This window comes from Saccharopolyspora elongata, assembly GCF_004348985.1.
Lineage (GTDB): Bacteria > Actinomycetota > Actinomycetes > Mycobacteriales > Pseudonocardiaceae > Saccharopolyspora > Saccharopolyspora elongata.
Map to the genome: position 1 here is coordinate 1 of NZ_SMKW01000051.1, position 56,681 is coordinate 56,681.

At 68.8% G+C, this 56,681-nt stretch carries 52 protein-coding genes (1 of these 52 running past the window's edge); 30 read left to right on the forward strand and 22 right to left on the reverse strand.

Going from position 1 to position 56,681, the window contains the following annotated elements:
* On the forward strand, positions 1 to 522 hold a 522-nt coding region (locus E1288_RS30300; RefSeq protein ID WP_132491139.1), incomplete at its 5' end, for an endonuclease domain-containing protein.
* Between the two features lie 72 nt (positions 523 to 594).
* On the opposite strand, the gene pcaB is transcribed toward E1288_RS30300, so the two are convergent.
* Positions 595 to 1,989: a 3-carboxy-cis,cis-muconate cycloisomerase gene (pcaB, locus tag E1288_RS30305; RefSeq protein WP_132491142.1), complete on the reverse strand. Its 1,395-nt coding sequence runs from the start codon at positions 1,987 to 1,989 to the stop codon at positions 595 to 597.
* Positions 1,986 to 3,929, reverse strand: coding sequence for an FAD/NAD(P)-binding protein (locus E1288_RS30310; RefSeq protein WP_132491145.1), 1,944 nt, complete (start codon positions 3,927 to 3,929; stop codon positions 1,986 to 1,988). Before E1288_RS30310 ends, pcaB begins: the two co-directional genes overlap by 4 nt.
* 249 nt (positions 3,930 to 4,178) lie before the next feature.
* Between E1288_RS30310 and E1288_RS30315 the strand changes: the two genes are divergently transcribed.
* The 5 genes from E1288_RS30315 to E1288_RS30335 all read left to right on the forward strand — a co-directional run bounded on the left by E1288_RS30315 (position 4,179) and on the right by E1288_RS30335 (position 8,470).
* Positions 4,179 to 5,414 carry an aspartate kinase gene (locus E1288_RS30315; RefSeq protein WP_132491148.1) on the forward strand — a complete coding sequence of 412 codons (1,236 nt, stop codon included), beginning with the start codon at positions 4,179 to 4,181 and terminating at the stop codon, positions 5,412 to 5,414.
* 13 nt (positions 5,415 to 5,427) lie between these two features.
* On the forward strand, positions 5,428 to 6,240 hold the full coding sequence (locus E1288_RS30320) for a 2-amino-3,7-dideoxy-D-threo-hept-6-ulosonate synthase (RefSeq protein ID WP_132491151.1): 813 nt from the start codon (positions 5,428 to 5,430) through the stop codon (positions 6,238 to 6,240).
* A gap of 85 nt (positions 6,241 to 6,325) precedes the next feature.
* The gene (locus E1288_RS30325; RefSeq protein WP_132491154.1) at positions 6,326 to 7,429 is read left to right on the forward strand and encodes a 3-dehydroquinate synthase II; all 1,104 of its coding nucleotides are present in this window, start codon (positions 6,326 to 6,328) and stop codon (positions 7,427 to 7,429) included.
* Between the two features lie 151 nt (positions 7,430 to 7,580).
* A complete protein-coding gene (locus tag E1288_RS30330) occupies positions 7,581 to 8,054 on the forward strand; it encodes a MarR family winged helix-turn-helix transcriptional regulator (protein ID WP_165968330.1) in 474 nt (157 codons plus the stop codon).
* Positions 8,051 to 8,470, forward strand: coding sequence for an organic hydroperoxide resistance protein (locus E1288_RS30335; protein ID WP_132491157.1), 420 nt, complete (start codon positions 8,051 to 8,053; stop codon positions 8,468 to 8,470). Before E1288_RS30330 ends, E1288_RS30335 begins: the two co-directional genes overlap by 4 nt.
* Position 8,471: 1 nt before the next feature.
* On the opposite strand, the gene E1288_RS30340 is transcribed toward E1288_RS30335, so the two are convergent.
* The 3 genes from E1288_RS30340 to E1288_RS30350 form a co-directional block, all read right to left on the reverse strand.
* On the reverse strand, positions 8,472 to 8,801 hold the full coding sequence (locus tag E1288_RS30340; RefSeq protein ID WP_132491160.1) for a DUF202 domain-containing protein: 330 nt from the start codon (positions 8,799 to 8,801) through the stop codon (positions 8,472 to 8,474).
* Position 8,802: 1 nt separating this feature from the next.
* Positions 8,803 to 9,195: a YidH family protein gene (locus tag E1288_RS30345; RefSeq protein WP_132491162.1), complete on the reverse strand. Its 393-nt coding sequence runs from the start codon at positions 9,193 to 9,195 to the stop codon at positions 8,803 to 8,805.
* A 98-nt stretch (positions 9,196 to 9,293) separates the two neighbouring features.
* Positions 9,294 to 9,701 (reverse strand): SSI family serine proteinase inhibitor, encoded by a 408-nt coding sequence (locus E1288_RS30350; RefSeq protein ID WP_132491165.1) that lies wholly within the window; start codon positions 9,699 to 9,701, stop codon positions 9,294 to 9,296.
* 281 nt (positions 9,702 to 9,982) lie between these two features.
* Here E1288_RS30350 and E1288_RS30355 point away from each other — a divergent pair, with 281 nt between their 5' ends.
* Positions 9,983 to 11,293, forward strand: coding sequence for an MFS transporter (locus E1288_RS30355; protein WP_132491168.1), 1,311 nt, complete (start codon positions 9,983 to 9,985; stop codon positions 11,291 to 11,293).
* A 351-nt stretch (positions 11,294 to 11,644) separates the two neighbouring features.
* Here E1288_RS30355 and E1288_RS30360 read toward each other — a convergent pair whose 3' ends face one another.
* The 3 genes from E1288_RS30360 to E1288_RS30370 form a co-directional block, all read right to left on the reverse strand.
* Positions 11,645 to 13,354, reverse strand: coding sequence for an AMP-dependent synthetase/ligase (locus E1288_RS30360; protein WP_132491171.1), 1,710 nt, complete (start codon positions 13,352 to 13,354; stop codon positions 11,645 to 11,647).
* Between the two features lie 121 nt (positions 13,355 to 13,475).
* Complete coding sequence (locus tag E1288_RS30365) at positions 13,476 to 14,192, reverse strand: MerR family transcriptional regulator (RefSeq protein ID WP_132491174.1); 717 nt, start codon at positions 14,190 to 14,192, stop codon at positions 13,476 to 13,478.
* Between the two features lie 223 nt (positions 14,193 to 14,415).
* Positions 14,416 to 15,117, reverse strand: a complete 702-nt coding sequence (locus E1288_RS30370) for a flavin reductase family protein (RefSeq protein WP_132491177.1) — start codon at positions 15,115 to 15,117, stop codon at positions 14,416 to 14,418.
* A gap of 103 nt (positions 15,118 to 15,220) precedes the next feature.
* Here E1288_RS30370 and E1288_RS30375 point away from each other — a divergent pair, with 103 nt between their 5' ends.
* Complete coding sequence (locus E1288_RS30375; RefSeq protein ID WP_235883901.1) at positions 15,221 to 15,454, forward strand: DUF397 domain-containing protein; 234 nt, start codon at positions 15,221 to 15,223, stop codon at positions 15,452 to 15,454.
* A gap of 227 nt (positions 15,455 to 15,681) precedes the next feature.
* Here the strand turns inward: E1288_RS30375 and E1288_RS30380 are convergent, their stop codons facing one another.
* Positions 15,682 to 16,548 (reverse strand): hypothetical protein, encoded by an 867-nt coding sequence (locus E1288_RS30380; RefSeq protein WP_132491180.1) that lies wholly within the window; start codon positions 16,546 to 16,548, stop codon positions 15,682 to 15,684.
* Between the two features lie 876 nt (positions 16,549 to 17,424).
* On the opposite strand from E1288_RS30380, the gene E1288_RS30385 reads away from it, so the two are divergent.
* The 4 genes from E1288_RS30385 to E1288_RS30400 all read left to right on the forward strand — a co-directional run bounded on the left by E1288_RS30385 (position 17,425) and on the right by E1288_RS30400 (position 22,052).
* Positions 17,425 to 18,558, forward strand: a complete 1,134-nt coding sequence (locus E1288_RS30385; RefSeq protein ID WP_132491183.1) for a CaiB/BaiF CoA transferase family protein — start codon at positions 17,425 to 17,427, stop codon at positions 18,556 to 18,558.
* Positions 18,559 to 18,819: 261 nt separating this feature from the next.
* Complete coding sequence (locus tag E1288_RS30390; protein WP_132491185.1) at positions 18,820 to 19,998, forward strand: acyl-CoA dehydrogenase family protein; 1,179 nt, start codon at positions 18,820 to 18,822, stop codon at positions 19,996 to 19,998.
* A 40-nt stretch (positions 19,999 to 20,038) separates the two neighbouring features.
* A complete protein-coding gene (locus E1288_RS30395; RefSeq protein WP_132491188.1) occupies positions 20,039 to 21,202 on the forward strand; it encodes an alkaline phosphatase family protein in 1,164 nt (387 codons plus the stop codon).
* A gap of 7 nt (positions 21,203 to 21,209) precedes the next feature.
* Complete coding sequence (locus E1288_RS30400) at positions 21,210 to 22,052, forward strand: oxygenase MpaB family protein (protein WP_132491191.1); 843 nt, start codon at positions 21,210 to 21,212, stop codon at positions 22,050 to 22,052.
* Positions 22,053 to 22,147: 95 nt separating this feature from the next.
* Here the strand turns inward: E1288_RS30400 and E1288_RS30405 are convergent, their stop codons facing one another.
* Genes E1288_RS30405 through E1288_RS30420 form a run of 4 tightly spaced genes read right to left on the reverse strand, consistent with a single transcriptional unit; the run spans position 22,148 to position 25,002 of the window.
* A complete protein-coding gene (locus E1288_RS30405; protein WP_132491193.1) occupies positions 22,148 to 22,732 on the reverse strand; it encodes a hypothetical protein in 585 nt (194 codons plus the stop codon).
* Positions 22,726 to 23,487, reverse strand: a complete 762-nt coding sequence (locus E1288_RS30410) for a hypothetical protein (protein WP_132491196.1) — start codon at positions 23,485 to 23,487, stop codon at positions 22,726 to 22,728. The genes E1288_RS30405 and E1288_RS30410 overlap by 7 nt, the downstream gene beginning before the upstream one ends.
* A 22-nt stretch (positions 23,488 to 23,509) precedes the next feature.
* On the reverse strand, positions 23,510 to 24,679 hold the full coding sequence (locus tag E1288_RS30415) for a WXG100 family type VII secretion target (protein WP_132491199.1): 1,170 nt from the start codon (positions 24,677 to 24,679) through the stop codon (positions 23,510 to 23,512).
* Positions 24,676 to 25,002, reverse strand: a complete 327-nt coding sequence (locus tag E1288_RS30420; protein WP_132491202.1) for a hypothetical protein — start codon at positions 25,000 to 25,002, stop codon at positions 24,676 to 24,678. Before E1288_RS30420 ends, E1288_RS30415 begins: the two co-directional genes overlap by 4 nt.
* 429 nt (positions 25,003 to 25,431) lie before the next feature.
* Here E1288_RS30420 and E1288_RS30425 point away from each other — a divergent pair, with 429 nt between their 5' ends.
* From E1288_RS30425 to E1288_RS30450, 6 genes are all read left to right on the forward strand, one after another.
* On the forward strand, positions 25,432 to 26,916 hold the full coding sequence (locus E1288_RS30425) for an FAD-linked oxidase C-terminal domain-containing protein (RefSeq protein WP_132491204.1): 1,485 nt from the start codon (positions 25,432 to 25,434) through the stop codon (positions 26,914 to 26,916).
* Positions 26,916 to 28,172, forward strand: coding sequence for an FAD-binding oxidoreductase (locus E1288_RS30430; protein WP_132491207.1), 1,257 nt, complete (start codon positions 26,916 to 26,918; stop codon positions 28,170 to 28,172). The genes E1288_RS30425 and E1288_RS30430 overlap by 1 nt, the downstream gene beginning before the upstream one ends.
* The gene (locus E1288_RS30435) at positions 28,172 to 29,491 is read left to right on the forward strand and encodes a (Fe-S)-binding protein (RefSeq protein WP_132491210.1); all 1,320 of its coding nucleotides are present in this window, start codon (positions 28,172 to 28,174) and stop codon (positions 29,489 to 29,491) included. The genes E1288_RS30430 and E1288_RS30435 overlap by 1 nt, the downstream gene beginning before the upstream one ends.
* A 248-nt stretch (positions 29,492 to 29,739) precedes the next feature.
* Entirely contained in the window at positions 29,740 to 30,225 is a 486-nt protein-coding gene (locus tag E1288_RS30440; RefSeq protein WP_132491213.1) for an HIT family protein, read from the forward strand.
* Between the two features lie 170 nt (positions 30,226 to 30,395).
* Positions 30,396 to 31,610, forward strand: coding sequence for an acetyl-CoA C-acetyltransferase (locus tag E1288_RS30445; protein WP_132491216.1), 1,215 nt, complete (start codon positions 30,396 to 30,398; stop codon positions 31,608 to 31,610).
* 14 nt (positions 31,611 to 31,624) lie between these two features.
* Positions 31,625 to 33,841, forward strand: a complete 2,217-nt coding sequence (locus tag E1288_RS30450; protein WP_132491219.1) for a 3-hydroxyacyl-CoA dehydrogenase NAD-binding domain-containing protein — start codon at positions 31,625 to 31,627, stop codon at positions 33,839 to 33,841.
* Between the two features lie 86 nt (positions 33,842 to 33,927).
* On the opposite strand, the gene E1288_RS30455 is transcribed toward E1288_RS30450, so the two are convergent.
* From E1288_RS30455 to E1288_RS30465, 3 genes are all read right to left on the reverse strand, one after another.
* Positions 33,928 to 34,176 (reverse strand): hypothetical protein, encoded by a 249-nt coding sequence (locus E1288_RS30455; RefSeq protein ID WP_235883902.1) that lies wholly within the window; start codon positions 34,174 to 34,176, stop codon positions 33,928 to 33,930.
* A 260-nt stretch (positions 34,177 to 34,436) separates the two neighbouring features.
* Positions 34,437 to 35,252: a hypothetical protein gene (locus tag E1288_RS30460; RefSeq protein WP_132491224.1), complete on the reverse strand. Its 816-nt coding sequence runs from the start codon at positions 35,250 to 35,252 to the stop codon at positions 34,437 to 34,439.
* Positions 35,253 to 35,670: 418 nt separating this feature from the next.
* The gene (locus E1288_RS30465) at positions 35,671 to 36,282 is read right to left on the reverse strand and encodes a TetR/AcrR family transcriptional regulator (RefSeq protein WP_235883903.1); all 612 of its coding nucleotides are present in this window, start codon (positions 36,280 to 36,282) and stop codon (positions 35,671 to 35,673) included.
* Positions 36,283 to 36,363: 81 nt separating this feature from the next.
* Here E1288_RS30465 and E1288_RS30470 point away from each other — a divergent pair, with 81 nt between their 5' ends.
* The 3 genes from E1288_RS30470 (at position 36,364) to E1288_RS30480 (ending at position 40,207) form a co-directional block, all read left to right on the forward strand.
* On the forward strand, positions 36,364 to 37,860 hold the full coding sequence (locus E1288_RS30470; RefSeq protein WP_132491227.1) for a flavin-containing monooxygenase: 1,497 nt from the start codon (positions 36,364 to 36,366) through the stop codon (positions 37,858 to 37,860).
* A gap of 82 nt (positions 37,861 to 37,942) precedes the next feature.
* Positions 37,943 to 38,683 (forward strand): DUF6319 family protein, encoded by a 741-nt coding sequence (locus E1288_RS30475; RefSeq protein WP_132491230.1) that lies wholly within the window; start codon positions 37,943 to 37,945, stop codon positions 38,681 to 38,683.
* 111 nt (positions 38,684 to 38,794) lie between these two features.
* Positions 38,795 to 40,207, forward strand: coding sequence for an MFS transporter (locus E1288_RS30480; protein ID WP_235883904.1), 1,413 nt, complete (start codon positions 38,795 to 38,797; stop codon positions 40,205 to 40,207).
* 147 nt (positions 40,208 to 40,354) lie between these two features.
* Here E1288_RS30480 and E1288_RS30485 read toward each other — a convergent pair whose 3' ends face one another.
* Positions 40,355 to 41,599, reverse strand: coding sequence for a M14 family zinc carboxypeptidase (locus E1288_RS30485; protein ID WP_132491233.1), 1,245 nt, complete (start codon positions 41,597 to 41,599; stop codon positions 40,355 to 40,357).
* A 136-nt stretch (positions 41,600 to 41,735) separates the two neighbouring features.
* Between E1288_RS30485 and E1288_RS30490 the strand changes: the two genes are divergently transcribed.
* Positions 41,736 to 42,884 (forward strand): MFS transporter, encoded by a 1,149-nt coding sequence (locus tag E1288_RS30490; protein WP_328592505.1) that lies wholly within the window; start codon positions 41,736 to 41,738, stop codon positions 42,882 to 42,884.
* Between the two features lie 289 nt (positions 42,885 to 43,173).
* Positions 43,174 to 43,596, forward strand: a complete 423-nt coding sequence (locus E1288_RS30495; protein ID WP_132491239.1) for a hypothetical protein — start codon at positions 43,174 to 43,176, stop codon at positions 43,594 to 43,596.
* Here E1288_RS30495 and E1288_RS30500 read toward each other — a convergent pair.
* Positions 43,589 to 43,969: a hypothetical protein gene (locus E1288_RS30500; protein ID WP_132491242.1), complete on the reverse strand. Its 381-nt coding sequence runs from the start codon at positions 43,967 to 43,969 to the stop codon at positions 43,589 to 43,591. The two genes, E1288_RS30495 and E1288_RS30500, sit on opposite strands and share 8 nt — an antisense overlap.
* A gap of 298 nt (positions 43,970 to 44,267) precedes the next feature.
* Between E1288_RS30500 and E1288_RS30505 the strand changes: the two genes are divergently transcribed.
* The 6 genes from E1288_RS30505 (at position 44,268) to E1288_RS30525 (ending at position 50,983) form a co-directional block, all read left to right on the forward strand.
* On the forward strand, positions 44,268 to 46,328 hold the full coding sequence (locus tag E1288_RS30505) for a transglycosylase domain-containing protein (RefSeq protein ID WP_328592506.1): 2,061 nt from the start codon (positions 44,268 to 44,270) through the stop codon (positions 46,326 to 46,328).
* A gap of 247 nt (positions 46,329 to 46,575) precedes the next feature.
* On the forward strand, positions 46,576 to 46,740 hold the full coding sequence (locus E1288_RS47270; protein WP_165968331.1) for a hypothetical protein: 165 nt from the start codon (positions 46,576 to 46,578) through the stop codon (positions 46,738 to 46,740).
* Positions 46,741 to 46,956: 216 nt separating this feature from the next.
* Complete coding sequence (locus E1288_RS30510; RefSeq protein WP_235883906.1) at positions 46,957 to 47,913, forward strand: CPBP family intramembrane glutamic endopeptidase; 957 nt, start codon at positions 46,957 to 46,959, stop codon at positions 47,911 to 47,913.
* A 103-nt stretch (positions 47,914 to 48,016) separates the two neighbouring features.
* Entirely contained in the window at positions 48,017 to 49,375 is a 1,359-nt protein-coding gene (locus E1288_RS30515) for a serine hydrolase domain-containing protein (RefSeq protein ID WP_132491245.1), read from the forward strand.
* 166 nt (positions 49,376 to 49,541) lie between these two features.
* Complete coding sequence (gene arfB, locus E1288_RS30520) at positions 49,542 to 49,976, forward strand: alternative ribosome rescue aminoacyl-tRNA hydrolase ArfB (protein WP_132491248.1); 435 nt, start codon at positions 49,542 to 49,544, stop codon at positions 49,974 to 49,976.
* Between the two features lie 62 nt (positions 49,977 to 50,038).
* Positions 50,039 to 50,983: a patatin-like phospholipase family protein gene (locus tag E1288_RS30525; protein ID WP_132491250.1), complete on the forward strand. Its 945-nt coding sequence runs from the start codon at positions 50,039 to 50,041 to the stop codon at positions 50,981 to 50,983.
* Positions 50,984 to 51,048: 65 nt separating this feature from the next.
* On the opposite strand, the gene E1288_RS30530 is transcribed toward E1288_RS30525, so the two are convergent.
* The 4 genes from E1288_RS30530 to E1288_RS30545 form a co-directional block, all read right to left on the reverse strand.
* Positions 51,049 to 52,527 carry a sodium:solute symporter family protein gene (locus E1288_RS30530; RefSeq protein ID WP_132491253.1) on the reverse strand — a complete coding sequence of 493 codons (1,479 nt, stop codon included), beginning with the start codon at positions 52,525 to 52,527 and terminating at the stop codon, positions 51,049 to 51,051.
* Positions 52,524 to 52,751, reverse strand: coding sequence for a DUF3311 domain-containing protein (locus tag E1288_RS30535; protein WP_132491256.1), 228 nt, complete (start codon positions 52,749 to 52,751; stop codon positions 52,524 to 52,526). The genes E1288_RS30530 and E1288_RS30535 overlap by 4 nt, the downstream gene beginning before the upstream one ends.
* Before the next feature lie 156 nt (positions 52,752 to 52,907).
* A complete protein-coding gene (locus E1288_RS30540; RefSeq protein WP_235883907.1) occupies positions 52,908 to 54,557 on the reverse strand; it encodes an amidohydrolase in 1,650 nt (549 codons plus the stop codon).
* An 87-nt stretch (positions 54,558 to 54,644) separates the two neighbouring features.
* The gene (locus tag E1288_RS30545) at positions 54,645 to 55,307 is read right to left on the reverse strand and encodes a hypothetical protein (RefSeq protein WP_132491259.1); all 663 of its coding nucleotides are present in this window, start codon (positions 55,305 to 55,307) and stop codon (positions 54,645 to 54,647) included.
* A gap of 474 nt (positions 55,308 to 55,781) precedes the next feature.
* On the opposite strand from E1288_RS30545, the gene E1288_RS30550 reads away from it, so the two are divergent.
* On the forward strand, positions 55,782 to 56,681 hold the 5' portion of the coding sequence (locus E1288_RS30550; RefSeq protein ID WP_207954646.1) for a S1C family serine protease. Its footprint extends 165 nt past the window's final position; only the first 900 of its 1,065 coding nucleotides appear in the window; it begins with the start codon at positions 55,782 to 55,784; the stop codon falls past the right edge of the window.

A 56,681-nucleotide genomic window follows, 5' to 3' on the forward strand; every position in this document is an offset into this window, starting at 1 on the left:
GGATGGGCGGGAATCCACCTCGCGACCGTCGAACGCACGGTGCTGGATCTCCTCGCCCGGAATCCGCAGAGACCGGCGGTTGCGGCCGGTGATGCGCTGGTCCACGCCGGGCTGATCGACGTGAAGGCGATCCACGCCTTCCTCGCCGGGCGCCATGACCACGGCATAGTCCGCGCGCGAGCCGCGGCTGCGCTCCTGGATGGGCGAGCGGAGTCACTCCCCGAATCGGAGCTGCGTGTTGCCCTGGTGCAAGCCGGTTTTCGCCCGACGCCGCAGGTGGAGATCCACGATGGGCACGGTTTCGTCGCTCGCGTTGATCTCGCCCTGGAGGACGTGAAGATCGCCCTCGAATACGACGGAGCCTGGCACGCCGACCCCGATCGGCACCGGTTAGATCAGAAGCGGCTGCGCCGAATCCGAGCGTGCGGCTGGCACGTCATCGTGGTGACCGCGGAGCGCTTGTATCAGCGTTTGCCAGACCTGCTCGCAGAGGTTCGCGCAGCGGTTGCGGCCCGCCGGTGATTGCGGCGTTTTCGCGCGAAACCGTCGCCGCCCCCTCCTGGGCAGCGCCGTTTTCGCGCGAAAACGCCAACTTCACCCGGACGGTGGTGAGTACTCGTCGAGGGCGCGTGTCACGAACCAGGACGCCGTGCCGAGGTAGTTCTGCGGGGCGAGCAGCTCCCGCACCGCCTCTGCGTCCACATCGGACTCCCGGAGCTCGGGCGCGTCCGCGAGCAGCTGGTCGAACGTGCCGCGCCCGGCCGCGGCCTCGGCCGAGATGCGGGCCAGCACCTGCTTCGCGCGGGCCTTGCCGAGTACCGGGGCCAGCGCGACGTTGACCCGCTCGGCGACGATCGCGCCACCGGTCTGGTGCAGGTTCTCCAGCATCCTGGCGGGGAACACCGCGAGGCCCTCGGCCAGTTCGGCGGCGGTGTGCGCTGCGCCGCCCGCCGCGCGCAGGCAATCCCGCAACGGCTGCCACTCGGCATGCCAGGCCCCGGCCGGACGTTCGTCCTCGGCGAGCATGCACTGAGCCAGCACCCCCGCCGACGGGGCGACCTGCCGCGCGGCGGCCACGACCAGCGTCGACAGCACGGGATTGCGCTTCTGCGGCATCGCCGACGAGGCGCCGCGCCCGGCCGGGCCCGGCTCGACGGCCTCGCCGACCTCGGTGCGGCACAGCACCTGCACGTCCACGCCGAACTTGCCCAGCACCCCGGCGACGACGCTGAGCGCCCAGCCGAGATCCGCCAGCGGCACCCGCTGCGTGTGCCACGGCACGGCCTGCACCGCGAGCCCGAGTTCGCTCGCCATGCCCTCGATGAGCTCGCCCACGTGATCGGCGCCGGTGGCCGCCTGCGCATATGCCGCATAGGCGGCGGCGGTGCCGCCCGCGCCGCCGATCGACACCGGCAGCCCCTCGGTGCGCAGCCGGTGCACCCGGCGGCGCGCCTCGCCGACCCCGGCCAGCCAGCCGGCCGCCTTGAGCCCGAACGTCGTCGGCACCGCGTGCTGCGTCAGCGTCCGGCCGGCCATCGGCGTGTCCCGATGCCGCTCCGCCAGCCCGGCGAAGGCGGCCGCGCAACGGTCCAAACAGGACTCGATCTCGGCGAGCGCCCGCCTGGTGACCAGCATGGACGCGGTGTCCAGCACGTCCTGGCTGGTGCAGCCGCGGTGCACGTGGTCGGCGGCCGCCGGGCTTTCCGCGGCCACCAGCGAGGTCAGCGTCGACACGAGCGGCACCACCGGGTTGGCGGCCTCGCGCGCCCGCACGGCCAGCTCGCCGAGGTCGAACCGCTCCGGCCGCGCCACCGACTCGATCACCGCGACCGCGGATTCCGGGATCACCCCGAGCCGCGCCTGCACCCGCGCCAGCGCCACCTCCACCCGCAGCATCGCCGCCAGCCACGCACCGTCGGAGGTCGCGGCGTGCACGGGAGTACCCGCCCACACCGGGGAGAGCAGGCCCGCATCCAACCCGGGGCTCATCGGGCCGCCCCCTTACGCGCTCGCCGCGGCGCGCTGGTCGGCAACCAGGCGAGCGGATTGTGGTAGTCGGCGTACAATGCGGCCTGCCGCGGGCCGGACTCGCTGCGCGGCACCGACAGGCACGCCCGCGCGACGCTGTCCGCGTCGGCCAGGCTCACGGAGTTCACGCCGGGCCGCGCCCCGGCCGCGGTCACCCAGTGCACGGCCTCGGTCGGCACCCCGAACGCGAAGCGCCGCGGATGCGGCCGGCCGGCGGCGTCGATCAGGTGGTACGGGCGGCGCGTCACCGCCAGCCCACCGGTCCGGAAAGCACCGTCCGGATCGGCGATCCGGTACGCCACGCACTGCCCGGTCCGGCGCAGCCAGCTCAGCAGCGGATCGGCAGAACGCCCCAGGTCCGGCTCCGGCAACCGCGCCTCGATCAGCGTCGTCACCGGCACCGGCGGCGCCGCCACGCCGTGCGCGGAGACCACGAACGACGCATCCACGGCCGACACCCGCATGCCGGGGCCGAGCACGTGCACCACGCCCGCCTCGATCAGCGCGATCAGCTCGGCGATCCGCCGCGCCGGCGGGCCGATCGACAGGAACGCGTTCTCCCCGGTGTACCAGCGCTGCACCTCGTCCCGGTAGGAGCCGCCTGCGATCCCGCCGTGGTCGATGACCAGCCGGATCTCGTTGCGCAGATCCCGCAGCACGTCCAGCGCCGCCTTCAGCGGCCCGGCGACGTTGCCCAGCTCGGCCTCGACCAGATCGCGTTCCAGGTGCTCCAGCAGCCAGCCGTGGAACTCGTCGCGATCGGCGAAGACCCGCCCGGCGCAGGGGCGCGTCACGCGGTCCCAGTCCCACCACTCGCCCGGCGGCACGCCGTAGCGGCGCAGTACCCAGCGCTCGGCGATCTCGTCGTCGATCGCACGCAGGTAGTCCCGGCGGAAGACCCGGGCGGTGCTCGCGCTGCGGTGCTGCCCGATCCAGGTCGTGTAGTACACCGCACGGACCTCTTTGGACACCAGCGGCCACACATCGCCCAGGAAACCCGGCGCAGTGCCCTCGGCGGCCCGCTGCTGAAGCCCGGCGATCACCTCCGGCGTCAGGAACAGCGGTTCATGCCGCCCCGACACGCCCTTCTGGTTCCGCCCGCGCGCGTGGTACGGCACGCCCCGGCGCGAACCGGCGTACAGCACCGGCTCGCGACCGGAGGGGATGTAGCTCAGCTTCCCGCCGGCCGGCACGAACCGGCCGCCGCGCCCGGCGGTCAGCAGCGCCAGGTAGTCGAAGAAGTTCAAGCCCAGACCGCGAAGCCCGACCGGTTCGCCCGGGACGATCGACGAAAGGTCCACTTCGGACGGGTTGCTCGGCGGCACGTAGCGCAACCGGTACCGCCGCGCGAACTCCGCGAGATCGCGTGGCGCACCGGCGGACTCGGCGTCGACGTGCCCCTGCGCGAGCACCACGGCATCCGCGGTCAGCACGCTGCCGTCGGCGAGCCGGACCCGCTGGTGCTGCGCGTCGTCCTGCAGCGCGACGGCGGTCTCGGCGTGCAGCCGGACGGTCACGTTGGGCGGCGCGGTCGCGATCACGTGGTCCAGGAACCACGCCAGGTAGCGGCCGAACGAGGCGCGCGTCGGGTAGTCGTCCGGCCCGAGCGGCACCTCGTCCGGATCGGCGCGCGCCCACTCGTGCAGGCTCGGCCCGGGCCGGATCGGCCCCTCGCACTCCACGCTGTCGTCGGTGAACACGGTGACCTGCGAGGCGACCGTGTTCATCAGCAGCAGCGAGCTCTGCCCGGTCCACCACACTCGGCCACCCGCGCCCACGTGCGGATCCACCAGGTGGACCTCGACCGGCTCCGCCGGGCCGACGAGCCCGCGGCTGTTGGCACAGATCCGCTCCAGCACCATCAGGCCCCGCGGGCCCGCACCGATCACGCAGATCCGCATCGGAGTTCCCCTCGATCGCACGGCATCCTCGAATCTCCCGGCCGACATCGCACCGCCCGATTCAACGCCCGCGGGCACGACCCGCGCAGCACGTCTTTCCGGGATATCGCGCGGCAAATCAGCCCGCCACCACGACAATCACGTGTTCCCGCGATGCCCCTCGATGAAGCGGTCGATTAGAAAGATGTTGCACGACAGAACGTTTCGTCCCGGCGTCGGCTGCGGCGCGCCCCTCGCGATGAGGTGTCGATGAAACCATTGGTGCAGAAGTACGGCGGCACCTCGCTGAGCACCGCCGAACACGTTCGCCGGGTGGCCGAGCGCATCGACGCCGCCCGGCAGACCGGTCGCCCGACGGTCGCGGTCGTCTCGGCCCGTGGCGACACCACCGACCGCCTGCTGGCCGACGCCAAGCAGCTACACCCGCACCCCGCACCGCGGGAAACCGACCAACTGCTGGCCACCGGCGAGGTGGCCTCGGCCGCCCTGATGGCCACCGCGCTGCACCGCCGGGGCACCCGAGCCGTCTCGCTCACCGGTGCGCAGGCGGGCATCCGGACCACCGGGCCGCACGGCGCCGCCCTGATCGACACCATCGATACCCGGGCGGTGCGCGCCCACCTCGAACGCGGCTCCGTTGTGGTCGTCGCCGGCTTCCAGGGCATCGACCCGGCGGGGGAGCTGTTCACGCTGGGCCGCGGCGGCTCCGACACGACCGCGGTGGCACTCGCCGCCGCGCTCGACGCCCGGTGCGAGATCTACACAGACGTCGACGCCGTCTACACCGCGGACCCCAGGCTGGTTCCGCAGGCGCGTCCGCTGCCGGAGATCGCGGCGCCGCTGATGGCCGAGATGGCCTTCGCCGGAGCGCGGGTGCTGCACGCGCGAGCCGTGGAACTCGCCGCGGTCCGAAACGTGCCGCTGCTGGTGGCGAGCGCCATGCACGACCGCCCCGGCACCACGATCACCGGAGGGAGCCCCATCGGCATGCTGGAGAAGGAAGGCTTCGTCGCCGCGATCACCCACGACGCGGACATCGCCCGGTTCACCATCCGGCTCGACCCCGACGACCCGGAACGCCCGCACCGGGCGCTGCGCGCCATCGCCGACCAGATCATCCCGGTCGACCTGGTGACCTGGGCGGACGACCGGCCGGCGCTGAGCTTCACGGTCGCCGGCGCCGCCGTCCACCAGGCGCGGCGGCAGGTGGAACTGGCCGTGCCGAACGCCGGCCGCGACGTGGCGGTGCAGCGCGAACTCAGCAAGATCTCCTTGCTGGGCACCGGAATGCTCACCCGGCCGGAATACGCCGTACGGGTGCTGCGCACCCTCGAAGAGCTGGGCGTGCCCGCGAACTCCTTGCACACCAACCAGTTGCGCGTCTCGGTGCTGGTACCGGCCGAGCACACCGCGGCGGCGGTGGCCGCGCTGCACGACGAATTCGAAATGGACCGACCCCGCCCCGATCCCGTCCCCACCTCGTGAACAGGAGGACCCGGTGTCCACCACCCGATCGTTCGGCGCGCAGCTGAGGCTCCGGCGGATGTCGCGAAACGGCGACGACCGCCTGCTCCTGGTGCCGATGGACCACTCCGTCACCGATGGCCCGTTACCGACGCCCGGCGGCCCGGCGAACCTCACGCCGCAGCTGGCCGCCAACGGCGTCGACGCGATCGTGCTGCACAAGGGCGCGCTGCGCTACATCGACCCGGCGGCGTTCGTGAACATGTCGCTGATCGTGCACCTCAGCGCCAGCACGGCGCACGCGCCGGACCCCGACGCCAAGTACCTCGTCGCCAGCGTGGAAACCGCGCTGCGGCTGGGCGCCGACGCGGTGAGCGTGCACGTCAACCTGGGCTCGACGGAAGAACGCCGCCAGGTCGCCGACCTCGCCGCCGTCGCGGAGGCGTGCGACGCCTGGAACCTGCCGCTGATGGCGATGATCTACCCGCGCGGCCCGCAGATCACCGACCCGCGCGACGTGCGGCTCGTCGCGCACGCCGCCACCCTCGCGGCCGACCTGGGCGCGGACCTGGTCAAGACCGTCTACCCGGGCACGGTCGAGGCCATGGCCCAAGTGGTGGACTCCTGCGCCGCGCCGATCGTCGCGGCGGGCGGCCCGCGCGTCGACGACGAAGCGAAGGTCCTCGCCCACGTCGAGGGAGTGCTGCGCGCAGGCGCGGCAGGTGTGGCGATGGGGCGCAACATCTTCGAGGCCCCGGACCCCGGGGAGCGGGCACGACGGGTGGCGGCGCTGATCCATCCGGCCCGCGAGTTCACCGACGACCTGGTGCCGGAACTGGCCTCCTGACCAGCCCGGCCCCACCCAGCGCGGGGACCGCCCGTGCGAACCGAGTTCCGCCAACAGTCACCGAGACCTGACCGAGGAGCGCGTGATGAGACTGACGTGGTTGGACATCCGAGGTGTGGACGCCGAGATCAAGACCGCCATCGTCGAGGAGGCGGTGCACCAGCGGGTGAGCGCCATCGTGGCCGACGAGCCCGGCGAGCTGGTCGACCTGCCGCCGACGGTGCGCAAGGTGCTGCTGCCGCGCGGCCCGCTGCCCGACGACCTGGGGCCGGCGGACGTGGTGATCGTCGACCCGGAGCGCCACGGCGACCCGGCGGTGCTGGCGGCCCGCCACCCGGGCGTCGAGTTCGGGCCGTTCGTGGAGATCGTCGACGCGCCGACGCTGGAGGTCGCCTGCGAGGCGGCGCGCACCCAGCGGTGGAGCGTGCTGTGGTTCCGCGACCCGACGAAGATCCCGCTGGAGATCGTGCTCGCCGCCGCGGCCGGCGCCTCCGGCAGCATCGTCACGGTCGTCGAAGACGTGGAGGAGGCCGAGATCGTCTTCGGCGTCCTGGAGCACGGCTCGGACGGCGTGCTGCTCAAGCCGCAGCGCGTCGGTGACGCCACCGACCTGGTCGCGGCGTCCGCGGGCGGCTCGGCCGACCTGGAGCTGACCGAGCTGGAGGTGGTGCGCACCGAGCACGTCGGCATGGGCGAGCGGGCGTGTGTGGACACCTGCACCTACTTCCGCGAGGACGAGGGCATCCTCGTCGGCTCCCACTCCAAGGGCATGATCCTCTGCGTCAGCGAAACGCACCCGCTGCCGTACATGCCGACCCGCCCGTTCCGGGTCAACGCCGGGGCGATCCACTCATACACCGTGTCCCACCAGGGCCGCACCAACTACCTGAGCGAGCTGAAGTCGGGCAGCAAGGTCCTCGCGGTGGACACCAAGGGCCGCACCCGGGTGGTCACGGTCGGCCGCGTCAAGATCGAGAGCCGGCCGCTGATCTCGATCGAGGCGGTCAGCACCACAGGCCAGCAGGTGAACCTGATCCTGCAGGACGACTGGCACGTCCGGGTGCTGGGGCCGGGCGGCGTGGTCCTCAACAGCACGGAGCTCAAGCCGGGCGACCGGCTGCTCGGCTACCTGCCGGCGGAGGACCGCCACGTCGGCTACCCGATCAAGGAGTTCTGCCTGGAGAAGTGACCCGATGCAGGTGAAGGGCCCTCGCCACCGGCGCCCGGCGGCGAGGGCCCTTCGCTGCTCGGGGGGTGGGGTGACAGGAAAGTTCCCATGCTCACAATCGGCGGTACCCAACTGAGTTGTGCACAACTGAATTTCGCGCTACGTTGTCCGTGTGGATGAGTCGAGGTTGGCGTTGGACCGGCAGGTCTGCTTCGCGCTGTACAGCGCTTCGCGGGCGTTCACCGGCCTGTACCGGCCGGTCCTGGACGAGCTCGGGCTCACCTACCCGCAGTACCTCGTGATGCTGGCGCTGTGGGAGCACGAGTCGGTGACGGTCAAGGAGCTCGGTGCCGCCCTGCGGCTCGACTCCGGCACCTTGTCGCCGCTGCTGAAGCGGCTGGAGGCGCGCGGCCTGATCACGCGTCAACGCAGCTTCGTCGACGAGCGGTCCGTGGCGGTCGCGCTGACGGCGGACGGTGCGGAAATGCGGGCGCAGGCCCGGTGCATCCCGGACCGGATGGTGGCCGCGACCGGACTGCAGGTCGACGAGCTCGTCCAACTGAAGTCCACATTGGAACGCCTGACGGCCGCCCTGGATTCGGCGGCGCAACAGCAGGCGGAAGACAAGCGGGAGGGTCAGCGATGACAGTGCTCTACACGGCCGAAGCGACGGCGACCGGCGCGGGCCGGGACGGCCGGACCCGGTCCTCGGACGGCGTCCTGGACCTCGACCTCGCGGTGCCGAAGGAGATGGGCGGCCCGGGCGGTACGGCGACCAACCCCGAGCAGCTCTTCGCCGCCGGGTACGCGGCGTGCTTCCACGGCGCGCTCCAGGTGGTGGCGCGCCGCGCCAAGGCCGACATCGCCGATTCGTCGGTCACCGCCCAGGTCGGCATCGGCCGCAACGACGCCGGCGGGTTCGGCCTCAGCGTCGGCCTGGTCGTCGGCCTGCCGGGCGTGCCGCGCGAGCAGGCGCAAGAACTCGTTGCCGCTGCGGACCAGGTCTGCCCGTACTCGAACGCGATCCGCGGCAACGTCGAGATCGAATTGCGGGTCGCCTGACTCAGGAGAACAGCACGTAGAGCAGGCCGGAGCTGCCGGCGAGCACCGCCAAGACGGCGACCGCCGCCGGCAGCACCCCGCCGGGCAGCGGGGTCTCGGCGTGCAGCCTGCGTTCGCCCCGGAGGTGCCGGTGCCAGACGAGCCAGCCGATGGCAAGCCCGAGTGGCAGGGTGAGCGCGGCGCAAACCGCTGCCGCGACGATGCTCTCGTGCGCGAGGAGCCGCAGCAGCACCAGCATTCCGACGACGAACGCCAGCGCGGTGCGAAGCCACGCGAGGGTGGTCCGCTCGACTTGCAGCCCCGGATCCCAGGGCCCGTCGGGGCGCGCCACGTCAGAACCCGGTCACGAACAGGAGCACGCAGGCGGCCACGCCGATCGCGCCGAGCCCGTAGCCGAGGACCGGCGCCAGCCGCGGCGCAGGCAGCGGGCGGCCGCGCCGCAGCGCCCGCTCGGTGGTCCACCAGCGCGTGAAAGCAGTTGCGCTGCAAAGCACCCCGGCGAGCAGCAGCAGGACCGCCAACGCGGTCCGCAGTGGACTCGGCTGACCGGTGGCCGCGCTCAGCGCCTCGACGCCGACGCCGCCGGCCATCAGCGCCAGCGCGGTGCGGATCCACGCCAGGAAGGTGCGCTCGTTGGCCAGGGTGAACCTCGGGTCGGGATCGGAGCCGTCCCGGTACAGCCGCCGCGGCCAGCGGGAATCGCAGTCTTCTCGGTCGGTCGCCATGCGGTCACGGTAACCCGAACGGCGGTACGGCGAGAGCGCGTGTTCCACAGGTCACGGCACGCGTCGGGCCCCGCACGCGGCGGGGCCCGACAGCAGCCTCAGAACGAGAACACCTTGCCGGTCGCGGCTCCGGCGACGCATTCGTTCGGGTAGGTCTTCTCGAAGGTGACCGGCTTGCCCTGCCACCTGCCCTGCGCGGTGAGCGTCACCGGTCGGTACACCAGCGGACACGTGGAGTTACCGGTGCTGAGCAGGTTGAAGTCACCATTGACGTCTCTGAGCGCCGAACACGCGTCTTGCGCGTGCGGATGCGAGCCGCCGGCGGGCTCGCACAGCAGGAACGCGCTCCGGAGGTCGTCGCGGCCTTCGCCGCGGACTGAGAGGTTCATCATGCTGCCGTGCGGGGCCGACGCAGGTTCTGCGTGGGCGAGCGCCGGGGCCAGCGCGGTGCCGGCCAGCGTGGCGGCGGCGAGCAAGGTTCGGCCGATGAGCCGTTTTGCAGCCATTTCGTCATTCCTCCTGGGTTGGTGAAGCAGACGATTCGCTTCTCTTTATCGCCGAGGTCGAGCGAAATGCGGCAGATGCGACGGCGGATCACTGAAACGTGGTTCGCCCGAACCGGTTTCCATCACGACCCGTCACGAAAAGGCGTTGCCCCACAGGGCGGGAAGTCGCCCACAAGCGGTGCCCTGCTCAATAAGGTGGTGGACCTTTTGTCGATCACTGGTCATTGTGGTGCGGAACCACGTGACGCCGGGTCCGGTGTCCGCAACAGACGGGAGGCCTGATGGCGACGGTACCTGCGGGGCCGGACACCGCCACGGTGCGCAAGGCGGCGTTCGCCAGCGCGGTGGGCAACACCATCGAGCTCTACGACTTTCTGATCTACGGCACCGCCGCGGCCGTGGTGTTCAACAAGCTGTTCTTCCCGGCGGGAGACCCCTGGGTGGGGGCGTTGCTCGCGTTCGCCACCTTCGGCGCGGGCTTCCTCGCCCGACCCCTCGGTGCGGCGGTCATCGGGCACTTCGGCGACGTGGTGGGCCGCAAGCTGATGCTGGTCATCACGCTGAGCGTGACCGGCGTGTGCACGGCGGCGATCGGGCTGCTCCCGACCTACCAGCAGGTCGGGGTCTGGGCGCCGGTGATGCTCGTGGTGCTGCGGCTCGTGCAGGGCTTCTTCCTCGGCGGCGAGCAGGGCGGCGCGGTGCTGATGGCCGTCGAGCACGCGCCGCCGCACCGCCACGGCTGGTACGGCGGGTGGACCTTCCTGGGCTCCCCGAGCGGCATGTTCCTGGCCACCGGGGCGTTCGCCGGCGCGACCGCGATCTCCGGCGACGCGTTCCTGACCTGGGGCTGGCGGATCCCGTTCCTGGTGAGCCTGGTGCTCGTGGGCGTCGGCCTGTACGTGCGGCTGCGGCTGGCCGAAAGCCCGGAGTTCGCGAAGATCCGGGAACGCGGACAGCGGGCCCGCCTGCCGGTCGCCGAGGCGTTCTCCAGCTCCTGGCGGCAGATCCTGCTGTCGGCGGGTGTAAACCTCGGCTTCAACACGTTCATCTTCATCCTGACCACGTTCCTGCTGACCTACGGAACGGAGAAGCTCGGCGTCACCCGCGACGTGATGCTGCTCGGCAGCCTGTGCGGATCGGCGGCGCAGATCGCCGGAATCCTGCTGTTCTCGCACCTGTCCGACCGGCTCGGCCGCACTAAGGTGATGCTCGGCGGCGGCCTTTTCCTGGCGCTGTACGCGTTCCCGATGTTCTGGCTGCTGGACACCGCGAACCCGGCGCTGATCGTGCTGGCGATGACGCTGGGATACGCGGGCTCGGCGGCGGTCTTCGGCCCGATGGCGGCGTTCTGCGCGGAACTGTTCGCCACGAAGGTCCGCTACACCGGCGTGTCCCTGGGCTACCAGAGCGGTTCGGTGCTGGGCGGCGGGCTGTCGCCGGTGGTGGCGACGGCACTGCTGACCGCCTCCGGCGGAGTGTCCTGGCCGATCGCGGCCTACCTGGTGATCGGCGCGCTGATCACGGTGGCGTGCCTGGTCATCACCGGCGAACCGACCCGCTGGGCCCGCGAAGCCGAACCCGCGACGACCTGACCGGGCGCTGCCGGGCGGTTGGCGCCACCGGAACCCGCCGCCCGGCGGCGTCAAGACGGGCGCCGACTGAACCCGGGCCTGTCGTCACGGTGACGGAAAGTCCCACCCCAGACCGTTACGGGCCTCGGTGACAGGAAGGTTCCCATGCCGCCAAGCCGCAGGCCGGATGACAGGAAGGTTCCCATCCTCACGGCCGTCAAGAGCCGTGATGACAGAAAGGTTCCCTTGCTGTCAGACGACAGGAAGGGAACCTTTCTGCCAAGCGGCCGGGCTGGAAGTGACAGGAAGGTTCCCGTGCTCGCACCGCCGGGGCCGGGGTGACAGGAAAGTTCCCATGCTCGCGCTGCCGGGTCAGTCGCCGTAGAGCTGGTCGATGATGTCGGCGTACTTGTCGTGGATCACCCGGCGCTTGAGCTTCAGCGTCGGGGTCAGCTCGCCGCCTTCAACGCCCCACTGCTGGCCGAGGATCCGGTAGCGCTTGATCTGTTCGGGCCGGTTCAGCCGTTCGTTCGCGGCCCGCACCGCGGCCTCCACTTCGGACCGGACCGCGGGGTGCGCGGCGAGGTCGGCGCGGTCCCGGAAGGCGATGCCGCGCTCGCGCGCCCACTTCGGTGCGGTGTCCTCGTCGAGCACCAGCAGCGCGACGAGGTACGGGCGGCCATCCCCGAACGCCAGCGCGTGCCCGATCAGCGGATGTGCCGTGAGCGCGTTCTCCACCGCCGTGGGCGCGATGTTCTTGCCCCCGGCCGAGATGATCAGCTCCTTCTTCCGGCCGGTGAGCGTGAGGAAACCATCGGCGTCCAGCACGCCGACGTCGCCGGTGCGCAGCCAGCCGTCGGCGTCGGCGGCCGGCCGGATCACCCCGTCGGGCTGCAGATATCCCGCGCACACCAACGGGCCGCGCACCAGCACCTCGCCGTCGGGTGCGGTGCGGATCTCCACGCCGGGCACGGCGCGGCCCACGGTGCCGGGACGGCGCGCACCGGCGGAGTTGGTGGTGACGCAGCCGGTGGTTTCGGTCATGCCCCAGAGCTCGAAGATGTCCAAGCCGATCGTGCTGAAGAACTCCAGCAGGCCGGTGTCGATCGGGGCGGCGCCGCTGGACGGCCACAGGGCGCGGTCCAAGCCGATGCGGGCGCGCAGCGCCTGCTGGTTGGCGCGCTGTTCGTCCGGGATCTTCCGGAGCGCTGCGGCGAGCTTCTCCCAAATCCGGGGAACGCCGAAGAAGAGCGCAGGTCGTGCGTGGGTCAGCGCGGCCAGGATCCGGCTTTGATCGGCGCAGAAGTGCACGTGCGCGGCGTCGTGGATCGCGGCGTAGAGCCCGACCATCCGCTCCGCGATGTGCGCCAGCGGCAGGTAGCACAGGCGCGGTGCGTGCCGCTCGGGCTGCGTGATCTGGTGCAGCGCTGCGGCCGCGAAGCAGATGTTCCGGTGCGTGAGCACTACGCCCTTCTGCTCACCGGTGGTACCGGAGGTGTAGAGGATCGCGGCCGGGTGGCCCGGGGCGATTGCCGCCGCCGTCCGCTGCACCAGGTCCGGATCGTCGCGCAAGCGCTGTTCGCCCAGCACCCGCAAGCGCTCCCAGGTGCGGAACCGGTGATCCGCGGACACCATCGCTGCCTCGTCCAGCACCACGACGTGCTCGATGGTGGACACGTTGCGCAGCACTTTGGACCAGCGCCGCAACTGGTCGGCGCCGTCGAGCACGACGACCCGGGCCCTGCTGTGCTGGGCGATGTAATGCACCTGGTCCTGGCTGAGCGTGGGGTAGAGGGTGCTCGGCACCGCGCCGATGTGGGTCGCCGCAACATCGATCAGCCAGTGCTCGGCGCGATTCGCCATCATGATCAGCATCGTTTGGCCTGCTTGCAAGCCCAATGCCGCGAGCCCGGCGGCCAGCTCGTGGACCTCGTGGCGCGCTTCGGCCCAGGTCCAGGCGCGCGGCTCGCGCCCGTTGTCGGTGAGCGCAGGGCGCTGCGGGAACTCCGCGGCGTTGCGCGAGAACAGCTGCGGGATGGTCGTCTCCGACGCGGCCGTGGCCCAGGCTTCCGAGGCGCTCATCGCATCCGGTCTCCCCTCCGCGCATGCTCGGGTGTGGCATGCGTCACGACGAGATGAAACCTCATGGGAGGTGTCGTTGGCCAGCGCCGAAAGCCGGAATCGGCCGCCCGATCCGGTCAATTCAGACGTGGTCGCGGATCACGTCGTTGACGGCGCGCTGGAATCCGTTGACCAGGACCTGGATGGTCAGCGGTCGCAACTGGTCGGTCGCCGCGCGGACCCGCTCGCGCTCATCTTCCGGTCGGCCGCGCTCGACGTAGGGTCGGAGCACGTTCGCGGCGAACAGTTCGCGCAGCTCGGTCGCGATCTGCGCGGTGTGCTGCTCCACGATTCCCTTGGCCTGCAACAGCATTTCCAGCGGAAGGTCGAGGTCCAGGATCTGCAGTCCGACGCCCAGCATCGCCGGGCTGGGCAGCCGGAGCCGCGTCGAATCCGGAATCCGCTGCAGCATTCCGAGTTCGATGAGCTGCTCGACCAGCCGGTCGTCGAGGTGCCGGCCGGCGCGGCGATCGAGCTCGTGGCGCTCCAGGTCCTCGGCGTGGTCGTCCGTCCACGGCGCGATCAGCGCGCGCTGCAGCGCGAGCTCGTCCGGCGAGGCATCGGCCGGGATGCGCTCCAGGTGGCGCTCGATCGCCGACAGCGTGAAGCCGAGTGCCTGCAGTTCGCGGATCAGGTCGAGCCGGGCCAGGTGGTCGCCGCCGTAGAGGCCGAGCCGGCCGCGCAGTCGCGGCGGCGGCAGCAGGCCGCGCGAGGAGTAGAACCGGACGGTGCGCACGGTGACTCCGGCGCGGGCGGCCAGTTCGTCGATGGTGAGCTCTTCGTCCGCAGTTCGGAGCATGGCCGCAACGTTACTCCTTGACCGCTGTAACACCAACGGTGTCTCATCGATGCTGTGATCCCGGCTGCCCGGGTTCAAGCAGGTCGGACTGCGTTCTCGCGAGTTCTGATCACGGTGTCCGAAGGTGCCTGCCGCCATCAGGGTCTTGGTCGATCGTCATGCGGATGGCCTGTTCTCGAGTCTGCGAGAGCGGGCCATCCGCATGAACGGGCCACCGGCGGTCCTAGCCGACCCGCAGCGTCGGGGCCTCTCGTCCTCGTTCGATGTCCGGGCCGCGGTAGAACCCTTCCGGGATCTGCGCGAGCCTGGACGGGTGCACCTGCGGCCCGAGCCCGTAGAACTTCTGGAAGCTCATGATCAGCGGTCGCCACGCATCCGGGTCGATGCGGTCGCTGGTTCCCGCCATGCGGATCTGCTCGTGCACGTGCACGCGCTGGATGCGCACCTCGAGGGCTACGATCCCGCCGCGCTGCGCCTCGTCGTCATCGGCCACCGGGTGCTCTGCCTCGACGACGGCTTCCATCGCAACCGGGCACTCGGCCACTCGCGGCGGCGACACCGTTTCGGAGACGACCGGCGTGAGTCCCGCGCGGCCGAACTTGTCGTGCTCGGACCGGTAGCCGCGGTCGTGCTTGTAGGGCGGAACCGGATCCGAGCCCGTGGTCAACGCCAGCCGGTCAACGGCGGACGCGAGCGAATCGGACGGCAGGTTCAGGACGCATTCGCCGGTCCGCCGCATGTTCTGCATGGTCTTCGAGTGGGCGCTCATCCCGAGCACGCCTCGCCAGCCGAGCCAGAAGGCCGATGACATCGGGGCGAGGTTGGCGGATCCGTCTTCGTTCAGCGTGGAGATCAGCACTACCGGTGTCCCGAAGTAGAGAATGCCGGGTTCGATCCGGGTGTGCGTCGAGGTTGTTGCCGTCATGCGATCCATCCTTGTGACGGGAGTGCCTCCGGGCTGGCGGCAAACGGACGTCTCGTTCCACGCGCCGACGGCACCACTGCGAGCGCTGCGTGGGAGCCGATGCATGTTTCGTGTTGCTGTGATGCATGCCTGCTCGGACTTGCCCCGCACGCAGGTCTTTCCGGGCAGGTCCACGAAGAGCCTGCACAACCCCGAACAGTGCGTCGAGGTCGGTACCGCCCCCAACGTGAACGGTGTGCGCGACACCAAGGACCGCGACGGTGCAGTGCTCACCTTCCCGGCCCCGCGGTGGTCGGCGTTCATCGACGCAGTCAATGGCGGCCAGTTCGACCGCTGACCCGCGCAGTGAGGCGCCCGCCGGGTATTCCTGGTACCGGGCGGGCGCTTCTGTTTCGCTCTACCGCAGCCGCCTGAGTAGACCGCTACCTGGCGGACCGAGAAATCCTCCCCACATCAATCGCACCCACAGGCCTCCCCATGTGATTCCCCTGGGTGAAGGGCCCTTTGGTCGAGTTCAAGGGCGCCCTTCACGCCTTCGGCGGCCACCCGCTGCCACACGGACTTTCAGGCCCTCCGAACTCCTGGCCGCAGCTCGATTCGCGTATCGTCGGTTTCCCGGAAAACGAAGGTTGAGCTGGTGTTGGGGTTCCAGCCAAGAGGTACCACGAAGTACCGCCCGTTGCGTGCGGCGAGAAGTCGCAGGCCCGTGTATCGATAGCGCAGGTCGGTCTTTTCTCCCAGGTCTTTTTGCTCCACCCCCGGACCTTGGAGGCTCAGACGCTGGGTGCTGAAAACCACTACTGCGGTTCGCTCTTCGATGTGTTGCGCGTCGTACACCGCCTTTCTTGTGCCTTCCCGTGCTGCGAACAAAGAAATTCCCCAGACCAGGAAGAAGACAGCGATCAAGACGGGTATTCCCTTGCCGAGAAAGTTTCTCGGGCGGGCTCCGCGCTGGGCGGCTCGGCTTTGTCCCAGCAACAGCCCCGCAGCGATCAGCGCGAAGGCCAACGGAACATACGGATAAATCGCCTCCCAGCCGACGATCCAGGCGGCAAAGATCGCCAGCCCGACAGCCACGAGCGCGAGGTTGTAGCGGGCCAGTGCCGCCCATGCCGAGGAGATTCCGCTCCAAAGGCGACGAGTCGAGGGCAGGGTTCTCAGCGAAGCAGGAATGCTGATTGCGACCAGTGCAAAAATAAGCGGCCACGCAACCTCTTCTGTCAGCACTCGGGTGCTCTGAAGCACGAAGTCCGTGAAACTCAACCCGATGTCGAGCGGGGAGAGCTGGAAGTAGGCGTAGTAGCGACCGGTGTAGATCGCTCCGAAGTAGAACATCAGAGCGGCGAGAAGAGAGGCTTCCGCGGCTACCAGCTTGAGAGGAGTCATGTGTACCGCGGAATCCCCGGGCTCCTGACGAATGGCGGAGATCACGTTGTCGGCGGCTCCTCATCCGGAGGTGCATCGGGGGTTGGGGGCTCACCGTCATCTTCCGTAGGGGGAGGCGGGGTCTCCGGAGGAGTGGGGACAATGCCGGTGGGAGGACTCTCGGGGTCAAGGCGAGGAGGCGGCAACGGCTCGACGGGGTCGCCGCCCTCAGTGGGTCCCGGTGTGGGCGACTGGTCGCGATCATCGTCGCGGGGCGCGGGACAACCGACTACAAGCAGACAGCAAGCGACGATGAGCACACCGTTGGCTATACGCCCAAGCATGACTCGCACGGTGTAACCCCACACATGTTTCTGGAGTATTATGGCAACTTCTCATGCTGCCGCAATGTCATGTCGATCGTTGGTCGCACTACCCTAATGTGGGATCAAATCCGCTCGTTGTGGTAACCAGGTTCTGCTGGAAGATTGGGCGAGCGGCGCCGGACTATCGCACCCGTGATGCCGCGCCCCCATTCCGCGTCGGCCGACCGGAGTACCGAGCTGCCCTGCCGCCCACAAGTAGGCCGACATCCCGCGAACATCGTTAACAGCGTGACTCGTTCGATTCGCTCGCTCATCGGACCACCGCCGGCGGTTCGGGAGCCAGCAGCGGTGAGGCGGCTTCGGCCGACAGTGGTGGCAGCTCGGCGGATCTACCGTGCGCGCTGAAGTTGCCCGCCGAAAGCAAGGCAAGTGCGGAGAGGAAAGAGAGGATCAGGCAGGCGATCGGGTGTCCGCCTGGTGTCCTGTGGTGCATGTCTGCCCCAACTAGCAGGGCTTCCGGGCAGGTCAAGGCCTTGACCGCTGTAACACCAACGGTGTAACACTAATTGCGTCGCGATACTTGTGGCGCGTGACACAGGCTGCGGAGAGGTGTGGCGTGACGGGAACAGGCGGGCCGCTGGCAGGGATCAAAGTCGTCGAACTCGCCGGGATCGGGCCGGCCCCGTTCTGCGCGATGCTGCTGGCCGATCTCGGTGCCGACGTGGTGAGAGTGGACCGGCCCACTGCCGCCGGAGGCAAGACCGACCTGCTCAACCGCGGCAAGCGATCGGTGCAGGTGAACCTCAAGCACGAACGCGGCGCGGAGGCGGTGCTGGCGCTGGCCGAGCGGGCGGACGTGCTGCTGGAAGGTCTGCGCCCCGGGGTCACCGAACGCCTGGGCGTGGGGCCGGAGCAGTGCTGGGCGGTCAACCCGAAGCTGGTCTACGGGCGGATGACCGGCTGGGGCCAGCACGGGCCGCTGGCGTCGACCGCGGGGCACGACATCGACTACATCTCCCTCGGCGGCATGCTGCACGCCATCGGCCGCGAAGGCGGGCCGCCGCAAGTTCCCGCGAACCTGCTCGGCGACTTCGGCGGCGGCGCGATGTACCTGGCGGTCGGTGTGCTGGCGGCGCTGCTCGAAGCGCGCACCAGCGGTCGCGGGCAGGTCGTCGACGCGGCCATTGTGGACGGTGCCGCGCACCTGGGCACCATGCTGTTCAGCTTCCTGTCGACCGGCGGCTGGAAGACCGACCGCGGCACCAACCTGCTGGACACCGGTGCGCCCTACTACGACGTCTACGAAACTTCCGACGGCGAATACGTCTCGGTCGGCGCGCTGGAGCCGCAGTTCTACGCCGAACTGCTGGACCGGCTGGGGCTGGCGGGCCAGGTGCCCGACCGCGACGACCCCGCGAACTGGCCGGCACTGCGCGAACGGTTCGCCGCAACCTTCCGGCAGCGCACCAGGCAGGAGTGGGCCGAACTGTTCGCCGGCTCCGACGCGTGCGTCGCGCCGGTGCTGTCCATGGCAGAAGCCGAAACCCACCCCCACGTCGCGGCCCGGGAAACCCTGGTGCGACGCGACGGCGTCTTGCAGCCGGCACCGGCACCGCGCTTCAGCCGAACCCCGAACCCGCCGCCCGGACCGGTCGCCGAGGCGGGCGCGGACACCGAGGAGGTGCTGCGGGACTGGAAGGTCCCGCCGGAACTGCTCGAATCCGGTGCGTTCGGTTCGAGGGACCGATGAGCGGCGCCGCCGCGAACGCTCGCCGCGGGGGAGGGGGATGGCAGAAAGGTTCCCATCCTCGCACCCGCCGGCAACCGGTGTCCGGGCCAGGAACCGCGACCCGCCCCCACCAGTCGGTGGCAGGAAGGTTCCCATCCTGCCGTCCGGCTGGGGCTGTGGTGGCAGGAAAGTTCCCATGCTGTCGTCCCGCCAGGGCCGTGGTGACAGGAAAGTTCCCTTCCTCCCACGCCCGGCGTGAACATCGAAAGGAGGCGTGAACCGATGCGCAGGGAGTTGTTCGAGCCCGAGCACGAGGCGTTCCGCGAGACGGTGCGCACCTTCGTCAACAAGGAGCTCGTGCCGCACGTCGAGGAGTGGGAGGCAGCCGGGGTCGTCAGCCGCGAGTCGTGGTTGGCCGCCGGAGCGCAGGGGCTGCTCGGCTTCGCCGTCGACGAGCAGTACGGCGGCGGTGGCGTCGACGACTTCCGGTTCAACGTGGTGTTCGACGAGGAACTCGTCGGCGCGGGCATTTCCGGCTTCGGCTCACCGCTGCACAACGACATCATCGCGCCGTACCTGATCAGGCTGGCCACCGACGAGCAGAAGCAGCGCTGGCTGCCCAGGTTCTGCAGCGGCGAGCTCATCACCGCCATCGCCATGACGGAGCCGGGTGCGGGCAGCGACCTGCAGGGCATCCGCACCACCGCGGTGCGCGACGTTGGGGGCACCTCCCGCTCGAGCGAAGCCGAGAGTGGGGGAGACTTCGTCCTCAACGGGCAGAAGACGTTCATCAGCAACGGCATCCTCGCCGACCTGGTGATCGTGGTGGCCCGCACCGACCCGGACGCCGGGTACGAAGGCATCAGCCTGCTGGTCGTGGAGCGCGGCATGCCCGGCTTCGAGCGCGGCCGCAACCTCGACAAGATCGGCCAGAAGTCGCAGGACACCGCGGAGCTGTTCTTCAACGACGTGCGGGTGCCGGCGCGCAATCTCCTCGGCGAGGAAGGGCAGGGCTTCATCTACCTGATGCAGAACCTGCCGCAGGAGCGGTTGTCGATCGCGGTCGCCTCGGCCGCCACCGCCGAGAAGGTCCTGGGCATCACCAAGGACTACTGCCGCGACCGCACGGCGTTCGGCCGCCCGATCGGCAAGTTCCAGCACATCCGGTTCGAGCTGGCGGAGATGGCCACCGAGGTCGAGATCGGCCGGGTGTTCACGGATCGTTGCGTCATGGACCACGTTCGCGGTGAACTGGACAACGAGCACGCCTCGATGGCCAAGTGGTGGCTCAGCGAGCTGAACAAGCGGGTCGTGGACCGCTGCCTGCAACTGCACGGCGGCTACGGATACATGACGGAATACCCGATCGCCAAGGCGTACCTGGATTCCCGGATCCAGACGATCTACGGCGGCACCACCGAGATCATGAAGGAAGTCATCGGGCGGTCGATGGGATTCTGACGGTCGTGGGCGCACGCGCCCACGAGAGAGGCAGGGCGCCATGGACTGGATCGTCGCTCCCGACGACGACGGGCGCGCACTGCCCGACGTCCTCCCGTCGCTGCTCGGCGCGATGGACGTGGCCGGGTTCTCCGACACCATCGGGTTCCCGGCCTGCCGCACCGCGGGCGTGTTGCTGATCGACGGGCTCGGCCGGGACCTGCTGCGCGAGCACGCGGAGGACGCGCCGTTCATGGCCAGCCTGCTGACGTCACCGCCGCTGAAGGCCGGTTTCCCCACGACGACGGTCACCAGCATCACCTCGCTGGGCACCGGCCGGTGCGCGGGGGAGCACGGTCTCGTCGGCTACAGCTTCGCCGAGCCCTCGGGCGGCCTGCTGCACCCGCTGAGCTGGGGAACCCACGGCACGACGGGCGATTCCGCCGGAGGTCGCAGGAGCCTGCTCGACCAGTGGCCACCGGAACAGGCCCAACCGACGCCGACGGTGCTGGAACGGGCGGCCGCAGTGGGCGTCGACGTCCGGACCGTCGTGCCCGCGGAGTTCGCGAACACCGGGCTGACCAGGGCCGCGTTTCGCGGCGCGGACTTCCGGGGCATGCGCGCCCTGGGCGATCTCGCCGCCGAACTGCTCGCCGCGCTGGCCGCCGACGGTCCGGCGCTGTGCTACGGCTACCACGGTCACCTCGACTTCCTCGGGCACGTCCACGGTCCCGGCTCGTTGCCGTGGCGTCTGCAGCTGACGGTCATCGATCGCCTGGTGTCGATGCTGGCCGAACGCCTCCCGCGCGATGCGGTGCTGACCGTGATCGCCGATCACGGCATGGTCGAGATCGACCCGGGCGACGCGGTCGACGCCGACACCGACCCGGCATTGCGAGCCGGTGTCCGCCTCCTCGGCGGCGAGGTCCGCGCCCGCCACATCTACGTCGAACCCGGTGCGCTGGCCGATGTGCATGCCGCCTGGCGGGAGACGATCGGCGATCGCGGCATGGTGCTCACCGGCGAGCAGGCGATCGACGAGGGCTGGTTCGGCCCGGTGGTCGCCGACTCGGTGCGACCGCGCATCGGCGACGTGCTGGCGATCATGCGTGATTCCGGGGTGATCCGGTCGGTGATCGAACCGGGGGAGTCCGCGCTGCGCGGTCACCACGGCTCGCTCACCTCGGCCGAACAACTGGTTCCGGTGCTGATGTTGGGCGGGTGACGGGCGGATGCGCGACGAGGGTTTGTTCGGGCCGCAGACCGTGACCTGGCAGCTGCACGCCGACCCGGCGATGTGGATCGCCGGGATCTGCAGCCTCTACCTGCAGGCGTTGCACCCGCGCGCGGTGGCGGCCGTCGTGCAGAACTCCCGGTTCCGGGAAGACCCGCTGGGACGCCTGATGCGCACCGGGAACTTCGTCGCCACGACGACCTACGGCACGACGGCCGAAGCCGAATCCGCCGGCGAACGGGTCCGCCGGGTGCACCGCATGCTCAGCGCGACCGATCGGAGAACCGGCGCCGAGATCCGCTTGGACGACCCGGACCTGCTGCGCTGGGTGCATTGCGCCGAGGTCGCATCGTTCGCCGGTGTCGTGCGGCGCGCGGGCTTCCCGCTCACCGATGCGCAGCTCGACCGGTACTTCGACGAACAGCGCCGGGCGGCCGCCCTCGTCGGGCTCGACCCGGCGGAGGTGCCCGGCTCGACCCGCGCGATGGCGGAGTACTTCGAGCAGATCCGGCCCGAACTGCAGCGGACGGCCGACTCCGACCTGGTCTACGATTTCCTGCACCGGCCGTTCGCGCCGTGGTGGCTGCTGCCGGTGAACCTCGGCTACCTGCCGCTCGGACACCTCGCGTACTCGGTGCTGCCGGGGTGGGCGCGGAAGCTGCACGGCCGCCCGGCGTACCCGGCGCCGGTGGTCGCGGCCGGACTGTGCGGATTCAGGACGACCGGCCTGGCGGTGCCGGACCAACTGCGCTTCCGCTACCCGGGCGATCACGTCCAGCGCGCGGTGGACCGCCTGGGCAAGACGGCCATGCCGTCGATCAAAACCCTCGCCCAGCTGTGACGCGGCGAAAGCATGGGAACTTTCCTGTCACCACGGCTGCGGCCGGAGTGCAGCACGGGAACCTTCCTGTCATCCGCGACGCCTGCGGCGAGGGGTCACTGCCGGAGCAGGAGGTTGGAGCCGTCGGCGAAGTCGATGGAGGCGAACGGCGCTCCGACGAACGTCCGCCCCAGCAGCACGTCGCGGATGCCGCGCACTGCGTTCGGTGGCTGTTCCCACCACGTGATCAAAGACGTTTCCAGCCCTGGCAGCGGCGCGGGGGGCGGGGTCCGGGAGGCGGGCAGGTCGACGAACCGGGCCGGGATGACCACGGCGATGCGCTGGTTGGTGGCGACCAACCAGGCGTACCCGTTGCCCGCGGCCAGCACGTCGGCGCCCTGGATCGCGAGTTGGCCGCTGTCGGCCGCGGTGGCCCAGCCGCGGATTCCCGCGTCGTGCACCCACTCGTCGCCGAGGTAGTCCCCGCGCACGGTGAGGTCGGCCGGCTTCAGGTACGTCTCCGACACTTCCTGCTTGCACGTCGGTACGGGGTTAGCCGGTGCGTGCGGCACGGCGTTTCGACCGGCCACCGTGGACGCCAGGAACCCGGGGGCGCGGTGGAAGATGCGGTGGAACGCCTCGCCCTGCCGGAGCCAGCCGTGTTCGGCGACCTTCGCGACGTCCTTCGGGGTGGCTACCAACTGCCGCTCCTGGTGTTGACCAGACCGAGCACCCGGTCCGGTTGGGCTTTCGCGGGCACTTGGAGATCGAGCCGCGAGCCGTCGGCGAACGTGATCCGCAGGTACGCCGCCGCCCTGTCTTCCCGTTCGCGCCCGAGACCGCCGAATCGGCGTTGCACGATCTCGTAGCCGCTGATCTGGTCGGTGCCGACGCTCGCGCGCTCGATCACCTGCAGAACCTGGGTCTGGCCGCCGTGGTCGAAGTACCGGCCCTTGTTGTTGACCGTGCTGCCCATGGTGCCCGCGAAATCGTCGGCGAGCCGGTAGACGGGGCCGGTGGCCTTCTTGATCGTCTCCATGCCCTTGTCGAACCAGTCCTGCGAGCCTTCCGGGAGTTCCGGCAGCTCCAGCAGCGCCAACCGGTCGGGGGTGGCTACGAGGACCCCGGGGAGTTCTCCCGGGGAGGCCTCGCCTTGTGCACCGGTCATCCGCACGGCGGTCTCCGACACGCTCCGGGCAGAGACCACCGCCGTCGGCAGGTTGCGTTCGTCGGACGGCTCGTCGCCGCCGGTGAACAGGGAGTTGACGCGGAACGGCACTGCGCCCACCTGGAACGCGGCGCGGGTGAGGATGCCGCGCCGCTTCTTGCCGTGCTCGTCGAGCCCGCCCACTTCGAACAGCGGGACGTGGTACGGGTCGGGGAAGGCCCATGCGATCGGCTCCCCCGGCCGGCACCACGACGAACGTGCGCTCAGGATCAGGTGTTCCAGGGTCATTCAGCTCGCCGCTCCCACGGGGTCACGAGAATCCCTTCTCCTGCGCGGCCTTGCTCTCCTCCGGAGAGAGCTGTCCACTGATCCGCTGGTTGGCCTCGTCGTACATGGCCTTCGGGATCTCCTTGACGGCCTGTCCTTCGAGGGTCTCCGTCACACCACTAATACCAGCACCGACCAGCGAGGCCTTGCCGCCGAGCGCCCCGCCGATGACCTTGCCCGCGAGGTTCGCGGCCAGCGCTTCCTCGCCGGTCTTGTGCAGGCCCTGGCCCTTCATGAAGACGTTGCTGGTCTTCGACGTGGCGAACTCGCGCAGCACCTCGCCGGTGTTGGGGTCCTTCACCTGCTCGATCTTGCCCTTGGAGATTCCCCGGGTGAGCAGCCTGCCGAGCTTGCCGGACTCGCGGATCTTGTTGAGCAGCTCTTCCAGCCTCTTCAGCCACTTGTAGAGCTGGGCCTGGATCTTGGCGACCTGGGCGGCGATCCGGCCACCGGTGATGCCGACCGACGCGGTGGTGGTCGCGCTGGCCGCGCCCACCGACGCTCCCGCGGTGATCCACGACGCGGCGAGCGCCGCGAGCCACTGGATGATCAGGCTGATGATCAGCTCGGTGAGGATGTTGATGACCATCTCGACGAACATGTCGAACATGTCCGCAATGCCGTCCAGGGTTTCCTTCAGCCCGCGGACGTCCTGCGCCAGGGCCTTGGTCCCGTCGCCGAACTCGGTCATCTGCTTGCGGAAGGCGTCGCCGTCCTGGCCGACCCACGTCCCGGCGGTCGCCTCGGCGCGCTGGGGCTCCTGCTCGGCGACCGAGTCGAGCCACTTCGCGACCTCGTCCCAGCCCTTGCCGGTGGCACGCATCTGCTCGGGGTCGCCGATGGCCTGCTCGGCGATCTCGATCAGCGGCGTCATCACGATCGACACCAGGAACCCGAGGCCGTTGTCCAGCAGCGCCGCGCCGGGATTGGACAGCAGGTCCATCTGCTCCTGGCGCGCCGAGATGACCGCGGAGGTCCATTCGGGCGCGGCGGAGCCGTCGGCGAGGCTGCCGCCGTTGGTGTTGGCGGCCGCGTCCTTCAGATCGGAGGCGGCACCGGCGATGGAGGAGCCGCGGGTCAGGGTCTGCTCGGCCCAGTTCTTGCGGGTGGAGTCGCCCTGGTTGAGCTCGGTGAAAGTTCCCGGGCCGGTCATCCTGCGAGCCCCTCTCCGGCCTTGTTCAGCATCTCGATGATCTGCTGCTCGGTCTCGTCGTAGTCCTTGATGGTGTCTTCGAGGGCCTGCTTCGTCTCGGTGAGGAACTGCTGGGCCTTTTGCGCCATCTCCTGGCAGCCCTGCAGGGTTTCGAAGTACTTGTCGCTGATGCCGACGGCATTGCCGATCGGACCGAAGCACTGGTCGTCGGTGCGCGCCTGCTCCAGAAGCTGAGCGAGCTGCCCGAACTTGTCGGCGAGGCTCTCGCAGCCGGAGCCGTGCTCGGTCAGCGTCCCGGGCGTCATCTGCAGATTGCCACCCACTGCGGCACTTCCCCTCAGCGTGATTTGACTGGTTGTCGACCCTACGTCGCGTTCGACGTTGTTGAGAAGTATTCGGTTCCGCTCGTTTTGAGACGTCTAACGCTTTCGTCCCGTTGACCGCGGCGCTCGCCTCCCGCCCTCGGCATTCGCGGCGGTGCGAGCATGGGAACTTTCCTGTCATCCGGCGGCCCGGAGGGCGTGAGGATGGGAACCTTCCTGTCATTTCGCGCCCGGCGAGGGCTCGTCTTGCGGTGGAAGTGACAGGAAGGTTCCCTTGCTCTGGTCACGGCGGGAGCCGGGGGCGATCCTGGTGCTGTACGCGGCGGCGGAACATCTTGTCCACCTCTTGTATCTATGTTGTGAACAACCTAGGGTTCCCGATGACCGGAAGGGTCATTCCGTAAAACGGAAGTAACCGGGAGGCTGAGCATGCAGTCGACCAGCACCGCGACCGAGCCGGCGCTCGACCAGGTCGTGCAGCGGTTCCACGCGGCACTGCCGCCCAACGCGGTAATCACCGACCCGCAGCGGCTGCGCACCTACGAATGCGACGGGCTGGCGAGCTACCGGGTCGTGCCGGCCGTGGTGGTGCTGCCGGAAACCGCCGAGCAGGTCCAGGAGATCGTCCGGATCTGCGCCGAGCACCAGGTCCCGTTCGTCGCCCGAGGTTCCGGCACCGGACTGTCGGGCGGAGCGCTCCCGCACGCTTCCGGCGTGCTCGTGGTGACCTCGAAGATGCGGCGGATCCTGGAGATCGACCTGGCCAACGAGCGGGCCGTCGTCGAACCGGGCGTGATCAACCTCGACGTCACCAAGGCCGTCGCCGCGCAGGGCTACTACTTCGCGCCGGACCCGTCCAGCCAACAGGTCTGCTCGGTGGGCGGCAACGTCGCGGAGAACTCCGGCGGCGCGCACTGCCTGAAGTACGGCTTCACCACCAACCACATCCTCGCCCTCGAGATCGTCACCCCGGACGGTGACATCGTCGAACTCGGCGGCAACGCGCGGGAAACCCCGGGCTACGACCTGCTGGGCGCCTTCATCGGCAGCGAAGGCACGCTCGGCGTGGTCACCAAGATCACCGTGCGGCTGCTGCGCAAACCCGAGGCTGTGCAGACCCTGCTGGCCGGGTTCCCGTCCACCGACGAGGCGGGCGCGGCGGTGTCGGCGATCATCGCCGACGGCGTCACCCCGGCGGCGATCGAGATGATGGACGCGCTGGCCATCGAAGCCGCCGAACAGGCCGTGCAGTGCGGTTACCCGGAAGGTGCCGGCGCGGTGCTGGTCGTCGAACTCGACGGCCCCGCGGCCGACGTCGAGCACACCTTCACCGAGGTGAAGCGGCACTGCGAGGCGCACGGCGCGTTCGAAATCCGGGTCGCCGCCGACGATCACGAACGCGCGATGATCTGGAAGGGCCGCAAGTCCGCATTCGCCGCGGTGGGCCGCATCAGCCCCGACTACATCGTGCAGGACGGGGTGATCCCGCGGACCGCGCTGCCCGAGGTGCTCGGCCGGATCGCCAGGCTGTCCGCCGAATCGGGCGTGCGGGTCGCCAACGTCTTCCACGCCGGAGACGGGAACCTGCACCCGCTGGTGCTCTTCGACGATGCCGAGCCGGGCGCGAACGAGCACGCCGAAGCGGTCTCCGGCGCGATCCTCGACCTGTGCATCGAGCACGGCGGTTCCATCACCGGCGAGCACGGGGTCGGCGCGGACAAGGTCAAGTACATGGGCCGGATGTTCACCGCCGACGACCTGGACACCATGCAACGCGTGCGCTGCGCCTTCGACCCGGTCGCAATCTGCAACCCGGGCAAGGTCTTCCCGACGCCGAGGCTCTGCGGCGAAGTGCCCGGGCCCCGGCGCGGCGTGCACCCACTGACCGAAGCGGGATTGGCGGACCAGTTCTGATGCCCACTACGACCAAGGACGCCGCGCACGGAGCACTGGTGGCCGCGCTGGGCGCCGAATGCGTGCGGGAAGCGACGGAGGCCGACGCCGTGTCCGGCGTCCGCCCGCACTGGGTGGCCACTGTGGACGCAACGGAGCGGACGTCGGTGGCGATGAAGATCGCCGCCGAGCACGGCCTGCGGGTGGTGCCCAGGGGATCGGGCAGCAAGCTCGGCTGGGGCTGCGCGCCGGACACCGTGGACCTGCTGCTCGACGCGTCGGCCGCGAGTGGCATCGTCGACCACGCCGCGGGCGACCTCGTGGTGCACGCTCTGGCCGGAACGCCGATCGCCGAGGTCAACAGCGCTGCCCGCGCCGCCGGGCAGCAGTTGGCGATCGACCAGCCGCTGCCGACGGCGACGCTGGGCGGCATCATCGCGACCGGAACCGCAGGGCCGTCCCGGCACCTCTTCGGCGGGGTGCGCGACCTGCTGATCGGCATCACGGTCGTGCGGGCCGACGGCACGGTGACCACGGCGGGCGGCAAGGTCGTGAAGAACGTCGCGGGCTACGACCTCGGCAAGCTCTACACCGGCTCGTTCGGCACGCTCGGGGTGATCACCGAAGCCGTGTTCCGGCTGCACCCGGTCGCCGCCGAGCACCGCTGGATCACGGTCACCGCCGACGACCCGGAAAGCGCCGCGACCGCCGCCGACATCGTCCGGCACTCCCAGGCCATGCCCACTGCGATCGAGCTCGACCGGACCGAACCCGGCGGGCCGATCACGGTCTGCGCGCAGCTCGAAGGCAGGCCCACCGCCACGCACGACCGCGCGGTCGAGCTGGCCGCCGCCATCGGGCACGGCGCGGAAGTGCTGGAGCAGGCCCCTTCGTGGTGGGGGCAATACCCGTTCGACCCGGCCGACGGGATCGGACTGCGCTTCGGCGCGGAGCCGACCGCGCTGCCCCGACTGCTCAGCGCCGCGCAAGACGCCGCCGCGGCGAACGTCCTGCCGCTGGCGATCCGCGGGGCCGCCGGCCTCGGCGTGCTGAACGCCGGGCTGCCCGGCGACGCGGACGCCGCCGCCGTCGCCGAGCTCGTCAAAGCGCTGCGCGCCAGCTGCGACTACGCGGTACTGCTCCGCGCGCCGCAGGACGCCGCGATCGACCCGTGGGGGCCGATCGCGCCCGGACTGCTGACGCTGATGCGTCGAACCAAGGACCAGTTCGATCCGGAACACCGGCTAGCCCCCGGCCGGTTCGTGGGAGGAATCTGATGACCGAGACGCCGGCCCGCCCGGGCGCCTTCGACGCGCTGCACCCGCCGCAGCGCGAGCTCGTCGACGACTGCGTCCACTGTGGTTTCTGCCTGCCCACCTGCCCCACCTACGACCTGTGGGGCGAGGAGATGGACTCGCCGCGCGGGCGCATCTACCTGATGAAGGAAGGGCTCGAAGGCGAGCCCATGACCGACACGATGGTCGGCCACTTCGACGCATGCCTCGGCTGCATGGCCTGCGTGACCGCCTGCCCGTCCGGGGTGCTGTACGGAACGCTCATCACCGAGACGCGGGCCCAGGTCGAACGAAACCACCAGCGTGGGCGCTGGGAACGACTCCTGCGCACGGCGATCTTCACGCTGTTCCCGTACCCGCGCCGCCTCAAGGCGATGCGCGGACCGCTCGCGCTGTACCAGCGGCTCGGCATCGGCAACCTGCTCAAGCGGTCCGGGCTGCTCGCGAAACTGCCGGACGGGCTGCAGGTGATGGAGTCCCTGGCGCCGCCGATCAGTCGCGCGCCGAAGCTGGGCAACCGGATCCCGGCGCGCGGCAAGCGACGCGCGACCGTCGGCATGATCACCGGCTGCGTGCAGAGTGCGTTCTTCCCCGACGTGAACGCGGCAACGGCGCGCATCCTCTCCGCAGAAGGCTGCGACGTCGTCATCCCGCCGGCGCAGGGCTGCTGCGGCGCGCTCAGCGAGCACTCCGGGCGCGAACCCGAAGCGGTGAAGTTCGCCCGCCAGCTGCTGGACACCTTCGAAGAATCCGGCGTGGACTACGTCGTCATCAACTCGGCCGGCTGCGGCTCCACGCTGAAGGAATACCCGCGACTGCTGCAGGACGACCCGGAATACGCCGAGCGCGCAGAACGCTTCTCCGCGCGGGTGCGCGACATCTCCGAACTGCTCGCCGAGCTGGGCCCGGTCGCCGAGCGCCACCCGCTGCCGGTGCAGATCGCCTACCACGATGCCTGCCACCTGGCGCACGGCCAGGGCATCCGGTCGCAGCCGCGCGAACTCCTGCGCGCGATCCCCGGGCTGGAGCTCAAGGAGATCAACCGGGGCGAACTGTGCTGCGGTTCCGCAGGCGTCTACAACCTGCTCCAGCCGGAGGCAGCGCGCGACCTGGGCGATCGCAAGGCCGAGAACGTCCTCGCCACCGGCGCGAAGCTGCTGGTGACGGCGAACCCGGGGTGCTCGATGCAGATCCGCACGGCGCTCGAGCGCCGCGGCGAGCGCCTGGCGATGGCGCACACCGTGCAGGTGCTCGACGCATCCATCCGCGGCAAGGGCGTCGAAACGCTCCTGCGAGGCTGACCCGAAGCCCTGCGAGACCGAAGCCTCGGCCTCGCAGGGCTCGTGCCGCTCATGGCCGCGAGGGCCCTCGCCGCCTGAGACCCGGGCTGTGCCGGCTGCAAGCATGGGAACTTTCCTGTCACCACGCATGGAGCATGGGAACCTTCCTGTCATTTCTGAGGCGCGAACGTGAGCATGGGAACCTTCCTGTCACCGGCACGCAGCGATCGGCTGCGAAGGCGGTCGATCCGGCAGGGAGGGGCAGAGCGGTGGACGCGTGGCGTGAAGCATCGGGCGAGTGCCTGGCCTGCGACCTCTCCAACGGTGCGGCCCGGCTCCCGGGCGGCCGAGTGCACCAGACCGAATCCTGGGTGGTCGAGCACTGCGTGGGTCCGCTGGGTGTCGGAACGCTGCTGGTCAAGCCATTCCGCCACGTCCTGCACATCGCAGAGCTGACCGATGCGGAGAGCGCGGAGCTCGGCCCGCTCCTGCGGCGCGTCGCTGCGGCGGTCGAGGAGGTCGTGCGCCCGGAACAGGTCTACGTCTGCTTGTGGTCGCATTCCGGCGGCACGCCCGGCCACATCCACTTCGTCGTGCAGCCCGCGACCCGCGACCTGATGGAGCGGTTCGACGGCTACGGGCCGGCGCTGCAGATGGCGATGTTCACCGAAAGTGCGATGCCGGACGAAGCAGCGGTGGAAGCGATCTGCGCCCGATTCCGCGAGCAGCTGAGCGGGGTGGGATCGGCTTCCTGACCGGTTTCGCTCCGGCGCCGCTCGGGGCGGGATGACAGGAAGGTTCCCATGCTCGCACCGCCCATCCGGGCACAACTGATCGTTCGGCAAGCCCCACCCCCATTGACTGTGACAGTGTTGGTGTCACACTCTGGGTGGAGCACCTGCCGCAACGAGGAGGCACGCCACACATGTCCGAGGCGTTCGTCTACGACGCGATCCGCACACCACGCGGTCGCGGCAAGAAAACCGGGTCGCTGCACGGGGTGAAGCCGATCAGCCTGGTGGTGGGCCTGATCCAGGAGCTGCAGCGCCGCCACCCGGACCTGGACCCCGCGCTGATCGACGACGTCGTGCTCGGCGTGGTCTCGCCCGTCGCAGATCAGGGCGGCGACATCGCCAAGACCGCCGCGCTGGCCGCGGGTCTGCCCGACACCGTCAGCGGCGTGCAGATCAACCGCTTCTGCGCGTCCGGCCTGGAGGCCGTCAACATCGCCGCCCAGAAGGTGCGTTCCGGCTGGGAGGACGCCGTGCTCGCCGGCGGCGTCGAATCCATGTCCCGGGTATCGATGGGCTCCGACGGCGGAGCCTGGGCGATGGACCCCGAAACGAACTTCGCCACCTCCTTCGTGCCGCAGGGCATCGGCGCCGACCTGATCGCCACCAGCGAAGGCTTCGACCGGTCCACTGTGGACGCCTATGCTGCCGAGTCGCAGACCCGCGCGGCCAAGGCCTGGGCCGACGGCCGCTTCGCCCGCTCCGTGGTCCCGGTGACCGACCGCAACGGCGTCACCGTCCTCGACCGTGACGAACACATCCGCGCCAACACCACGGCCGACAGCCTCGGCGGGCTGAAGTCGTCCTTCGCCGACATCGGCGAGCTCGGCGGATTCGACGCCGTCGCGCTGCAGAAGTACCACTGGGTGGAGCGCATCGACCACGTCCACACGGCCGGCAACTCCTCCGGCATCGTCGACGGCGCCGCGCTGGCGCTGATCGGCAGCGAATCCCTCGGCGAACGCACCGGGCTGCGCCCCCGCGCCCGGATCGCGGCCGCGGCGCTCAGCGGCGCCGATCCGACGATCATGCTGACCGGCCCCGGCCCGGCGGTCCGCAAGGCGCTGGCCAAGGCCGACCTGAGCATCGACCAGATCGACCTGATCGAGATCAACGAGGCCTTTGCCGCGGTCCCGCTGAAGTTCATGAAGGAATTCGGTGTCGCCCACGACAAGGTCAACGTCAACGGCGGGGCCATCGCCATGGGTCATCCGCTGGGAGCCACCGGGGCGATGATCCTGGGCACCCTCATCGATGAGCTGGAACGCCGCAACCAGCGCTACGGTCTGGCCACGCTGTGCATCGGCGGCGGCATGGGGATCGCGACTGTCGTCGAACGGATCGGCTGAAGGACACATCACACATGAGCGAGCAGAACACCATCCGCTGGGAGTCCGACGCCGACGGCATCGTCGTGCTGACCCTGGACGACCCGCAGCAGCAGGCCAACACCATGAACGAGCGCTACCAGCGCTCCATGGACGAAACCCTGCAGCGCCTGGAGGCCGAGCGCGGCAACATCACCGGCGTCGTCCTCACCTCCGCGAAGAGCACCTTCTTCGCCGGCGGTGACCTGCGCGAGCTGGTCCAGGCCCGCCCCGGCGACGCCGAACGGGTCGCCGAAACCACCACCGGCGTCAAGCGGCAGCTCCGCCGCCTCGAAACCCTCGGCGTGCCGGTGGTCGCCGCGCTCAACGGCACCGCCCTCGGCGGCGGCCTGGAGATCGCGCTGGCCTGCCACCACCGCATCGCGCTGAAGGACCCCAAGGCCCGCTTCGGTTTCCCCGAGGTCACCCTCGGCCTGCTGCCCGGCGCTGGCGGCGTGGTCCGCACGGTCCGCCTGCTGGGCATCGCCGACGCCCTGCTGAACGTGCTGCTGCAGGGCCAGCGGCTGCGCCCGGAGAAGGCCGCGGAGATCGGCATCGTCGACGAGCTCGTCGACACGCCGGAGCAGCTGGTCGCGGCCGCCAAGGACTGGATCAAGGCCAACCCCGAGGCGGCACAACCCTGGGACCGGCCGGGACACAAGATTCCCGGTGGCACGCCGTCGAACCCGAAGTTCGCCGCCAACCTCCCGGCGTTCCCCGCGAACCTCCGCAAGCAGCTCAAGGGCGCGCCGCTGCCCGCCCCGCGCAACATCCTCGCCGCCGCGGTGGAAGGCGCGCAGGTCGACTTCGACACCGCGCTCGCCATCGAGGGCCGCTACTTCGTGGAGCTGGTCTGCGGCCAGACCGCCAAGAACATGAGCAAGGCGTTCTTCTTCGACCTCCAGCACATCAACTCCGGCGGCAGTCGCCCGGCCGGCGAACCCGAATGGCGCGCGGAGAAGGTCGCGGTGCTCGGCGGCGGCATGATGGGCGCGGGCATCGCCTACGTGTGCGCCAAGGCCGGCATGCAGGTCGTGCTCAAGGACATCTCGCTCGCGGCGGCCGAGAAGGGCAAGGACTACTCGGCGAAGCTGCTGGAGAAGGCCATCGCCAAGGGGCGTTCGACGCAGGCCAAGGCGGACGAGCTGCTGGCCCGGATCACGCCCACCGACCAGCTCGACCCGCTGACCGGCTGCGACCTCGTCGTCGAGGCCGTCTTCGAGGACCCGAAGATCAAGCACCAGGTGTACTCGGAGGTGCAGGACGTCATCGATGGCGACGCGCTGATCGCCTCCAACACCTCCACGCTGCCGATCACCGACCTCGCCGAGGGCGTGCGCCGCCGCGAGGACTTCATCGGCCTGCACTTCTTCTCCCCGGTCGACAAGATGCCGCTGGTCGAGATCATCTGCGGCGAGCACACCAGCGACCGGGCCCTGGCGCGCGCGTTCGACGTGGTGCAGCAGATCAACAAGACGCCGATCGTGGTCAACGACAGCCGCGGCTTCTTCACCAGCCGCGTCATCGGCACGTTCGTCAACGAGGGCGTCTCGATGCTCGCCGAAGGCGTGCACCCGGCGTCCATCGAGCAGGCCTCCGCGCAGGCCGGATTCCCGGCGCCCGTCCTGCAGCTGTTCGACGAGCTGACCTTGACACTGCCGCGCAAGATCCGCGACGAGACCAGGCGTGCCGTCGAGGCCGCCGGCGGGACCTGGACGCCGCACCCGGCCGAGCTGGTGCTGGACCGCATGGTCGACGAGTTCGACCGCAAGGGCCGCTCCAGCGGCGCCGGCTTCTACGACTACGTCGACGGCAAACGGGTCGGGCTGTGGCCGGGACTGGCCGAGCACTTCGGCGCGGCCGAGCGTGATCCGTCCGAGGTGAGCCTGACCGACCTCAAGGAGCGGATGCTGTTCGTGGAGGCACTGGAAACGGTCAAGTGCCTCGACGAGGGCGTGCTGCGGTCGGTGCCGGACGCCAACATCGGCTCGATCTTCGGCATCGGGTTCCCCGCCTGGACCGGCGGGGTCGTGCAGTACATGAACGGCTACTCGGGCGGGCTGGCCGGATTCGTCGCGCGCTGCCGGGAACTGGCGGAACGCTACGGCGAGCGGTTCGAGCCGCCGGCCTCCCTGGTTCGCCGCGCAGAGGCGGGGGAGCCGTTCGACCTCGGCGAACCCGACGGGGGCATCGTCGCGGCCACGGCGGCGTGACGCGCGAGGCTTCGTAGCCGGCGAACTCGAGGACGTGAAAAGGCGCCGGGCCAACGCAGGCCCGGCGCCTTTTCCGCTGGTCCTGCTCAGCGCTTGGGGTGGTCGACGATCGGCGCGTTGACGCAGTGGTTGATCTGCGGCGACACGATCGGAACCACGGCGCCGAGGACGGCAACGTTGTTGCCGCACAACTGCACCGGAATGGCGCTGACGTTGTTGTCGTCCAGCAGGTTGATGCCATTGTTGTTCGCGCTGTCGGCGAAGGCCGGGGAGGCGATGGCCATCATCGCAGCGGCGGCCGCGGCAACACCAGCAATACGAGCACCGGTACGCACTGTGCTTCTCCTTAGGTGACTGAACATTGTGGGTTCATCCCTTGCGGCGACCGGGAAAACGCGGGAACAGGCCCCGTGCAACGGCGACCGCGCGGCAGAGTTTGCGCCATGCCCGCAGGCGAAGTCGAACCGCTCCGGGCGTGTTCCGGCAAGTTCCCACGATGGAGTGAGAAATCCATTGTGGAGCGTTACTTGTTCGTTGCGCGGAAATGAAAAAGTGGCCCCGGAACGATGTCCGGGACCACTTGATCCGATCGTGCTCAGCGCAGCGTGCGGGCCACGTCGCCGACCGACGGGAGCTGGCCGGTGATCCGGTGCACCGGTGCATTCGGAAGGCTTCCGGTGACCTGCTGCGCGACGTCCCTCGCGCCGCCGCTGAGGCCGCTGTTGAGCTCCGACGTCACCGGGGTCTTCTCGAGCGCAGGCACGAGCTTCTCGGGCTGCGGCAGGGCGACCTGCTTGCCGGAGTTCTGCAGTGGATTGCGCTGCAGAGCGGGGGCGACCGCGCCGACCGGGTTGGCCAGCGGTTCCGTCGCGTAGCCCTGGGCCGCGGTCAGCTCGACCGCGGTGTCCAGCGCGGACATGCCCTGGTGTCCGGGCTCGCGCGGCCCCACCTCGGCGTCCAGCAGCGTGGCTTCCGGAATGCGTTCGGAGGCCACACCGAGGTGGTCAGGGGCCACCGAGCCGCCGATGGTCGGGCGGTTCTTCGTCATCTGCTCGACGCGAGTGGTCTCGGCGAAGACGTGGCCGAGCACCCGGTTCGGCTTGCCGGGCGCGAGCACCGGGCGGCCGTCCCGCATCTCACCGCCAATCCCGTGGGCGGTGGTGGTGATGTCCGCGCCCACCTTCTTAACCAGGTTCGGGGTGTTCGCGTACAGCTGGGTGTCCGCGCACGGAGCCTTCGTCGAGCTGTACCCGGGGCCGTTCTGCATCTGGCAGGCGTTCAACGGGGCGAGGACCCCGATGTTGTCCGGAACGGACGACAGGTCCGGCTTCGGGAGGTCGGTGCTCTCCGCGGCAGAGGCGGCACCGGTTCCGACTGCGGCGAACCCCGCGGCCACAACGGCTGCCTTCACTGTGCGCGTGGTCCAGGGGCGCAAACTGTTCTCCTTGGGTCTGGCGTGTTGGCACGGCTGACTCGGCATCGGAGAACGTCCGGTGGATCTTGACCCCCAACTTCCGATCACCGCCCGAACGAGTGAAATTCGGGTACGGGCCGCTGCTCAGGTCAGAACCTCGGCCCCTGCTGCCTCGGCATTCCGGCCCCGCGATCTCGCGCTGACAACACCGCGCGGCGTCCCAGCTCGGGGATGGATGACAGGAAGGTTCCCATGCTCCAACGGTGCGAGCGTGCGCTCGACGTGAGGTGACAGGAAGGTTCCCATGCTCCAAAGGCGCAGCCCTGCGACCGGCGTGGAGTGACAGGAAGGTTCCCATGCTCCAACCGGCGCTCCGGGGCCGTCGGCGGCTGGGACGACTTGCGGGCGGGTGGTGTCAGGGGACCGGGGTGAGGCTCGGGGCGAACAGGGCCATCAGGTGTCCGGTGGCTTGTTCGGCGGTGATTTCCGGGCGGCGGTCCCGCCACAGGGCGAGGCGTTCGCAGGCGCCGATGATCGCCTCCGCGAACGCCTCCAACTGCACCGGATCGAGGTCGGGGCGCGCGGCGCCCATCAGTCCCGAGGTGAACTCCATCTGCTGCATGCGGATCGATTCCAGCTCGCTGCTCACCGATGAACTCGGCACCGCGGACTCGTTGCGCAGCAGCGCCCAGGCCTGGGCGTGGTCGTCGCTGAACTTGAAGAAGGCCAGCAGGCAGTTGTGCAGCAGTTGCTCTGGGGTGGCTGCGCCGGCCGCCGCGACCGTGGTCGCTTCCAGCAGCTCGCGCTTGGCCCGTTGCAGGCAGGCGAGCAGCAGCCCTTCTTTGGAACCGAAGTACTCGTAGAGCATCGGCTTGGACAGGCCGACCCGTGCCGCGATGTCGTCCATGGACGTGCCCTGGTAGCCGTCCGCCGCGAACACCTGCTCGGCGACGGCGAGGATCTGGCGTTCCCGCTCGGCTCGGGGCATCCGCTTGCGTCCGGTGGTCGGTGCCTGCTGCGTCTCCACGGAAACACCCTACCGCAAGTAACCTACTCGTAGTAAGCTACTGTCGGGTAGTCAGTCGTTCCGGTGTCGGAGGAGGACCTGATGGTGCAACGGCAAACGCAGGACCAGCGCAAATACCGGACCTCGGTGATCATCGTCGGGACCGGCTTCTCCGGGCTCGGGATGGCGATCCGGCTCAAGCAGGCCGGGATCAGCGACTTCATCGTGCTGGAGAAGTCCGCCGACCTCGGCGGCACCTGGCGGGACAACACCTACCCGGGCTGCGCCTGCGACGTGCCGTCCCTGATGTACTCGTTCTCCTTCGAGCAGAACCCGTCCTGGTCCCGGATGTTCGCCAGGCAGGGCGAGATTTCCGACTACCTGCAGCACTGCGCGGACAAGTACGGGGTCCGCGACCACATCCACTACGGCGTCGAGTTCACCGGCGCCGAGTATGACGAGGACGCCAACACCTGGACGGTGTCCACTGCGGACGGAACCGAGTACGTGGGCCGCGCGCTGGTGTCCGGCGTCGGCGCCTTACACATCCCGAGCTACCCGGAACTGCCCGGCGTGGAAGGCTTCGAGGGCGAGGTGTTCCACTCCGCGGAGTGGAACCACGACTTCGACCTGGCGGGCAAGCGGGTCGCGGTGATCGGCACCGGGGCGAGCGCCATCCAGTTCGTGCCGCGCATCGCCAAGGAAGTGGCGCAGCTGCACCTGTTCCAGCGCACCCCGCCGTGGATCCAGCCCAAGCCCGACCGGCCCATCCCGGAGTCGGTGCAGCGCCTGTTCCGCAACGTCCCGCTGGTCCAGCGGGCCGCCCGCGCGGCGCTGTACTGGACCCTCGAAGCGCGCTACTTCGCGGTGTTCAACCGCCGCCTCGGCAAGTTCGCCGAGCAGCTGTCCAAGCGGTACATCCGCAAGGCCGTCAAGGACCCGAAGGTGCGCGCGGCGGTGACCCCGGACTACGCCATGGGCTGCAAGCGGATCCTGCTCTCCAGCGATTACTACCCGGCGCTCAACAGGACCAATGTGGACCTCGTGACCAGCGGGGTGGCCGAGGTCCGGTCGCGATCCGTGGTCACCGGCGACGGCGAGGAGCGCGAGGTCGACGCGATCATCTACGGCACCGGCTTCCACGTCACCGACGCGTTCGACCACCTGAGCATCGTCGGCCGCGACGGGCGCAAGCTGCAGGACGCCTGGCGCAACGGGATGGAGGCCTACCTGGGCATGACCGTCTCCGGCTTCCCGAACCTGTTCTTCCTGCTAGGGCCCAACACCGGGCTCGGGCACAACTCCGTGGTGTTCATGATCGAGTCTCAGATCAACTACGTGCTCAGCTGCCTGCGACCGATCTGCCGCGACGAGATCGGGCAGATCGACGTGCGGAAGTCGGTGCAGGACGCGTTCAACGCCGAGATCCAGGCGGAGCTTGCCGACGAGGTGTGGTCGGCCGGCGGGTGCCGGAGCTGGTACCTCGACGAGAACGGCGTGAACCGCACGATCTGGCCCGGATTCACCTGGAAGTACTGGCAGCGCACCCGGAAGGCCGATCTGGCGGACTACGAGACGACCGCCGGTCAATCCCGTTGAAGCTTCGCACGGGCGTTCGATATAGTCGTGGCGTCACTGTCTAACAGCCCCGAAGGGGCTCACCCTTGAGCAAGGGGTGGCGATGTCACCGCTGTCGTCCGATGAGCTGCGCGGAATCCGCGAAGAGCTGAACGCCGGAACCACGCCGACGGTGTGGTTCACCGGCTCGGCCGTGGGCGTCCAGGAAGGCCGCTCCGGCAAGGTCGTCGCGCTCGGCGAACCGGCCGAGGGCGACTTCATCCAGGTCCGCCCGGCCGGTTCGAAGGACGTGCTGTCCTTCTCGGCCGCGGAGGTCACGAAGGTCAAACCACCCCGCAAGAAAGCGGCGCCACCCGAGCCGCCGGCGAAACCTGCCGCGAAGCCACGCCCTGCCACCCCGGCACCGGCTCCGGCTAAGCCACCGGCGGCGCAGGAGAAGCCCGCCGCTGCGGTGAAGCCTGCTGCTGCGGTGAAGCCTGCTGCTCCGGAGAAGCCCAAGGCCGCCGCGGCTCCGGCCGCTGCGTCGGCGAAACCGGCTGCGGAGTCGGCGGCACGCCGCAAACCACGGCAGGCGAAGCCGATCGGCGGGGCGACGGTGACGCTGACGGCGGACCAGGACGGCCAGTGGAGCGTCGAGGTCAGCGCCGGTAAGAAGCGCGTGGTGCGTCCGACACCCGTCGCCGCGAACGCGGTTGCGCAAGCAGCGAAGGCACTGCACGACGACGTCGCAGCAGCGGTGGAACCGCTGATCGACGCCGCTCGCGAGCAGCAGCGCCTGCGCGTCGAGCAACTTCGCTCGGAGCTCGCCGCGGCGCAGGCGGCGCTCGACGAACTCGGGAACTGAGCCCCACTTCGCTGAGCCGGATTTCCGTGTCCGAAGCCCGCCAGCATCTGTCGTCGCGCTCCGATTCACTCATGCCAGGCATCAGGCCGGGACATGGTGAAGAGGAGTTTGATGACCGAAACGGTGTCGCGGCGGCGTGGCTCCAGCGGGCAGCTCACCGCGCTGCTGGGTGGGATGTTCCTCGGCAACGTGGACGTGGCCATCGTCAACGTGGCCGCGCCGTCGGTCCGCGATGACCTGGCCGCCTCGGGCGCCGAGCTGGAGCTGATCGTCTCCGGGTACGCGCTCAGCTTCGCGGTGCTGCTGATCACCAGCGCACGGTTGGGCGAGATGCGCGGTTACCGGCGGATTTTCCTGCTCGGCCTGGCGGTCTTCACTCTCGCGTCGCTGGGCTGCGGGCTCGCGCCAACACCCTTTCTGCTGATATGCGCGCGGATCGTGCAGGGCACGGGGGCGGCGTTGATGACCTCGCAGGTGCTGACCGGAATCCAGCTGAACTTCCGGGACGACGAACGCCCCCGAGCGCTGGGGCTTTACGCGGTGACCCTCGCGGGCAGTGCGGTGATCGGGCAGGTGCTCGGCGGCCTGCTGGTCTCCGCGGACCTGTTCGGCTCCGGGTGGCGTCCGGTCTTCCTGATCAACGTGCCCATCGGCGCGGCCCTGTTCGTGACCGCCTGGTTCTTCCTGCCCGCGGACCGGGGACGCAGCACGGAGCGACTGGATCTGGCAGGAGCGGCGGTCTTGGCCGCGGCGCTCGCGTTGTTCATCGGCCCGATGATCCTGGGGCGGGAGATGGGCTGGCCAGTGTGGATGCAGTTGTGCTTGGCGGCCAGCCCGCCAGCGTTCGCGCTGTTCGTCGTGGTCGAGCGCCGCGCCGCTCGGCCACTGGTCGAGCTGAGCCTGCTGCGGCGGGCGCCGGTGGCGTGGGCGATGGTCGCGCAGACCACAGTGCGGGCCACGTACTTCGCGCTGCTGTTCGTGCTGGCGCTCCACCTCCAGCAAGGGTTGGGGGAGAGCGCAACCTATTCCGGGCTGGTCCTGGTGTCCTGGGTGGCCGCCTTCGGCGTCTCGGGCCCGCTGCTCGGCCGGATGCCCGCACGCTTGAGGAGATCGGCGGCACCGGCCGGGAATCTGCTGCTCGCCGCTGCCTTCGCCGGGATCGGCTCGGGCCGGTGGTGGGCCGCCACGGCCAACGGGCCCCTGCTGATCGTCCTGCTCGGTCTCGGCGGGCTGGGGTACGGAGCGGCGTTCAGCGCCACGCTCGACCACCTGACGAGCGTCGTCGAAACCCGCCACGCACCGGACGTGAGCGGACTGTTCAACACCACGTTGCAGATCGGCGGTGCCGTGGGCGTCGCGGCCTTCGGCGCGATCTACCTGGATCTGGCGCCAGCGAGTGGATCGGAAGCGGCGCCCGCCTTCAGCACGGTCGCCTTCGCACTAGCCGCCGCAGCCCTGGCCGCAGCGGCATGTGCCCAGCTCGCGATTCGAACCACCGAACCCCGGCAGCCGCCAGAAACCTGATGCGAGCATGGGAACCTTCCTGTCACCCACCATCCGGGAAGGCGCTGTGACCAGGTGTTTTCCGGAGGCATCCGGTATCGAACGAACGGCGCTCGCCGCCGCGCAGGAACGCAGCCGGCGAGCGCCGCCAGTCGTGTGCCGGGTTCGTCAGTTCTCGATGTCGGTGGTGGCGGTCATGGTCTGCTTGCCGCGGTCGGTGGGCGGGATGCGGTCGTAGGCGGCGGGGTCGAGGTGCTCGACCTGGCCGCTGGCGACCGACGAGAGGATCCCGTCGAGTCCGATGTAGACGGCCCGGGTCAGCATCGCGCGATGCTGCTCGCCCAGCGTCTGGGTCTGGCCGCGCACCTCGAACAGCACCGCGCCGCTGCCGTTGAGCTGGAACGTGCCGAGGCCGGTGCCCGGCAGGTTGGTGTCCTGCGGGTAGAGGGTGATGTTGCCGAATTCCGGATTGCGGTTGGCCGCGGCCTGCAACGCGTTGTACGCGGCCACGTTGAGCTGCTTGGAGTACTCCGGCCGGAAGGTGTCGGCGAACTCGGCGTACGCGGCGCCCTCCGGGGTGGCTGGGTCGGCGACGAACTTGCCGGACAGGCTCAAGGTCACGAACCGGTCGGTACCCGGAACGGTGTAGCAGGCGCCCTGGTGGTGCAGGTCGATGTAGGTGTCGACCGCACCGAACTCGGCCTGCAGCGAGCGGTAGACATCGCGCACCGCCTGCGTCTCCGGGCTGATGAACCAGCCCGGCCGGTCGCTGCTACCGGGGAAGTCCTGCGGCTGCGGCTGGTAGTCGAGGTCGGGATTGTAGTCCCGGTTGACGTCGAAACCGGGCCGCTCCGAGTAGTCGTCGCCCTGCCGGGGCTCGGTGTAGTAGTTCCAGGACGGTGGCGCGGTCGCCAGCTGCGGGAAGCGCGCCTGCACCTCCTGCCACGTCATGTCGTTGCCGCGGCGATCGAGCGCGGCCCCGTCCGGGTTGATCTTCGGCATCGCGACCACTGTCAGCTGCTCGCGGATCTGCTTGGCCCGGCTGGAATCCGAGGTGCCCAGGAAGTCGAGCAGGTCCAGCACCGCATCCGGCCCGGTCTTCTCGTTGCCGTGGATCTCGGCGGTGACGAGCACGACCTTCGGACCGGTTCCGACGCGCGCGAGGAGCATGTCGCGGCCCCGGTTGGATTCGCCGACGGTTTCCACTGCGACGCGACCCGCGCTCACCCGCTCGATCCGGTCGAGCTCGACGAGGAGCTCGTCGTAGCTGGTGAACTCGCTGATCGGGTTCTCCCGGGGCTCCTCGCTGCACGGCGGCGGGGCCGCCATCGTCAGCGGTGCGGTGGCCGCTGCGGGAACGAACGCCGATCCCGCGACCACGGCCGCCAGCGCCAGTGCTCGCATCCGATTCATGCAGAAACTCCTCGCCGTCGCAGTGACGGCCCAAGCCAAACCGATCTTGGCGAAAGCCACAATCGGCCATGAGTGCGCATCTCGGACTTCGTGGACCGGATGGACAAAGCATGGTCGCGGGGCCTATCAAGAACTCGTGCGAGTCTCGGTTGAATCCCCCGCCAAGGACAGGACGGCGTTGCAGCACCGGTCTTTTCGGCTTCTTCTGGTAGCGACCGTGGGCGGTTTCGCCGGATATGTGCTGCTGATGCCGGTCCTCCCGCTGTGGGCGGTCGCGGGCGGTGCGGGCGAAGTCGCGGCCGGGGCGACCAACGCCGTCTTCATGCTCGTGACGGTTCTGACCCAGCTGGGCATGCCATGGCTGCTCAAGCGCATCGACCACCGAATCGCTTTCGCGCTGGGCACGATGCTGATCGGCCTGCCCACCCCGCTCTACGCGCTGTCCAGCGAGCTGTGGCTGCTGCTCGGCGTCTCCTGCTTGCGAGGAGTCGGCTTCGGGCTTCTCACCGTGACCGGCGCCGCCCTGGTGGCCGAGCTCGTGCCCGCTGCGCAACGCGGCCGGGCGGCTGGGCTCTACGGGTTGTCGATCGGGCTGCCGAACGTCCTCTTCCTGCCCGCTGGCGTGTGGCTGACGCAGACGATCGGCTTCGTCCCGCTGTTCTGGATCGCCGGGGCGCTACCGGTGGCTGCGACCGCGGCGGCGCTGGGCATGTCGCGAGTACGGGCGAAGGCGGTGGAGCGGTCCGGTACTTCGGCGTTCCCGCTGGCGCTGCTGCCGTCGTGGACCGTCATGACCACGGCCGCGATCGCGGCCGGCGGGCTCACGGCGTTCCTGCCGCTGGCCATCGCAGGATCGGTGGCCCCGGCGGCGTTGCTGGCCTTCGGCGCCGCCACGATGCTCGGCCGGTGGGCCGCCGGACAGCTCGGCGACCGGCTCGGGCACAACCGGGTTCTGGTGCCCGCCGTGCTGCTGGCCGCCCTGGGCACGGGCCTGCTCGCGGTCGCGGCGTGGGGTGCGGACCCGGTGGCCCTGGTCGGCGCGGCTGCCTTCGGGGCCGGGTTCGGCGCGGTCCAGAACATCACCCTGGTCGTGATGTTCGAGCGCACGGAGTCCGGGGTGGCCAGCACCGCCTGGAACATCGCCTACGACGCTGGCCAGGGCCTCGGCTCGATCGGCTTCGGCGCCCTGGTCACGCTGTCCGGCTATCCGGTGACCTTCGCCGTCGCGGCGATCCTCATCGCCATCGGCACACCCCTGGCCGCCTCCCACCGCCGGCGGGATTGAGAGCAAGGGAACCTTTCTGTCACCCACCGCTGCCCGTCGGCCGGAGAGCCGCAGCATGGGAACCTTCCTGTCACCCGCCCCGCGCGCCGGGCCGGGCGTGGTGACAGAAAGGTTCCCTTCCTGTCACCACGCGTAAGACCCGTGGTGTGTGGTTGGACACATCTCGTGGAATTTCAGCCGACCGAATCGCGCTTCAGCGGATCGGCGAATCCGGTCCCGGGTGATCGGGGTGAACAGCCCGTGACGACACCCGGCCGCTCGGCCGTTCGGGACGGCCTAGAATTCGGGTGTGTTCCGCAGCCTGTTGACCCCGCGTTGGCTGCTTCTGCACGCGCTTTTCGTCCTGGCCACGGTCGCCACCGGCTTCCTGGCCGTGTGGCAGTGGGACCGTGCGCACGAAGCAGGGGGAAGCTTCCAAAACCTCGGCTACGCCTTGCAGTGGCCGCTGTTCGGCGTGTTCACGATCTTCCTGTGGGTCCGGCTGATGCGCATGGAAGCGCACCGGGATCGGGACGAGGCGGAGCCGGAAGCTGCGGAGGCCGCGCCTCAGGAAGAAGCCGCGTCGCAGGTCGAGGCCAAGCCGACCGTGCACCGGAAGCGGCCGCTGGTGCCGCCGCCGGCGCCGCCGGTCGGTGCGGAGGACGATCCGGAGCTCGCCGCCTACAACCAGTACCTGGCCGACCTGAACAAGTCGGATCGCCGCGCTAGTTGAACGTGATGTTGCCCTCGATGGTGCGCGCCTGAATCAGGTTCTTGACCTCACCGCGGTTCACGTTGACCACCGCGTTGTCCGCGGCCGAGATCTCCTCGTGCACCTCGGCACCCTCCGTGCGCAGCTCCTCCGCGAACTCGGCGTCCTCCGCGCAAACCTGGTCCAGTCGTTCGGCCAGGGCCTTCACCTGCGGCTGGCCCGCCGAATCCTGTTCGGCGGCTTCGAGCGCGGCCCTCGTCTCCGGATCGTTCTGAGACCTCCGGCGCAGGAGGTCGCGGACCTTTTCCAACGCCTTCTTTCCGGCAGCGCCGAGCGCGGTGGCGGCTTGCCCAGCGAGCGCTGTGGCCAGCGAATCCAGGAACGGGTCGGTCATTTCTCCTCCGCGGTGATCGACTCCGGTGGTCACCAAGTGTAGTGATCCCGGCCGGGAGCGTGGGGCTGTCGGCGGAGACTCGGCCGTTCGGTGCAACGCCGCGCGGATCAGCGGATGTGATATCAACGAATCGACTGACAGCTAGGGAGAAGCGGGCGTCGGCCGATGCCGACGGGACGCTCCCGGGCCGATCGTTGGACGAGCGGGGGCAGGCCCCAGGTGGGCCCTGCGATCGGCGGTCGAGTCGGGTGGACATTTGGTGATTGGGGCTGGCGTGCGCGGCGGCGTGCTGTTGAAGATGTTCGGGCTGTGCGTCCTGGCCGGTGTGCTGGTGGCGGCGTTGTTGCTGCCGATGGCGACCGGGGCCGGGGCGATGGTCAACCAGACGACCGACGCCATGTCGAAGATGTCGGGTTCCCTGGCGAGGCGCGACATGCCGCAGGTGTCCACCATCATGGACAAGGACGGCGAACCCATCGCGTACTTCTTCGACCAGTACCGCATCGAAACGCCGCCGGATCAGGTGTCGGACACCATGAAGGCCGCGATCACCGCGGTCGAGGACAAGCGCTTCTGGGACCACGGCGGCGTGGACTGGCACGGCACCATGCGCGCGCTGGCGACCAACGTCAGCAGCGGCGAGGCGGCGCAGGGCGCGTCCACGATCACCCAGCAGTACGTGAAGAACTACCTCGTGCACGTCGCGGCGGACTCCGAAGTGGAGGCCGAGAAGGCCAAGGAATCGACGATCGCCCGAAAGCTCCGCGAGGCGAAGATCGCCGTCGAACTCGAACACACCATGACCAAGGAGGAGATCCTCACCGGATACCTCAACGTGGTGCCGTTCGGAAATCAGACCTTCGGCGTCGGCGCGGCCGCCCAGACCTACTTCGGCACCACGTCCGACAAGCTGACCATCGCCCAGGCCGCACTGCTCGCCGCGATCGTCAACCAGCCCGGTTCGCTGAACCCCAACAGCAACCCGCAAGACGCGATGCAGCGCCGCAACCTCGTGATCGACCTGATGGCGGACCCGAACAACAACATCCGCATCACCAAGGAAGACGCGGAGAAGGCCAAGCAGGAACCGCTCGGCGTGATGTCGCCGCTCGGCCGGCCGCCGAACGGTTGCGCCGGCGTCGGTGACGGTGCCACCGACGGCTTCTTCTGCACCTACGTCACGGACTACCTGAACCGGCTCGGCATCGACAAGGACAAGCTGAAGACCGGCGGCTACACCATCCGCACGACGCTCGACCGCAAGGCCACCGACGCGGCCAAGGCCGCCGCCGAAGCCCAGGTGCCGACCCAGACCGCAGGCATCGCCAACGCGATGGCGATGGTCGAGCCCGGCAAGGACAAGCACAAGGTGCGGGCGCTGGTCGCCAACCGCGACTACGGCAACGACGCGAGCAAGGGCCAGACGGCGTACGACATCGTCAGCCGGGTGCAGCCCTTCGGTGCAGGATCGGTCTACAAGGTGTTCACCGCGGCCTCCGCGATCGAGCAGGGCATGAGCGTCTACGACACGATCGACGTGCCACCGTCGTACACCTCTCGCGTGTACAAGAACGGCACCGCGCCGTACACCGTCTCCAATGCCGACGGCGTGCAGCCGGGGCCGAGGACGCTGCAGATGGCGTTGGCCACGTCGCCGAACACGGCGTTCGTGGCACTGTCGGAAAGGGCCGGCCTCAACAACGTTGTGGACATGGCCTCGCGCCTCGGGTTGCGGGTCGGCATGAACGGGGTCAACTCCAGCGGCATTCCCCTGAAAGCCGATGGCTCGAACGGCCCGTCCCAGGCCGACGTGATCAAGAAGGGCAACCGGGGCGCATTCACCCTCGGTTACACCCCGACGAGCGTGCTGGAGCTGTCCAACGTCGGGGCGACGATCATGAGCGGCGGCGTCTACTGCCCGCCGACGCCGATCGAGGAGATCAAGGACCGGCACGGCAACCCGCTGCAGCTCAACGAGGCCGCATGCGAGCAGGCGGTGTCCCCGCAGGTGGCGGCGGCCCTGGCGCAGGGCATGAGCAAGGACGACACCGACGGCACATCGCGCCAGGCAGCGCAGAGCGTCGGCTGGAATCGTCCCATGATCGGCAAGACCGGGACGACCCAGGCGCACCAGTCGGCAGCGTTCCTCGCTGCGACTCCCCAGATGTCCGGTGCGGTCCTGACCTACGCCGACGGCAGCACCCCCCAGGGGATCTGCGACGGCGGCGGTGACGCGCCCCCGTACTTGTGCGGGAAGAACGGCGGCAACATCTACGGTGGCAAGGTGCCGGCCCGGACCTGGTTCGCCGCGATGACCAAGGTCCACGAAGGCCTGCCACCGGCGGCGCTGCCCAGCTGACCCTGGCACTGCTAAGACATGAAGCCCGTGCTCACACCGTGAGCACGGGCTTTTTCATGAGAAGAAAAACGGCGGTCGAGGTACCGCCATAGGAGTTCGTTCGTGTCGTGATTGCAGTAATGCGAATGCTTTGGCGAATGTGTCGGGAATCAATCTTGATCTCTAATTAGAGCTGAAGGACCATATCTTCATGACTTTCTGCGCGGAAGGGATGTTCCATCCAAATCCCGCCCATGGTCGGTGAACAGTGATCATTCCTGCGCTCGTACTCATCCTCGGGGTGGCGGCGCTATGGGTGGGAGTCGCGTTGGCTCCGCTGAAGCGCGTGGTGACGAGGGTCGTGGTCCTCGCGGTCCACATAGCCGTGTCGATCACGCTTTTCGCCTGGGGCGTGTGGGGCGCTCGAGACTGATCGTTGTACGTGTTCCTCGGCATCGCCCTGGGGCCCGGTTCGGTCGTCAGCGCGATCCGCATCCTGCGGGCGATCGTCCGAAAGGAGTGAGGTCGATGAGCTGTCGCGTGTGATCCGTCACCGACAATGTACGCAAGGGGCTCCCGTCGTTTCGTGCGGCGGGAGCCCCCTTGCCTAGAGGGCCCGGCTCTCAGCTCGGTTTGGCAAACTGGCGAAGTGAGCACTGACCAGGACCGAGTGGACGTCCGCGGCGTTGTCAGTTTCGTCGCAATCGCCTATTTGCCGGCGTGGCTGCTGACCCTGCCGCTCTGGTTGACCGGTGAAGGACTGTCGTGGAGTTGGGGGCCCCTCGTCCTCTTCCTCATGATGTTCATGCCGGCGGTTGCGGCATTGGTGGTCACCAAGTGGATCAGCCCGCAGCCGAAGGTTCTTCGAGGACTGGGAATCACCAACCCCGGCGGCATCAAGAAGTGGTGGCCCTACGCGCTGATCGCCTGGCTGGGGCCGCCGCTGGTGGCGACCTTCGCGCTGATGGTGGGCTACCTGCTCGGGGTGTACCAGGCAGACTGGACTGGTTTCTCCGGGCTGGCCGAGCAGTTCGGTGCCACCGTGGTGGGCGCGGAGCCTGAGACGTCGCCCGGGATGCTCGCGCTCACGCAGATCGCCGCGGTCTTCGGGCTGGGCTGGCTGCAGGTCATCCCCGCGCTCGGTGAAGAACTGGGCTGGCGGGGCTACCTCACCCAGGCGCTGCTGCCCCTCGGGCAGCCCGGCGCGTTCCTGACGACTGGCGTGCTGTGGGGCCTGTGGCACGCACCGGTCCTGATCCTCGGCTACAACTACCCGACGCTGCCGATCGTGGTGGCGTTCATCATGATGGTGTGCTTCTGCACCCTGGTGGGCACGCTGCTGGGCTGGCTCAGGCTCGCGTCGCGCAGCGTCTGGCCGGCGGTCATCGCGCACGGATTCCTCAACGCGGCGGCCGGTTTGGGCATGGTCTTCAGCATGGCCGGGCACCCGGTCGACAATGCGTCAACGGGGCTCCTCGGATGGAGCGGATGGATCGTGCTCGCTCTGCTCGTCCTGGTGCTCGTCATGCTCGGGAAGCTCCCGGTGCGGTTCCCGGTGGAGACGGCCGGGATCTCCCGAGGAGTCAACCGCCGCACCCGCCGCTGACCGGTTTCGGTGCGAGCATGGGAACCTTCCTGTCACTCGCACCTGAATCGCGGGGCTCAGAATGCTCCAACACCGCTTTTCGCAGGGGTGGAAGCATGGGGGCATGACGAGTCTGCTGCCCTCCACCCAGCGAGCCCTCCTGCGTCGCCTGGCCGTGGAGCAGAGTGAAAACCGTGTGCCCTCGCTGATCGCGGGGCTGATCCGCGACGGCGAGACGATCTGGGTGGACAGCCGTGGGCAGGTCGGTGGCCGGCCCTCCACAACGGACACCCAGTACCGGGTCGGTTCGATCACGAAGACCTTCGTCGCCGTGCTCGTGATGCGCTTGCGCGACGAAGGCCGCCTGGACCTCGCCGACAAGCTCGACGACTACATCCCGGGCACCTCGATCGGCAAGCGGAGCATCGGTGAAATCCTTTCGCAATCAAGCGGCTTGACCGCGGAACCCGCCGGGCAGTGGTGGGAGCGAACCCCAGGCGGCAGCGCCGAGGAACTCGTGGCCAGCATCGACGAAACCGCGCTGCGCCCGACGCCTCGCCACGGCTTCCACTACTCCAATGTCGGATTCGGTGTGCTGGGAGAACTGGTGTCCCGGCTGCGCGGAGCCCCTTGGGGCGAGGTGCTGCAGCGCGAGATCCTCGAACCGCTCGGGATGAAGCGCACCACGCTCAGCCCGGTCGCGCCGCACGCGGAGGGATTCGCCGTGCACCCGTGGGCGGACGTGGTGTTGCCCGAGCCCGCCGAGGACGCGGGAGCAATGGCTCCTGCCGGCCAGCTTTGGTCGACCTTCGACGACATGGCTCGGTGGGCGCGTTTCGTGATCGGCGACAGCGGCGAAGTGCTGCACCCGGACACCGTCGCCGAGATGCGGTCGCCGGCGTCGGTCGACGACGGCGCCGAATGGCGAGGCGGTTATGGGCTCGGGCTGCAGCTGCTGCGGCATGGCGGACGTCGGCTCGCCGGTCATTCAGGATCGATGCCCGGATTCCTGGCGTCCGTCTGGGCAGACCCCGCCGAGAACACCGGGGTGATCTTCATGGCCAACACCACGGCGGGTGTCACGGGGCTGTTCGCGACCGACCTGCTAGACCTGCTCGCGAAGCACGAGCCTCGAATCCCGGCCCCGTGGGAACCCCGCGGCGACGCGGACCTGCGGCTCCTGGAGCTCACCGGCCAGTGGTACTGGGGGCCGACTCCCTACGTGTTGCGGGTGCGCCGCGACGGTCTGCTCGACCTCTCGCCGTGGCAGGGACGCGGGCGGGCATCCCGATTCCGCGCCAACCCGGATGGCACCTGGACCGGGCTGGACGGCTACTACTCGGGCGAAATCCTGCGCGTGGGGCGCAACGGCGACGGTGTGCCCACCCACCTCGACCTGAACACGTTCATCTTCACCCGCACGCCATACGCCCCCGACGCCCCGGTGCCCGGCGGTGTGGCCGGCTGGCGCCCAGCCCAGTAACCCGCGGCTGGCGTTGAAAGCATGGGAACCTTCCTGTCAGAGCGGTGGCAGGAAGGTTCCCATCCTCCAGCCTTCGATCTGCCGGCTCGAATGGGAGCTGAGGCGTTCCGGCGGGCGAGGTGTAGCCGTAGGACCGGCCAAAACAGCGTGAGGCATGCTGACTGGTATGCCCGCAGACTTGCCCGTCACCAGCCGCTGGACGATTCCTGCGCTCGAGCTCTCAGAGCGCTTCTCGCGGTCCTCCGGGCCTGGAGGGCAGGGCGTCAACACAACGGACTCGCGGGTCGAACTGTCCTTCGAACTCGCGCGCTCGACGTCGATTCCGGAACCTCTGCGGGAACGTGCGATGGAACGCCTCGCCCACCGACTCGTCGACGGCGTGCTCACGATCGCAGCCTCCGAGCAGCGCGCGCAGCTCGCCAACCGCCAGGCCGCTCGGGAACGGATGGCCAGGCTGCTCGCCGAGGCAGTTACCCCGCCTGCCCCGAAGCGTCGGCCCACCAAACCGACCAAGGGTTCGCAGCAACGTCGTCTCGCTGGTAAGAAGCGGCGTGCGGAGGTAAAACGGCAGCGCCGTCGGGGTGATCCCGGCGACGCCTGACGTGTGCTGCGAGTGTGCGCGGCTAGCCTCGGAAGAAGACGAACGCAGAAGGGACATTGCTGATGCGCACGGCATGGGTCTTGCCGGGTGGCTCCACCTTCGGGGCGATCCAGGCTGGCCTGGTTACGGCATTGTTCGAAGCAGGTATTGAACCCGACCTGCTCGTCGGGACCTCTGCAGGCTCGCTGAACGCGGCATGGCTCGCCGGCGATCCAACGCCGCGTGGGGCGGCGAAGCTCCGCGAGCTGTGGGTGTCGATGCGACGCACAGATGTCTTCCCGATCCAGCCCAGCCGGATACTCGCAGGGAAGATCGGGCTGTCGAACCACGTCATGGGAAATCACGGGCTGGCGCGCTGGCTGCACAACAACCTGCCGTTCCGCCGGTTGGAAGACGCGCAGATCCCGGTGACCGTGACCGCAACGGATCTGGACTCCGGTGATCCGGTGTACTTCGAGAGCGGCCCTGCGCTTCCGCCGCTGGTGGCTTCATGCTCGATTCCCGGAATGTTCCCGCCGGTGAAGGTGGGGGACCGCTGGCTGGTGGACGGTGGCCCAGCGGCATTCATGCCGATCAGTCGCGCCGTCGAGCGTGGGGCGGAGCGCGTTTACGTGCTCCCGTGCGGAGGCACCGAACCTTTCGAGTTCAGCCAGCGCAGGCGGGGGATCGGTTCGATCGCGACCTGGCCGCCGCCGAAGACGCCACCGCGGTCGGTCGGCGGAGTGAACGGTGCTGCGCTCGGCGCGGCGATGGTGTCCGCGGCACGGCTCGATCTGCAGTTGAACGCGACGCGCTGCGAGCTCTACGTTGTGCCAGCCCCGTCTGTGGTCGGTCTCTCACCGTATTCCTTCGCGCATGCCGAGGCCCTGATCAACGCCTCATGGGAGATCGCCAAGAAGTGGTGCCCGATGGCCAAGCCGGTGCCGTCCGGCCCTGTGGACATCAGCGGCAACCCGATCGCAAGCGGCCGGTTCGGGGTTTCCGAATCCGCGCCCAACATCAACTGACCAGACATTGAAAGCATGGGAACTTTCCTGCCATGGTGACAGGAAAGTTCCCATGCTTTCGTTGGTCAGGCCCGAACCGGGGCTTCTTCGGGCAGCTCGTCCACAGCGAGTCGCTCCGGCGGTGTGGTCGCGGGGCGGGCGAGCGTCACCGCGACGTTGACCAGGACGTTCGCGGCGAGCCCGAGCAGACCAGCGTTGATGCCGAGCAACGTGTCGTTTCCGGTGATGACGAGCAATGCGACGACGACCACCCCGGCAGCGAGCCCGGAGGCGGCCGCCGCGGTCGACATGCGCTTCCAAAGCAAGCTGATGAGTACCACCGGCAGGAGTTGCGCGAGTCCCTGATACGAGAGGACCGACAATTGCACCAGGGTGCTCGGTGAAATGAACGTGAACAGCAGTGCCACCAACCCGACGACGAACGTGACCAGCTGAGACAGCTGCTTCTGGTGCGGCGCTGTCCGAGGATGCACGCCCAGGACTGACCGTCCCCACATCGTGCCGATCACGAGCATGAAGACGGCCATCGGAACGATCGACGACAACGCTCCGGCGACCCCGACGAGCCCGACGAGCCAAGCCGGCATCGAGTCGACGACGAGCTTGAACATCGCCAGATTGGAATCGTCGAGCCCGGGGACGACGAACACAGCGGCCAAGCCCAGGAGGATCGGAACGAACAGCAACACCTGATAGAAGGGCATGATGAGCGCGTTGCGGCGTAGTACGCCCGGATTCTTGGCGCCCAAGTAACCGGCCACAGTGGTCGGAAAGATCGTGTAGACGACACCGTTGAGCAGCCCCGTTGTGGCGAACCACAGCATGCCCAAGGACTCCTTGCCATGGCCCGGCAGCACGAGCCATTCAGGGCGTTCCGAAACGAGCCGATCAAGCATCGGGCCGAGGCCACCGAAGTAGTGCACCGGCACGTAGATGAACACGACCAGCAGCGTGATGATCACCAGGCTGTCCTTGAGGATGGACACCCAGGCGCTACCGCGAAGACCGGAGAAGATGATGAACGCCTCGGTCACCACGAACGCGATGATGTATCCAGCTCCCAGGCCGATCGTGCCGTAGCTGATCGTCGAAACGACGACACCCATTCCGGTGATCTGGAGCTGGATGTACGGCAGCAGGAACACCGTGGTGAGGATCGCCACCGCGGCCCCGAACCACGGCGAGTTGAAACGGTACGCGGTGATGTCGGTGATGTTGTGGAGATTGTTGCGATGGGCGTAGTTCCACAGGATCGGCCCGACGACGTATCCGACGGCGAAGCCGATCGCGAGATAAGCCAGCAGGTAGAACACCGGCATCCCGTAGTTGTAGGACCAGCCGGCGGCACCGAGGTAGCTGAAGCTCGTGTACGTTTCGCCCGCCATGAGCACGAAGATCAGTACGACACCGAGGCTTCGACCACCAATGGACCACTCGGCGAGGTTCGTGCGATCGCGGCCACGCAGCGAAAGCAGGCCCAGGGCGACCGCGGCGAGCATGAACAAGGCGAAGATGCCCACCGACACCGCAGCATTGGTGCTCATTCGTCATCACCTCGCGTACGCTGCCGGTCGCTTCGCCACAGCGGATCCTTGCGGGCTGCAAGCCAGATGCACGCCGGTGTCAGCAAAGTCGCAATCAGCGTCCAGAACATGAAGAACGGCAGCCCCAGAACAACCGGCTCGATCCGGTTGTAAAGCGGAAGCGCTAGCAAGTAGAGCACGACGGGACCCAACAGCCACCACAGTGATTTTCGTTTCTTGAGCACATATCCCTCCGGCCGTTGAATCCAACTCAGCGAAGGAACCTTCGAGGCGTGGGTGACAGGAAGGTTCCCATGCTCTCTCCAATCAGGACATGGCGCTGCGCCCGGCTATGGCGTCGCGGTCGTTGTTAGTCGTAGCCGAGGCTGTCGCTTCGAGAGTCATGACGGATCCCCCCCGTCGCGCCAGACCGCCTGGCCACCGACCCACGTTTCGTGGATGTGGATATCTGGCAAGTGCTTCGGATCCACTTCAAGGGGATCGTCGGACAGCACGACGAAGTCCGCCAGGTCGCCGACCTCGAGTCGTCCCTTGAACGCGGCCTCACCAGCGGCGTGAGCCGAACCGGTGGTGTAGATCGCGAGAGCTTCCCGCGCGCTGATCCGCTGCGACGCTCCGAGGACTCGCCCAGCAGTTCGCCCGGCCGTGGAGAGCCGTGTGACGCAGCTGGCAAGTCCGAGCAAGGGCTCGAAGGGCCCGCATGGGAAGTCGCTCGAGCCAGCCACAGCGACACCCGCATCCAACATGCTGCGGTGCGCGAACATCCGCTCCAACCGGTCCGCGCCGTAGTAGTCGAGGAGCTTGTCGCCGTGGAAAGCCACATAGCTGCCGAACGGAACCGCGATGGCATCCAGGGCTTTCATCCGCGCCAGAATCTCCGCATCCACCATGCTGCAGTGTTCGATCCGGTGCGCGGTCTTGATTGTCGGGTGTGCCGCGCGTGCCTGTTCGAGGGCATTGAGAACGAGCTTGATCGAGCGGTCGCCGTTGGCGTGGATCGCAAGCCGCGAACCTGCTGCGTGCACGCGGAACGCCAGTTCGTTGAGCTCATCGGTATCCAGCGTTTGGATACCGTGATCATCGGTGCCTTCGAAAGGCTCCTCGACCAGGCAGGTGCCACCGGCGACAGCACCGTCCGCGAACGCCTTGACGCCACCGATCCGGAGCCAGTTGTCGCCGAAACCAGTGCGCAGCCCGGCAGCGTGGAACGTGTCGACATGCCGGTAGGTGAGCAGCGCGTTGACCCTCGTCGTGAGTTCACCGCGCTGATGAGCCTCCTGCAGCAGCGACAGCTCGGTCGGGCCGACCATCGCGTCGCCGACGCTCGTGATTCCCGCGGCGTTCAGCGCTCGGAGAGTGCCTTTCAACTGTGCCAACGCCGCTTCGAGGTCCTGATCGGGCAGTACCGGGCGCCCTCGTGACAGCGACGGATACGCCAGGTCGAACAACGCCTGTTCGTGCACCACCCCGGTGAGGTGACCTGCAGCGTCCTTGGTGAGCTCGCCGCCGGACGGGGGGACGCTGTCGTCGGACAGCCCCGCTGCAGCGAGGCCAGCCGAGTTCAGCACACCCCAGTGCGCGCCGATGTTGATCAAAAGGACAGGGTGGGTATCGGTGACCTCGTCGAGATCAGACCGAGTCAGGGGCGTGCCGCCGGTGGACCGTCCGTGGTCGTAACGCGTCCCGAGCAGCCACTGTCCGGGAGGTGTGTCGCGAGCGCGGGTCCTGAGCATTTCAAGAAGATCTGCCCGAGAACTGGATGCGGACACATCGACGCCCCGCTGGTTCGCGGCAGTCATGGTCGGATGCTGGTGGGCGTCGTTGAAGCCAGGAACGATCGTTGCGTCCCTGAAGTCGACGACGTCGGCTCCGGGCATGCGGCGGCGCAGGTCACCGAGGTCGCCGACATCGACGACCCACTCGCCCTGGATCGCCAGAGCAGGCCGAGCCGTGTTCACATACGGCTCATCGGCCATGGTGACGATCCGGCGGGCAGTGACCAGAACCGGTGGTTGTCCAGCGCTCGCCACAGCACCTCCCACGACAGCGGTGGATGCCTGGCATGCTGCCTCGGAAACCCGTCGAGCACCAGCCCCAAGGCCAACACCGTGGATCTTTCAGGCTGCCTCCCGCTCGTGATGACCCGCCGGCGGTGCAGCACGCGACGGAAACCCCGGGAACGGCGTGGTCGTGCCCCTGAATGCGCGGAGAATCGCCCGCGGCACCGCTGTTCCTCGCCTGCTGCCGAGCTCCATCTCGACGATCAGGTCTTCCAGCCTGCAGCGGTTCCTGCGCTGCATCGCCTCGACCAGGAGGTCTTCGGTCACGGTCCAGGTCTGCCAAGTGCGGGCACCATCCATGACGGCACGCACCGGTGGTGCGACCGGAATGCCATCGACGAGAACAGGTTCCGGTAGACGGGTGGTGCGCTCGAAGTTCGTTCCGGGATAACTCTGGATCTTCCGGCTGTGCGGGATCAGGACGTGAATGTCCGCATCTTCCGGAGGAGTTTCCAAGCCGAGGAGGCGAGCAGCCTGGAGGCCGGTGATCATAGCGCCGGGCCCGGCACGCAACAGTGCTGCGTTGATGCGATCTTTGACCGTCGGCGGCCCAGGTACGACGAGCAGAACACCGGGAGCGAGCCGCATCCAAGGGCCGCCGGGACGGGCCCGGCGATAGGACGTCGACTGCGAGATTCCGAGCTTCTCCAGTTCGACGACGCGAAATACCCGCCGACCGGTGGACGGCATGACTGAGTTCGTGGTGATCGTTGTACGCATGCGGAGCACTATCCCGGGCGCCGAGGCCAGGGCATTTGATTTTGTCCACCTTCGGCCCCGTGTCGGGCTGGACCATTCCATCGCATGCTTCCACGCCCCGAGCATGGGAGCTTTCCTGTCATCCGGTGAAAGGAAGGTTCCCATGCTTCCCGTTCCGCGGCTCGGCCGCTGGGGGGATTCCGACGAAGTCAACAGCTCGCGCCAAGGTAGTTCTCAGCTTCGCGCGGCACGGTTGACGGCATGACAGCAGCTGGTTCCGGCGGATCGCCGGAGTACGGAGATGGCACGCAACACACGCCGGGGCCGGAAACCGCTCCCACTGCATCATTCGGCCCTGCGCCCGGACCGCTGCCGGGCGCAGCGAGCACCTACCCGGCCAATCCTCGAACAGGTGAGCCACGACGTTGGAAGGGCGTGGTCGCGGCCGCGCTGGTCGCTGGAGTGGTCGGAGGAGGTGTGGGGGTCGGAGGCGGGATGCTCATTGCCGACGGTGGAGGCACCAACTCCGCGATCGCGCAGCACGATCCTGTCACCGGCACCCAGATCAACGCACAGGCCGGCACCGTGCAGTTCGCGGCGGGTAAGGCGTCATCGAGCACAGTGGACATCGCAGTTCGCGGAGCCCGAAGCGGTTCGGAAGGGACCGGCGTGGTGCTCACCCCGGACGGCTATGTGCTGACCAACAACCACGTGATCGGCTCAGGCGGCGAGATCACGGTCACCCTGCCCGATGGGTCAACGCGGACCGCGAGCGTCGTGGGCACTTCGCCCTCCTACGACCTGGCGGTGATCAAACTCAACGGCGCCAGCGGGCTCACACCTGCGGAGCTCGGCAAATCTTCGACGCTGGCGGTCGGGCAGTCCGTCGTCGCCATCGGCTCCCCGCTGGGACTGGAAGGAACGGTGACCTCAGGCATCGTCAGCGCCCTGAACCGAACTGTCGATGTGCAGGGGGAGAACGGTCGGCCCGTCATCTACAACGGTATTCAGACCGATGCTTCGATCAACTCCGGTAACTCGGGCGGCCCGCTGGTGAACCTGGACGGCCAGGTGATCGGCATCAACACCAGCATCGTGTCCAACAGCAAGGCGTCCGGAAACATCGGATTGGGATTCGCGATCCCGATCGACACGGCAAGTCGCGTCGCGAACGAGCTCATCGGCGGTGGGGTGGCGACGAAGCCTCAACTCGGTGTCACCGGTACAAACGGCCAGTCGGGCGCGGCGACCATCAGTTCCGTCGTTCCCGGTTCTGCCGCGGACAAGGCAGGGCTCAAAGCAGGGGAGACGATCGTCAAGGTCGGCAACCGGGCTGTCAGCAGTTTCTCGGACCTGGTAGCCCAGATCAGCTCCAACGCACCCGGCTCGAAGATC

What these genes read in the sequence shown, in the direction of transcription:
- E1288_RS30310 (WP_132491145.1), bottom strand. Translation starts at nt 3,929, where the DNA reads ATGCGGATCTGCGTGATCGGTGCGGGCCCGCGGGGCCTGATGGTGCTG.
- E1288_RS30445 (WP_132491216.1), top strand. Translation starts at nt 30,396, where the DNA reads ATGTCCGAGGCGTTCGTCTACGACGCGATCCGCACACCACGCGGTCGC.
- E1288_RS30430 (WP_132491207.1), top strand. Translation starts at nt 26,916, where the DNA reads ATGCCCACTACGACCAAGGACGCCGCGCACGGAGCACTGGTGGCCGCG.
- E1288_RS30505 (WP_328592506.1), top strand. Translation starts at nt 44,268, where the DNA reads ATGTTCGGGCTGTGCGTCCTGGCCGGTGTGCTGGTGGCGGCGTTGTTG.
- E1288_RS30355 (WP_132491168.1), top strand. Translation starts at nt 9,983, where the DNA reads ATGGCGACGGTACCTGCGGGGCCGGACACCGCCACGGTGCGCAAGGCG.
- E1288_RS30515 (WP_132491245.1), top strand. Translation starts at nt 48,017, where the DNA reads ATGACGAGTCTGCTGCCCTCCACCCAGCGAGCCCTCCTGCGTCGCCTG.
- E1288_RS30485 (WP_132491233.1), bottom strand. Translation starts at nt 41,599, where the DNA reads ATGAATCGGATGCGAGCACTGGCGCTGGCGGCCGTGGTCGCGGGATCG.
- E1288_RS30480 (WP_235883904.1), top strand. Translation starts at nt 38,795, where the DNA reads ATGACCGAAACGGTGTCGCGGCGGCGTGGCTCCAGCGGGCAGCTCACC.
- E1288_RS30475 (WP_132491230.1), top strand. Translation starts at nt 37,943, where the DNA reads ATGTCACCGCTGTCGTCCGATGAGCTGCGCGGAATCCGCGAAGAGCTG.
- E1288_RS30415 (WP_132491199.1), bottom strand. Translation starts at nt 24,679, where the DNA reads ATGACCGGCCCGGGAACTTTCACCGAGCTCAACCAGGGCGACTCCACC.
- E1288_RS30545 (WP_132491259.1), bottom strand. Translation starts at nt 55,307, where the DNA reads ATGCGTACAACGATCACCACGAACTCAGTCATGCCGTCCACCGGTCGG.
- E1288_RS30365 (WP_132491174.1), bottom strand. Translation starts at nt 14,192, where the DNA reads ATGCTCCGAACTGCGGACGAAGAGCTCACCATCGACGAACTGGCCGCC.
- E1288_RS30345 (WP_132491162.1), bottom strand. Translation starts at nt 9,195, where the DNA reads ATGGCGACCGACCGAGAAGACTGCGATTCCCGCTGGCCGCGGCGGCTG.
- E1288_RS30325 (WP_132491154.1), top strand. Translation starts at nt 6,326, where the DNA reads ATGAGACTGACGTGGTTGGACATCCGAGGTGTGGACGCCGAGATCAAG.
- E1288_RS30370 (WP_132491177.1), bottom strand. Translation starts at nt 15,117, where the DNA reads ATGACGGCAACAACCTCGACGCACACCCGGATCGAACCCGGCATTCTC.
- E1288_RS30530 (WP_132491253.1), bottom strand. Translation starts at nt 52,527, where the DNA reads ATGAGCACCAATGCTGCGGTGTCGGTGGGCATCTTCGCCTTGTTCATG.
- arfB (WP_132491248.1), top strand. Translation starts at nt 49,542, where the DNA reads ATGCCCGCAGACTTGCCCGTCACCAGCCGCTGGACGATTCCTGCGCTC.
- E1288_RS30360 (WP_132491171.1), bottom strand. Translation starts at nt 13,354, where the DNA reads ATGAGCGCCTCGGAAGCCTGGGCCACGGCCGCGTCGGAGACGACCATC.
- E1288_RS30400 (WP_132491191.1), top strand. Translation starts at nt 21,210, where the DNA reads ATGCGCGACGAGGGTTTGTTCGGGCCGCAGACCGTGACCTGGCAGCTG.
- E1288_RS30470 (WP_132491227.1), top strand. Translation starts at nt 36,364, where the DNA reads ATGGTGCAACGGCAAACGCAGGACCAGCGCAAATACCGGACCTCGGTG.
- E1288_RS30525 (WP_132491250.1), top strand. Translation starts at nt 50,039, where the DNA reads ATGCGCACGGCATGGGTCTTGCCGGGTGGCTCCACCTTCGGGGCGATC.
- E1288_RS30375 (WP_235883901.1), top strand. Translation starts at nt 15,221, where the DNA reads ATGTTTCGTGTTGCTGTGATGCATGCCTGCTCGGACTTGCCCCGCACG.
- E1288_RS30390 (WP_132491185.1), top strand. Translation starts at nt 18,820, where the DNA reads ATGCGCAGGGAGTTGTTCGAGCCCGAGCACGAGGCGTTCCGCGAGACG.
- E1288_RS30500 (WP_132491242.1), bottom strand. Translation starts at nt 43,969, where the DNA reads ATGACCGACCCGTTCCTGGATTCGCTGGCCACAGCGCTCGCTGGGCAA.
- E1288_RS30335 (WP_132491157.1), top strand. Translation starts at nt 8,051, where the DNA reads ATGACAGTGCTCTACACGGCCGAAGCGACGGCGACCGGCGCGGGCCGG.
- E1288_RS30425 (WP_132491204.1), top strand. Translation starts at nt 25,432, where the DNA reads ATGCAGTCGACCAGCACCGCGACCGAGCCGGCGCTCGACCAGGTCGTG.
- pcaB (WP_132491142.1), bottom strand. Translation starts at nt 1,989, where the DNA reads ATGAGCCCCGGGTTGGATGCGGGCCTGCTCTCCCCGGTGTGGGCGGGT.
- E1288_RS30450 (WP_132491219.1), top strand. Translation starts at nt 31,625, where the DNA reads ATGAGCGAGCAGAACACCATCCGCTGGGAGTCCGACGCCGACGGCATC.
- E1288_RS30410 (WP_132491196.1), bottom strand. Translation starts at nt 23,487, where the DNA reads ATGACCCTGGAACACCTGATCCTGAGCGCACGTTCGTCGTGGTGCCGG.
- E1288_RS30315 (WP_132491148.1), top strand. Translation starts at nt 4,179, where the DNA reads ATGAAACCATTGGTGCAGAAGTACGGCGGCACCTCGCTGAGCACCGCC.
- E1288_RS30350 (WP_132491165.1), bottom strand. Translation starts at nt 9,701, where the DNA reads ATGGCTGCAAAACGGCTCATCGGCCGAACCTTGCTCGCCGCCGCCACG.
- E1288_RS30395 (WP_132491188.1), top strand. Translation starts at nt 20,039, where the DNA reads ATGGACTGGATCGTCGCTCCCGACGACGACGGGCGCGCACTGCCCGAC.
- E1288_RS30435 (WP_132491210.1), top strand. Translation starts at nt 28,172, where the DNA reads ATGACCGAGACGCCGGCCCGCCCGGGCGCCTTCGACGCGCTGCACCCG.